The following is a 56,340-nucleotide window of genomic DNA, read 5'->3' as shown; positions in this document are numbered from 1 at the left end:
CGGACCTGTCCGGGATCGACTTCGACAACATCAAGTACTTCGTCCGGTCGACCGAGAAGCAGGCGTCGAGCTGGGAAGAGCTGCCCGAGGACATCAAGAACACCTACGACAAGCTCGGCATCCCGGAGGCGGAGAAGCAGCGCCTGGTCGCCGGCGTCGCGGCGCAGTACGAGTCCGAGGTCGTCTACCACCAGATCCGTGAGGACCTGGAGGCCCAGGGCGTCATCTTCCTGGACACCGACACCGGCCTGCGCGAGCACCCGGAGATCTTCCAGGAGTACTTCGGCTCCGTCATCCCGGTCGGCGACAACAAGTTCGCCGCGCTGAACACCGCGGTCTGGTCCGGCGGCTCGTTCATCTACGTCCCGAAGGGCGTCAAGGTGGACATCCCGCTGCAGGCCTACTTCCGGATCAACACCGAGAACATGGGCCAGTTCGAGCGGACCCTGATCATCGTCGACGAGGACGCCTACGTGCACTACGTCGAGGGCTGTACGGCGCCGATCTACAAGTCGGACTCGCTGCACTCCGCGGTGGTCGAGATCATCGTGAAGAAGGGCGCCCGCTGCCGCTACACGACGATCCAGAACTGGTCGAACAACGTCTACAACCTGGTCACCAAGCGCGCCACCTGCGAGGAGGGCGCGACGATGGAGTGGATCGACGGCAACATCGGTTCCAAGGTGACGATGAAGTACCCGGCCGTCTACCTGATGGGCGAGCACGCCAAGGGCGAGACCCTGTCGGTCGCGTTCGCCGGCGAGGGCCAGCACCAAGACGCCGGGTCGAAGATGGTGCACAACGCGCCGTACACCTCCAGCTCGATCGTGTCGAAGTCGGTGGCCCGCGGTGGCGGCCGGACGTCGTACCGGGGTCTGGTCGAGGTCGCGCCGGGGTCGCACCACAGCAAGTCCACGGTGCGCTGTGACGCGCTGCTGGTCGACACCATCAGCCGTTCGGACACCTACCCGTACGTCGACGTCCGCGAGGACGACGTGGCGATGGGACACGAGGCGACCGTGTCCAAGGTCAGCGACGACCAGCTCTTCTACCTGATGAGCCGGGGCCTGGCCGAGGACGAGGCGATGGCGATGATCGTCCGCGGCTTCATCGAGCCGATCGCCCGCGAACTCCCGATGGAGTACGCGCTGGAACTGAACCGACTGATCGAGCTGCAGATGGAAGGGGCCGTCGGCTGATGACCTCGAGCGAAACCCTGGTTGCCACCGGCAACCGGGCGCACTCCCACGGACCGGGGTCGCCGGTCCCGCTCCAGGCCCGCAGCGAGCGGCCGACGTCGTACGACGTCGCCGACTTCCCGGTGCCGAACGGGCGCGAGGAGGAGTGGCGCTTCACCCCGGTCAAGGCACTGAAGGCGCTGTTCGCCGACGAGGCGGGCACCGAGACGCCGAAGATCGACGCCTTCGGCCCCGACGGCGTGGTGATCGAGACGGTCCCGGCCGACGCGCTGAAGGTGGGCACGCCGCAGGACCGGCCGGCCGCCGTCGCCTGGACCCACGCCGGCGACGCGCTCGCCGTCCGGATCCCGGTCGAGGCCGAGCTCACCGAGCCGGTGCACGTGAACGTCGCGAGTCTCGGCGGCCGCGGCTTCAGCCACCTGATCGTGGACGCCGGCCGGCACAGCAAGGCGATCGTGATCATCGACCACACCGGTGCCGGTGAGCTCAGCGGCAACGTCGAGATCGTCGTCGGCGACGGCGCCGACCTGCGGGTCGTCTCGATCCAGCAGGGCGACCACGAGTCGATCCACCTCGCCCAGCACGACGCGCTGGTCGGCCGGGACGCCCGGCTGCACCACGTCGCGGTCACCCTGGGCGGCCGGATCGTCCGGGTCAGCACCAACGTCCGGTACGCCGGTCCGGGCGGTGACGCCGACCTGGTCGGGGTGTACTTCGCCGAGTCCGGCCAGCACCACGAGCACCGGCTGTTCGTCGACCACGAGGCCACCCACTGCAAGAGCAACGTGCTCTACAAGGGTGCGCTGGCCGGTGACAACGCCCGCTCGGTGTGGATCGGCGACGTGCTGATCCGGGCCGCGGCCGAGGGCACCGACACGTTCGAGCTGAACCGGAACCTGGTGCTCACCGACGGCGCCCGCGCCGACTCGGTGCCGAACCTGGAGATCGAGACCGGTGAGATCGAGGGCGCCGGGCACGCGTCCGCGACCGGCCGGTTCGACGACGAGCAGCTGTTCTACCTGCAGGCCCGCGGCATCCCCGAGGACGAGGCCCGGCGGCTGGTGGTGTCCGGCTTCTTCAACGACATCATCGGCAAGATCGGCGTCCCCGAGGTGGCCGAGCACCTGCACGACGTGATCGAGGAGAAGCTCGCCCGCACGGCGGAGCTGAGCGCAGCGGCGAAGGCGGCTGTGGGCCGGTGAGTGACACGTTCGAGCGCGCCTGCGCCGTCTCCGACGTACCGGACGAGGGTGTCGTCCCGGTCGAGGTCGGCGGTGTCGAAGTCGCGGTCGTGAAGAGCGAGGGACAGTTCTTCGCGGTGCGGGACGAGTGCTCGCACGCGCAGATCCAGCTGTCCGAGGGTGACGTCGGCGGCTGCGAGATCGAATGCTGGCTGCACGGGTCCCGCTTCGACCTGCGCACCGGCGAGCCGACCAGCCTGCCCGCGTACGACCCGGTGCCGGTCTACCCGGTCCGGCTGGACGGCGACGACGTACTCGTCGACGTGAAGAACCCCCTGAACAGTGCTAGCTGATGGCATCCCTGTAAAGCGACGGAGATAGAAACCTCATGGCGACACTCGAGATCCGCGACCTGCACGTGTCGGTCGACACCGAGAACGGCCCGAAGCAGATCCTGCGCGGCGTCGACCTGACCATCAAGGGCGGTCAGACGCACGCGATCATGGGCCCGAACGGTTCCGGCAAGTCGACGCTGGCGTACTCGATCGCCGGCCACCCGAAGTACAACATCACCAGCGGCACGGTGACGCTGGACGGCGAGGACGTGCTCGACATGTCCGTCGACGAGCGCGCCCGGGCCGGCCTGTTCCTGGCGATGCAGTACCCGGTCGAGGTGCCGGGCGTGTCGGTGGCTAACTTCCTCCGGACCGCGAAGACCGCGATCGACGGCGAGGCGCCGAAGCTGCGCACCTGGGTCAAGGACGTGAACACCGCCCTGGCCGACCTGGAGATGGACCCCGAGTTCGCCCAGCGCAACGTCAACGAGGGCTTCTCCGGCGGTGAGAAGAAGCGGCACGAGATCGTCCAGCTGGAGCTGCTGAACCCGAAGATCGCGATCCTCGACGAGACCGACTCCGGCCTCGACATCGACGCGCTGAAGGTCGTCTCCACCGGCGTCAACCGGTTCGCCTCGCAGGGCGACAAGGGTGTCCTGCTGATCACCCACTACACCCGGATCCTGCGCTACATCAAGCCGGACTTCGTGCACGTGTTCGTCGACGGCCGGGTGGCCGAGGAAGGCGGCCCGGAGCTGGCCGACGAGCTCGAGGCCAACGGCTACGAGCGTTTCCTGAAGGCAGGCGCGAAGTGACCGACGCCCGGACGTTCAGCAGTCCCCTGGACCTGCAGTCGGTCCGGGCGGACTTCCCCATCCTCTCCCGCGAGCTGGCGAACGGGTTCCCGCTGGTCTACCTGGACTCGGCCAACTCGTCGCAGAAGCCGCGCCAGGTGGTCCAGGCGCTCGAGGACCACTACCTGAAGCACAACGCGAACGTCGCCCGGGCCATGCACCAGCTCGGTGCCGAGGCGACCGCGGCGTACGAGGGCGGCCGGGACAAGGTCGCGGCCTTCATCGGCGCGCCGTCGCGCAACGAGATCGTGTTCACCAAGAACGCCTCCGAGGCGCTCAACCTGGCCGCGCACACCCTCGGCGCGGCGCTGAAGCCGGGGGACGAGGTGGTGATCTCCGAGATGGAGCACCACAGCAACATCGTCCCGTGGCAGCTGGCCTGCGAGCGGACCGGCGCGACGCTGAAGTGGTTCGGCGTCACCGAAGAGGGCCGGCTCGACCTGAGCACCATCGACGAACTGATCACCGAGAACACCAGGATCGTCTCGCTGGCCTGGGTCTCGAACGCGCTCGGCACGATCAACCCGATCACCGACATCGCCGCCAAGGCGCACGCGGTCGGCGCGACCGTGGTCGTGGACGCGTCGCAGGCGGTGCCGCAGTTCCCGGTCGAGGTGTCGACGCTGGGTGCGGACCTGCTCGCGTTCACCGGCCACAAGGTGCTCGGCCCGACCGGCATCGGCGTGCTCTGGGGCCGGTACGACCTGCTCGCCGAACTGCCGCCGTTCCTGGGCGGCGGCGAGATGATCGAGGTCGTGCGGATGACCGGTTCGACGTACGCCGCGCCGCCGGCCCGGTTCGAGGCCGGTACGCCGCCGATCGCGCAGGCGGTCGGTCTCGGTGCGGCCGTCGACTACCTGTCCGGGATCGGCATGGACAAGATCGCGGCGCACGAGCACGCGATCGTGGAGTACGCGCTGGAAGGGCTGAAGACGGTGCCGGGGCTGACGATCCTCGGGCCGACCGAGGCGACCGATCACGGTGGCGCGATCAGCTTCGAGCTGGACGGCGTACACCCGCACGACGTGGCGACCGTGCTGGACACCCGCGGGATCGCGGTACGGGCCGGGCACCACTGTGCGCGGCCGGTACACGAGCGGTTCGGCGTGCAGTCCTCGACGCGGGCGTCCTTCTACCTCTACACGACGCCGGAGGAGGTCGAGGCACTGGTCGACGGTCTCGGCTTCGTCCGTTCCTTCTTCAAGGTGGCCTGACACTTCATGCAGCTTGACGCGCTGTACCAGGAGATCATCCTGGACCACTACCGCAGCCCGCACCACGCGGGCCTGGCGGAGCCGTACGACGTGGAGGTGCACCACGTGAACCCGTCCTGCGGGGACGAGGTCACGCTCCGGGTCGAGCTCGACGGTGACACGGTCACCGGGGTGACGCACCAGAGCGTCGGATGCTCGATCAGTCAGGCCGCGACGTCGGTGATGACGGATCTGGTGATCGGCAAACCGGTCGCCGAGGGCATGGCGACGTACGAGAAGTTCCTCGAGCTGATGCAGGGCCGGGGGAATGTGGAGCCGGACGAAGAGGTTCTGGAGGACGGCGTCGCGTTCGCGGGCGTCGCGCAGTTCCCGGCCCGGGTGAAGTGTGCGCTGCTGGGCTGGTCGGCCTGGCGGGACGCCACCGCCCAGGCGCTTGCCAAGAAAGAGGGAGTGACCAATGCCTGACCAGACCGACGAGAAGATCGAGCTGCCCGAGGTCGACCTCGAGGCCGCTCAGGCTCAGCCTGGGACGTCGCCGGCCAAGGTCGAGGACGTCACCGAGGCGCTCAAGGATGTCGTCGACCCCGAGCTCGGCATCAACGTGGTCGACCTGGGCCTGATCTACGGCATCACCGTGGACGACACCAGCACCGCGATCATCGACATGACCCTGACGTCGGCGGCCTGCCCGCTGACCGACGTGATCGAGGACCAGACCCGAATGGCGCTCGACGGCCTGGTCAACGACTTCCGAATCAACTGGGTCTGGATGCCGCCGTGGGGTCCGGAGAAGATCACCGACGACGGCCGCGACCAGCTGCGCGCCCTCGGCTTCAACGTGTGACCCGGGTCGTATCGGTCGCGCCGGAACGCCTGGACAAGTGGCTGACCGGGTTCGCCGACCGGCACGGCACCGCGTCGTACGACGTGACGCCGGCAACGGTGACCGTGTCCGCCGAGGACGGGGCGGTCGCCGTCGTCGAGGTGCCGTTCCCACCGCTCGAGGCCCTCACGCGTGAGGGCCTCGTCGCGCATGTGCTGGCCGATCACCGGCTCGGTGTGCTGCTGGTACGCCGTGGTGGCTACGGAGCCGGCGTGTTCGCCGGCGCGAAGCTGACGGACTCGAAGGTCGGCTCACGCCACGTGCAGGGGACGACGAAGGCGGGCGGCTGGTCGCAGCAGCGGTACGCGCGGCGGCGGGACAACCAGGCCCGGGAGGCGTTCGCGGCCGCGACCGAGGTCGCCGTACGCATCCTGGCTCCGGCGCGGCTGGACGCGCTCGTGTGCGGGGGAGACCGCCGGGCGGTCGACACCGTGCTCGAGGATCCGCGGCTGAAGGACCTGGCGAACCTGGTCCGGCCGCCGTTCCTCGGCGTACCGGATCCCAAGCAGAAGGTTCTCGAGCAGGCCGGTGCGGATTCCCGAGCAATTCGGATCCGGCTGACCGAACCTCAGGAGGACTCGCCGTAGAGCGCCCGGAAGTCGGCCAGGGTCCCGCGGTAGTACTCCAGGTCGTCGGTGAGCTTCGCGCGCGTCACCAACTCGGGGTTGCGCGTGCGGGCCTGCCGGCCGAACTCCGTCCAGACGGCCTCGTCCGGTGCCGTGTCCGCGCCGTCGGGCAGGAACTTGAGTGCCTCGCCGACCGCGTCGGCGGCGAACTCCCAGTTGAGCTCGACACTGTCCCGGTCCTGGTCCGGGCCACCGGTGTAGGCCATATCCGCCTCGAGCGCCCGGCGTGCGTACGTCGACGCCACCACGGCCCACTGCGCCGCGTCGACGAGCTGTGACACGCCCAGCCCGAAGCGCGCACCGACCGTGCGTGCCGCATCCTCCGACGCGTACGGGATCGCGATCTCACCGGCCGGCGTGGTGAGGGTCCAGGCGTCCGCACCCTCGGTCAGGTTCGACCCGGGCTCGACCGGCGCCGGCTCGACGGCCGGTGCGGCCGGATCGGCGGCCGTCACCAGGCTCACGTAGACCTGTGCCTCGGCCAGCGTCCTTGCGGTCAGCATCGGTTATCTCGCTCCTGTCTCTCGGCCCAGATCGCGGTAGGTGTCGCGGACCACCAGCAGCCGGTCCAGCCGGAACCGGCCCGGCTCCGCGTCCCGGACCGCCCGGCCCTCCGGCGTCCAGAACTCCTCCTCCGGTACGGCGTCCTCTCCGGCCGGCACGAACTTGACCACCTCGTCCACGGCGGCCCGGGCGACGGCCAGCACCTTACCGGCCTCAGCTGGATCGGTGGGGACGTCGGCGGCAGCCCGGTCGGCCACCGCCATCCACTGTCCCGGATCCAGCAGCTCCGACGGTTCCGGACCGCCGAACGTGGGCCAGCCGACCGCCCTGGTCTCCTTCGCCGGCAGGCCGAACAGGTACTCGCGTTCCGCGTCACAGCCGGGGCAGATCCCGGCATAGCTGATCGCGAGCTCGCCGTCGACCTCGGCCAGGCCGTGCTCCCACGGCGTGTCGGCCGAACCGCAGTCGGGGCAGGGATGCAGCTCCAGGTAGAGGTGAGCCTCGTCCCGGGTGCGCGCCACCGCGAACGCCATACCGTCCCTTTCGTCGTGTCGCCCGATCACGGGCCCGTCAAGGAGGGGCCGCTCGCGCTGGGGCTGATGGTCCGGCCGGCCGCCGCACCTCCGACGGTCGGCTTCGCACCCTGACTCGGAGCCTCGGCGGGTGTGCGCACGGCCGTGGAGTGGGTGAGCCCCTTCAGCATGGCCGTCGGGACGCCGCTCTGCTCGAGCGCGGCCGCGACCTTGGTGCTGAAGTCGCCGCCCGGCTCGGAGGTGTTGTAGAGCTCCCGCAGGTCGAGCCGTCCCTCGGCCATCAGCACCAGGTTCCGGTCGAGCGTGGCGAACGCGGTGGCGAACCCGCCGTCGTGTACGCCGCGCATTCGTCCGTCCTCGAACGCCTGGTAGAGCTGCTCGTTGCCGTTGGCGTCCTCGACCGCCAGCACCACCGGCTTCCCGTCCGCCTTGGCCTTGTCGATCGCGGCCAGCAGCGGCCGGTAGGGCTGGTACGAGCCGTCCTGGCCGTACTCGGTCGCCCGCAGGTCGGGCTTGCCGAGCTTCTCCGGCACCGCCTGCAGCCGGGTGCTCTGCAGCGAGACGTCGCCGCCGGACTCCATCTGCGCGAGACCCTCGAGGTATTCGTGGTACAGCATCTTCACGTAGAACTCGGCGCGCGCCGCGTCCTTCAGGTGGGTCGTCCGCTTGGTCTCCGGAGTGCCTCGTCCCCTGTCGGTGAGCTGGTCGATCTTCACGTCGTACACCACCGGCACCCGGACGGTGACCAGATCACCGTTGCGGAAGGCGCTGGTCTCGAGCCGGGTGCCCCAGGCGTCGGAGGACTGCTCCTTGACCTGTTCACCGATCGAGCCGTTGACCGAGAAGATGCCGCCGCTGAGGCCGCCGGACGCGGTGACCGGGGTGAGGTGGTTCCCCGCGGTCGAGGTGCTGGTCTGGTGCTGGTCACGGCGGACCTTGCCGGACTGGCCGGGCACCGGCCGGCTGATGAGCTCCCAGCCGACCGGCTTGGCGTTGATCTGCACGCCGACCGTGGTCCGGCCGTTGCCTCGGGTCGCCATCGGCTCGAGCTTCAGCCCCCGGGGGCTGGTCAGCTCCTCGAACTTGGCCTCCAGCGCTGTCGGCTGCAGCTGGGTCCCGACCGCCGCGGCGTACGTCGCGAGGCCGCCGGCCCCGAGCACGTCCGGCTGAGCCAGATGGCTGTTCACCCGGTTGTACAGCTCGTCGGTGACGGCCTCGCCCTTGCGGTACGGCAGCATGGCCTCGACTGCCGCGCCCTCGGGCATTTCGAGCGACCGGTGCTCGGGCTGGAACTCCTCGGCGGCCTGCTGAGCGGGGACGTCCGGGGGATCGCTGACCACGCCGCGCGGTACCAACGCGATCAAATCGGCACGGAGCTGTGCCGGCTGGGACTTCGTGGTCTGCGTCGCCGGAGCGGTCCGGTTCAGCCGCCACCGGACGCCGGCCATCTGTGCCGCGCCCGCGTTGTGGATGCGCTCGACCTGGGTGGTGAACACGATCGTGCGGTGCACCGGGGTCAGGTCGAAGTCACCGGTCCGGTCCAGGGTCGTGTTCTGCTCGCCGCTGCCGGCCGTGACCTGACGGATCCGGTCGGTCCCGACCCCGCCGGACAGCGCGCCGCCGGCGCCGTCCTCGGACCTGCCCTCCACGCTGCCGGAGTACGTCGTGCTGTGGCCGGTCGAGCGGTTCCGTCCCACGTAGTTGTACTTCTGCACGAGGCCGATGGCCGCGGCCTTGGTGAGCCCCGGCGTACCGTCGACCGTGACGTCGCCCTCGAAGTGCGCCTTGACCGTGACCAGCAGGATGTCGGATCGCGCCTGGCCCTCGACCGGGATCTCGATCGGCGTGGTGTAGCCCCGCGGACCGAGCATGTTGGCCAGCTGACCCTGGTAGCTGTCCTTGGACAGGTCGACCTCCAGGATCGGTGCGAGCAGGTCGTCGCCGGCCAGCAGTCCGGGCGACACCTCCTCGATCTGGCGATGAATCTGCGGGAGCAGGTCGACGTCCTGATCCGGTTGTCCCTCCACCGTGATCGTGTACGGCTGCGCCGACGCCAGGTTGGTGTCGTACGACTCCGGCAGGCCGACGACGCGCCGGGACTCGGCCAGCCGCTGGGTCCGGGCCAAGGTCTCCGCGAGACGCTCCTCCGGGGTCGGGGCGTTGGACGCCGGTACGCCGGACTTGTCCAGCACCTTCGCGTTCAGGCGCTCGTCGGTGTGCTCGGCCGCGAGGCCCGTGGTCACACCGGCCTTCTCCTGCTTGTAGCGCCGTACGAACGCGGCCGCCGTCCGGGGACTGAGCTCCACCTTGCCGGTCAGGTACCGCTCGGCGACGTCGGCGGCGATCGGCAGCGGAAGGTCGAACTTCCCACTGCCGTAGAGCTCCAGAGCCGTGAACTCCGGCATCGCCTTCTGGACCAGGGCGTCCTGCAACGGCACGGTCTGGACGACGTTGTCGCCCTGCACGATCTCGGCGACCAGCCGGTGCCGCTCGATCAGCTCGTAGTGGACGCCGTCGTTGACCCGCAGTCGCTCCTCGCCGGTCGTCTGGCTGGTGCTGGTCGACTGCGACGTACCGCCGATCCTGCCGACGCCGAGCTTGCCGCTGATCGCGGACTTGTCGGCGTCGACCGGTCCGCCGCCGCCCTCGACCCCGACCCCGCCGCCGACGGAGGTGCCGGACGAGTGGCCGACGTCGTTCATGGTGAAGTTGATGTTGGCGGTGTTCTGGTCGTTGATCGCCACGAGCGTCTGGCTGACCGCCTCGCTGCGGATCACGACCTTGAACTCCTGCGGGAGCAGGGGCCCGTCCGCGACGGCCCGGGCCGGGTTCGCCGGTGCCGGGGTGATGACCAGCGGCAGCTCGTACCGGCCGCTCAGCCACTCGGTGTTTGAGACGAGGGTCTCCGGCGACAGCGCGGTGTGCAGTTGGAGGAAGGCGGTGGTGTCCGCCCGGATCGCCTCGACGGCCGTGAACAGCCGGTCCGCCGGGTTGCCGGCGTCCACCGCGACGGGGATCGACCGGCTGACGGCCTCTCGGCTCGGTGGCTTCGGGTCGGCCTCGAAGACCGGTGTCTCGGCCCTCGCGAGCGAACTGTCGTACGGCAGTACGACGCTGCCGCGGACGTCGGCCAGCGGCTCGGAGTCGCCCTGGTCGGTCATCTCGGTGAAGGTGATCCGGATGCCCTGACGAAGCTTGTCGATCTCGCCCGTGCTCTCGTTCAGCGTGACCCGGTTGATCCGGCGGCCGAGGCTCCAGTTGAAGCTCCGGCCGATCGCGTTCCGGCTCAGTTTGAGGCCCAGTCGCCCGGCCAGGCCCGGCTGTCCTTCGGCCGGGCCGTTGGTCAGGCCGAGGCCGCCGGAGATCGGCACGGACTTCGACCGGCCGGAGGTCTGCTGGCTGGCCCGGGAGCTGATTCCGAGCCGGGCGATGAACCGCCACGGCGTTGTCCCGGCGGGCTCGACGTCGTCGAAGTCCTGCGTGGTGGAGAGCCGGAACAGGCGGGTCCGCGGCGCATGGCCGGTGCGGTGGTCGACCAGCGGAACGACCAGGCCGGACTGGCAGGCCGTGTTCATCCCGGCCGCGATCCGGTAGTCGGTGATGTCCTGGATCACCCGGTCGTAGTTCGCCAGCTGGCCGTTCCGGCGCCGCAGGTCCGACGGCAACTTGTCCCACTGCGGCTGGAGGTTCGCGTCCAGCGGAGGCACCAGGCCCATCGTGCTCAGACTGGTCAACGCCTGCTTCCGGGCCTCGTCGACGCCCTGGAGGTCCTCGGGCAGCGATTTGCCCGGGCCACGCAGCTGGTTCTCACCCGTGCCGTGCCAGGGCGGCAGGGTCTGCGGCCCCTTCGGCGGTTCGGGGTCGCCGAGCAGTAGTGCACGCCCACGCTGGTCGAGCCGGACTTTGCCGTCGTCATCACGCAGTACGACGTCCTTGCCGGCCGGAGCGCCCGTGCGGAGCAGGCGGTTCGCCGTCAACCGCAGCTTGGCCTTGCAGGTGCCCTTGACCTCGATCGGCTTCGCCTTCGGATCACGGAGCTTGCGCACGACGGCGGTGAACTCGACGTCGAGGATCACCCCCTGGGTCGGGGCCATGTCGCGATCGACCACCGGCGTGATCGCCGTTGTGCTGAGGTTCTGCCCGCCGTGACGGGAGACGCTCCGCCCACCGGAGACCTTCGGTGAGAGATCCGCGGTGGAGGAACCGAGGTCGCTCAACGCCGTGGGGCTCGGCAGATACCCGGGCACCGGCTGAACGGGGTCGAGCGGCTTGCCGGGAAAGGCCAGGGACGCCGAGCCGGACAGCGACGTACCGGAGTCGCGGCTCGCGTTGAAGGCCGCGAAGTCGACCTGGACCATCTCCGCACCCATCTCGGCACTGCACTGACCGGTGAGCTCGGCCGTGCGCCAGACCGGCCTGGCCGTGAGGGTGAGCTCGTACTCCGATTCGCCGCCGACCGGGATCGTCCGGCTGAGGCCGCCGGGCTTGGCCGCCTCGCCGAGCAGTCGGTAGGGGTCCTCGGTGACGAGCTCGGTGATGTGGTCGTAGCCGACCCGGTCGAGCCGGCCGTGCTGCTCCTGGAGCTCGGCGACCAGGCGGTCGTTGATGTCGTGCAGACCGCTGATCCGGGTCACCGTGTGCCGCGGGAACTCGGTGCTGACCTCGTCCGCCCGGCCCAGTTGCTCGAGCGTGACGGTCTCGGCCGGCGGCTTGACCGTGTACGGGCTCGGCACCCAGGTCAGCTGCTCACCGGCGTCGACGGTGCGGACCGGTGACCACGGCTCGGTGGGGGAGTTCCGCACCTGGATCTCGAACTCGCCGTTCCAGCTGTACGGGATCGACTCGCCTTTGAACACGTCGACCCAGCCGAGCTGGGCGTGCGTGCTCGCGCCCGCGGTCACGCTCTGGGTCTGGCCGGTGGTCACGTCGGCCCGCGGCGAGAACACCTGCGACGCGGTGTGTACCGCACTTCCGACCGGAGCGAGGGTCATGAACGGCTGCAGGTCGACGCCGTAGCTGATGCTGGACGAGTGCGTGGCGGTGACGGCGTTGCTCTGGCCGCCCTCACCGAGGGTGCCGGACATCTGCTCGGCCAAGGTGTAGTCGAGCCCGGTCACCTCGTTCAGATCGCGGACCTTCATCCGGACCCGGACCTGGGCGACCTGGCTGACGTCGTCGTCGGGGGAGCCGCCGACGGTGAACACCATGCCGTCCGAGAACAATCGGCGGTACTGCGCGACAGGCATCGGGACCGGGCCACGGTCGGCGATCCGCCCGCTGCTGCCGTGCTCGGCCAGCATCGCGTTGATGTCGTCGACCGGCAGCGCCACCCGCTCATCGGTCGGTACGCCGGTCTCCACGTGGTCGACCGGCAGTGCCTCGCGCAGGCTCTCCTGGTAGGTGTCGGTCTTCCCGGCCGCCTCGCGGGCCAGCTCGGCGAGCTGCTCCGGCTGCTGGTTCGGGTCGTCGAGGGCGCCGAGCAGGGTCCGGTAGCCGTCCAGCGCGTGGCCGGCGTCGGTGGCGGCCTGCTGGTAGGCGTGCGCCATCTCGGTGTGACGCCGTGCCTTGCCGAAGGCGGCTTCCGCATCCACGCGCAGCCGGCGGGCACGCTCTGGTGCACCGCGATCCTGCAGGAGTTCCTCGGCCTCTGCCTGGTCCAGTTTCCCGGTCGCCACGTCGGCGGCGGTGGCCGAGCTGGTCGTCCAGCGCTCGGCCTTGGCTTCGAGGTCCGCGACGACGGACTCCAGCGACGCGATCTGCTCCACCACCTGCTGCCGGAGGTGAGCGGGGGTCGCCGGTTCGGGATCGGCTTCGGTGACTGCCCGCTCCGCGGCGAGGCCTTCGACGGCCGCGGCGGGGGAGTACAGCGACTCGGCGGCCCACGGTCGCTCCGGTCGGGTGCCGCCGCGGCGTTCGATGGCCTTGGCCAGACCCTCGATGTCGCGTTCCAGCTCCGCGATGCTCCGCGACCCGTTCGGACGGCCCTCCCGCGCCTGCTGCCAGTCGTTGGACAGCTTCCGGTAGACCGCCAGGTCGGCATTCGTCCGCTGGTCGCGCCGCTCGTGGCTGAAGACCGAACGCAGTCGGCCGAGGATCCCGGTCGGGCTACCGGCGCGCTCCGCCTCCAGTTGCTGCGTCATCAGGCTCAGCTGATGAACCCACACGTCGCCGTACTGCTCCGCGGACAGCCCGGGGGAGATGCGCAGTACGTGCGGGTCGTTGGCCGTCCCCGACCGGATGCGGCCTTGGGCCTGGAGACCGCGGACCGTCGGCAGGATCTCGACCCGGAAGTACTGCGGTGTGTCGCCGGTGGTCAGCGTCATCGCGGCCAGCCGGGCCTGCGTGTTCACGGCCGGCCGGCTCGTCACGGCGGCGCCAAGATCGTCCTCGCCCAGGCGGGCCAGCGCCGCGAGGGCCGCAAGTTCGCTCTGGTGCGGATCGGCGTTCGCCGGATCGGTCGTGTCCATCCCGGTCCCGCGCACGACGCGGGTGAGCGTCTGACGCTGCGAGCGGCGGCGGTGGTTCACTCCGACTTGTGGCCGCTGCCGGCGCTGACTCGTGGTTCCGAGCAGGCCGGCGTCGTGGCTGATCCGCTGCGAGGCCGCGACGACTTCGGTGGCCACCGGCACCCGGGTCTCGCCCGGCAGCGTCGCCAGACGTGCCGCCGCTTCCCTGGACTCCCGCGCAGCGAGCCGTAGCGCCAGGCGGAGCATCGCCTCGCCCTCGATCCGGCGCGATTGGTCCAGTCCCGGGGTGTGCAGCAACCGGTCGAGGGCATTCGTCGCGCCGGCCTCGGGTGACTCGCCGCGGGCCCGGGCGATCTCGGCGCCGACGAGGGCGACAGCCTCGGCGAGCATCCGCTCGTCGCTGGTCCGATCGGCCGCCCGCTGCTGGAACTGGGTCTCCAGAGCCCGCACGACATGGGCCGGCAGGACGTCCTGCCCGCTGGTCAGCCAGACCCGGCCGTCACGGAGAGGTACGGCGGTCGGCGCCACGATCCCCAGTGCGGTCCCGATCGCAGCGCGGGCGCGCGCGACCGGATCCGGGGCGGTGACAACAGGGGTCGTCAGACGACCCACCCCCTCCCGAATCGTGTCTCGGTGATCACCATTGGTCACCGAGACCTCCTTGCCCGGACGTTAGCAAACTTTCGGTTACCGGCCAGCCACTCAGCTTCCGCGATCTGTTAACGATTTACGCCTGCTCGACCCCTGCCCAGCCTCCTACGATCGTCACATGACCGACCGGTTGGGATCGTCGGAGTGGAGTGTCTCCGAGGCGCGGAACGTGGTGGCCCAGTTGCGGCACGTGGCCACCACCGGCCCGGAGTACGACGCTGTCGAGTTGTTTCTCGCTCTCTGTGACTACCTCGACCAGCTCCACGGTTCCCCCGGCTTCGACCGGGTCCTGCCCGAGGCGGAGCGATCGGCGCTCGCGGACGTCGTGCGCCGGATTCGCGGCAGGTCCGCCGTACCGGATGAGGACGGTGAAAGGCTCGTGCAGCCGGTCAACGCCGCCGTCACACTTGCCGACGGGCGGGTGCTCGCGGCGGAGTTGCAGGAGGCGGACGGATGGCAACGGGAGCTCGGGCTGGCTCTCCAGGGGTTGTTCAACTATCTAGACCAGTTGTACGGCGGACCGGGGGCGTTCACCGAGATGCTGACGTCGGAGGAGCGCGAGCGGGTCGCCCGGCGGTGACGGCGCTGACCTGGCGTCACGGATGGCACCCTGGTGCCATTACGGTAGGCGCGTGAGTCTCTCCTCCTCCACGCGTACTTCGTCCCAGAGCACCCGCGGAGCGGGCAGATCGGCGGGCAGTGGTACGAACCGCCTGCCGGGCAGCCGGGAACGCCGCCCCGCCCTCGCCGCGCTCGCGGTGATCCTGATCCTGCTCGGTGCGGCCGGCTCCGCGCTGATCGCGGTGAACAGCGGCAACCGGTCGGACTTCGTCGCGGTCTCCGGCGATCTCGGGCCCGGTCACAAGCTGGAGCGCAAGGACCTGTCCCGGGGTGACCTGGCCGGCGCGACCGGCGGCCTGATCCCGTGGTCGGAGGCCGAGAAGTACATCGGTCAGTACACGACGACCCGGCTGTACAAGGACCAGTTCGTCACGCCGGACAACTTCACCGCCCAGAAGCCGATCCCGGCCGGCGGTGCGCTGGTCGGTGTCAGCCTCGAGGGCGGCCGAGCGCCGTCGGACGGGATCCAGGTCGGCGACATCGTCTCGGTGATCCGCGTCCCCACCGCCAACCAGGACAGCCAGCCGGCCACGCCGCTGGTCACCGCCGCCGAGGTGACCGCGAGCGCCGGGGCGATCGCGGACGTGAAGACCCAGGCGAACACCACCCTGAACGTGACCGTCCTGGTCCCGACCGAGAAGGCGACCGCCGTCGCGGCGGCCGCGGCGGCGAAGACCCTGGTCCTGGTGAAGCTGAACCCGGCCACCAAGCCCGAGGTCTCGCGCACCGACGGAGACGGTTGATGGCACTGGTGGCACTGGCGAGCGCGAAGGGCTCGCCCGGGGTGACGACCGCCAGTCTCGTCTTCGGCGCGCTCTGGCCGCGGCAGGTGCTGGTCGCCGAGTGCGACCCGGCCGGCAGCGACGTGGCCATCCGGATGACCGCACCGGGCGGCGCCCCGCTGAACTCCGACCGCGGTCTGGTCAGCCTGGCCGCGGCGAGCCGCAAGGGACTCAGCGACGAGGTCATCCTCGCGCACAGCCAGCAACTCGACGGCGGTCTCGACGTCATGCTGGGTGTCCGTTCACCCGAGCAGGTCGGCGGGATGGGCGGTCTGTGGCATCCGCTCGGCATCTCGTTCAACCAGATTCAGCACGGCGACGTACTGGCCGACTGCGGGCGCATCGGCGCCGCGTCCCCGCAGCTGCCCGTCATCCAGTCCGCCCGGCTGATCGTCATGGTGTGTACGGCGACCGGGTCGTCGGTGGCGCACCTGCGGGAGCGACTGTCGTCGCTGGTGCACCACGTCGACGCACAGCTCGGTGTGGTCGTGGTGGCGGACCCGAAGCGGCGTGACGGCGTCAAGCAGGTGTGGACCGTGCTGGACGCGATGGCCGTGCCGGTGCGATACCGGTGGCACCTGGCCTACGACCCGGCCGGTGCGGCGTTCTTCGACGGGCGCGGCCACGGCCGGCTCGAGAAGACGCAGCTGATCCGGTCGGCGGCCGACATCACCGCGGAGATGGCCGCGATCGTGGCCGCGCCGCCGCCGCAGCAGTTCGACATGGCGCAGGCCGCCTTCCCACCGAACGGGGAGTGGGAGAGATGAGCGCCGATCAGGAGCTGGTGCGGAAGCTGCGGGTCCAGGTCGCCGAGCGGCTGAACGAGCAACGCCGCCGGGACCAGGTGAACGGCGTACCGCCGATGAGCGCCGAGGACGAGCGCGAGTACGCCCGCTCGCTGATCGTCCAGGTGCTCGAGGACCACGCCCGCTACGAGCTGGCCGAGGGCCGGACCCCGCCGACGCCGGAGGACGACGCGCAGATCGCCGCCGCGATCCACTCCGCGCTGTTCGGGGTCGGCCGGCTGCAGCCGCTGATCGACGACCCCGAGGTCGAGAACATCGACATCAACGGCTGCGACCAGGTCTTCGTCCAGTACGGCGACGGCCGCGAGGAGAACCCGGGCCCGGTCGCCGAGAGCGACGAGGAACTGGTCGAGCTGATCCAGGTGCTGGCCGCCCACGCGGGGCTGACCAGCCGCCCGTTCGACTCGGCCAACCCGCAGCTCGACCTGCGGCTGCCGGACGGTTCCCGGTTGTCCGCCGTCATGGGCGTCACCGCGCGCCCGGCGGTGTCGATCCGGCGGGCCCGCCTGGGCCGGGTGTTCCTCCGCGACCTGGTTGCCAACGGCACCATGTCCGAGGACGTCGGCTCGTTCCTGCGGGCCGCGGTCGCGGCGCGCAAGAACATCATGATCGCGGGCGCGACGAACTCCGGGAAGACGACGCTGCTGCGCGCCCTGGCGAACGAGATCCCGCCGCACGAGCGGCTGATCACCGTCGAGCGCTCGCTCGAACTCGGCCTCGGCGAGTTCAAGGACCTGCACCCGAACGTGGTCGCGTTCGAGGAACGGCTGCCGAACTCCGAGGGGGTCGGTGCGGTCAGCATGGCCGACCTGGTCCGCCGGTCGCTGCGGATGAACCCGTCCCGGGTCATCGTCGGTGAGGTGCTCGGCGACGAGATCGTCACCATGCTGAACGCGATGAGCCAGGGCAACGACGGCTCGCTGTCGACGATCCACTCGAACAGCTCGATGGAGGTGTTCAACCGGATCAGCACCTACGCGATCCAGGCGACCGAGCGGCTGCCGATGGAGGCCACCCAGATGCTGATCGCCGGTGCGCTCGACTTCGTCGTGTTCGTCCGCAAGCAGAACGACTACCTGCACGGCGGCGGCCTGCGGCGGTACGTCGAGAGCATCCGGGAGGTCACCGGCTGGGACGGCCGGGTGCTGTCCGGCGAGGTGTTCGCACCGGGACCGGATGGCCGGGCGGCCGCACACGCGCCGATCGCCTGCATGGACGAGCTCGAGCACTTCGGGTACCAGCCGCTCGTGCACGGAACCTGGGCATGAGGTGAGGCCGCGATGAACGACCGGACCCTGCTCGCCCTGCTGTGCGGCGCGGTGGTCGGCGGCGGTCTGCTGCTGCTCGTCATCGCCATCCGCGGCACCGAGCCGCGGCAGGAGACACCGTCGCTGTTCCGCCGCGCCGGCAGCGTGGACGGCCGCAAGAACCTCGCCCGCCTCGGCGCCGGCGTCGGCGTGGCACTGCTCGTCCTCGTGGTGACCCGCTGGCTGGTGCTGGCGGTCGCGCTCGGTCTGCTGGCGGCGCTCGCCGACCGCTTCTTCGGCGGCACCGGTGAGGAACGACGGGCGATCGAACGGCTCGACGCGCTGGCCACCTGGACCGAGGCACTGCGCGACACCATCGCCGGCGCGGTCGGCCTGGAACAGGCGATCCCGGCTACCGCGGTCAACGCGGCCCCGGCGATCAAGCCCGGCCTGAATCTGCTGGTCGACCGGCTGCGCATCCGCGAGCCGTTGCCTTCGGCCCTGATGCGGTTCGCCGACGACCTCGACGACCCGTCCGCGGACCTGATCGTCGCGGCCCTGGTGCTGAACGCCCGGCTCCGTGGTCCCGGTCTGCGCGAGGTGCTCAGCGCCCTGGCCGATTCGGCGCGCGAGGAACTCGACGTACGACGGAAGGTCGCGGCGGAACGGCGGTCGACCCGGCGGAGCGTGCAGGTGGTCGTCGCGGTCACGCTGATCATGGCCGCGGGGCTGGTGCTGTTCAACCCCGTCTACATGGCGCCGTACACGAGTTTCATCGGGCAGTTCGTCCTGTTCATCGTGATCGCGCTGTACGCGCTCGGCCTGATGTGGCTGCGCAAGCTGGCCAAGATCGAGGTCCCGGAGCGGTTCCTGATCCGCGGCAACGACAAGCGGGCCAAGCGGGCCGGCGACGAGCGGATGGAGGTGGTGGGCGGATGACCTGGGCGTTCATCACCGGCGGCCTGGTCGGTCTCGGCGTGTATCTGCTGGTGCGGATGTTCGTCAAGCCGTCGGCGAACGTACTGTCCACGATCGCCCGGATCGACGCCGGCCGGAGCGGGTACACCCACGCGGCGACCGCGAGTGCGGCCGGCGAACGGGTACTCGGCGGTCTCGACAAGGCCCGCGCGTCGCTCGGCCGGCGGCTCGAGCTGGAGGCGAACGCGCGCGGCTGGGCGTTCGGCAAGCTGCGCCGCGATCTCGCGGTGATGAACCAGCCGTTCGCCGCGATGCTCGCGACCAAGGTGTTCTTCGCGCTCGGTGCGATGATCTTCATCCCGCTCGTGCTGTTCCTGTTCGCGATGCTCGGGCTCACCGCGCCCGGTGCCGCCCCGGCGATCGTGACGCTCGCCGCGATGGCGTTCGCGTTCTTCCTGCCCGACCTGGCGTTGCGGCAGGAGGCGGAGGCGCGGCGGCGCGACTTCCGGCACGTGGTCGGCAGCTTCCTCGACCTGGTCGCGATGAACCTGGCCGGCGGGCGCGGCCTGCCCGAGGCACTGATGACGGCGTCCACCATCGGCGACCACTGGGCGATGGCTCGGATCCGGCAGGCGCTGGCGAACGCCCGGCTGATTGGCATCACGCCGTGGGACGCGATGGCCCAACTGGGCGAGGACCTCGGCGTCGAAGAGCTGCGGGACCTGGCGTCGGCGCTGGCACTGGCGGGTGACGAAGGCGCCAAGATCCGGGCCTCGCTGCTGGCCCGGGCGGCGTCGCTGCGGCGCAAGGAGCTGGCGGACGTGGAAGGCAAGGCGGGTGAGCGGTCCCAGTCGATGCTGGTCGCGCAGCTGGTCATGATCGCCGCGTTCTTCCTGTTCCTCGCCTTCCCGGCCGGTGTCGCGATCCTCGGAAGTTAGGCCGGACCGTGATCGGGGCAAGGGATCCAGGACGCGAATCTGTCCGTCGTACAAGGCATACTGAGGCCCGATTCGGGCTCACGACTGGGAAGGCATACGGATGAACTCGGAACTGCAGTTCTGGCGCGCGATGGCCGGCTACGCGGTGGCGCGGGCCCAGGCCCAACGGGCCCGGGCACGGCAGGGGCGGACCGAGCTCGGCGCGTCCGCGCTGGAGTGGGCCATCATCTCGGCCATCCTCGTTGCCGCGGCTCTGGCGATCGGCCTGGTGGTCCGTCGCGTGATCGACAAGCGCACCGGCGAGATCGAGAACGGCTGATCCCTGGTGCCGCCCCGCCACGCTCGCGCCGTACCGTCGCGTCCACGTGCGCGCCGGTCCGTCGTACGCCGTCCGTCGCCCGGCAGGCACCGGCGGCGGTCCGAGCGGGGTGCAACCTCACTGGAGCTGGCGATCCTGGCGCCGATGATCCTGGCGCTGGTCTTCATGTCTGTCCAGACCGCGCTGTGGCTGTACGGGCGGTCGGTCGCGCTGAACGCCGCCCAGGAAGGGGTTTCGCGCCTCCGCCTGGTCCAGCCGCCGGTGTACACGACCGGCGTGGGTGAGAAGGTCCGGGCCGACATCAAGGCGTACGCCGAGCAACTCGGCGGCACCACCTTGCGCAACACCGACGTGAAGCCACCGTCGTACAACAACCCCGAGGGCATGGTGTCGTTCACGGTGACCGGCGACACGGTGTCGCTGGTGCCCGGTCTGACGCTGCGCGTGGAGCGCACCGCGACCGGGCCGATCGAGCAGTTCGAGGCCGACGACAGGTGAGCGAGATCATGGAGCGGAAGCTGGGGATCCGCCGCCCACCCCGGCACGCCCGCGCGGTGGTCCGGCACCTGGGCGTCCCCGGCCGGCGGGCAGCGGCGCGGCACCGGCGACCGAGCGAGCAGGGCACGATGGCTCTCGAACTCGCCGTCCTGGCGCCGATCCTGCTGATCCTGTTCATGTTCCTGCTCGCCTGCGGCCGGTACTTCCAGACCTCGTCGCTGCTGGAGAGCGCCGCCCGGGACGGCGCCCGCTCGGCCAGCCAGGCCCGCTCGTTGGCCGAGGCGCAGGGGTACGTCGACGACGCGGTGGCCCGGACGATGAGCCAGGCGTTCAAGTCGTGCAAGGACACCGCGAGCGGCTCGATCACCACCGCGTTCGCCGCCGGTACGCCGCTGTCGGTCGAGGTCACCTGCACGATCGACTACCGCGACCTCGGCCTGCTCGGCATCGGTGGCGACACCACGATCACCAAGCGGTTCAGCTCGTCGGTCGACCCGTACCGAGGTGTCCGCGATGGCTCGTGAGCGCGGGTCCCGGGTCGCCGAGTTCTTCCGGATCGATGCTCCCGGCAACCACCGGCGGACGGTCGGCCGCGGCGCGCTGAGCCCTGCGGTGGCGATCCTGGCGGTGATGATCTTCACGCTGGCCGGCCTGGTCATCGACGGCGGACGCCAGCTCGGCGCCCGGTCCCGCGCGGTCGGCTACGCCCAGGAGGCCGCCCGGGTCGGTGCCGCGAGCATCCAGTTGAACTCCGCCGAGGCCAAGATCGACACCGCCAAGGCGGCCACCGCCATCGCCGCCTTCTGCGCCCAGGTGTCCTCCAACGACCCGGCCGTCACCTCCTGCGCCCCCACCACCCTCACCGAGGACCAGGTCGACATCCGCGTCACCCTCGACAACAAGACCACCTTCCTCGGCCTCATCAACAAACACTCCCTCAAAGCCGCCGGCACCGGCACCGCCCACCCCGAACAAGGCATCAAGAAGGCCGACGACAGCCCCACGATCCCCCCGATCGTGGTGAACACCACGCCCGACGACCCGGGCGCCCCGATCAGCACAGCGGTACCGCCGACGCTCGACCTTCCGTGCCCGACCTGGACCATCGGTTCTCCGACACCGGTCTGGACACTGTCGCCGCTGCCGTTCCCCGCGACCTGCACACCGAGCATCACACCGTCTCCGACGGACACCGAGACGTCGACCGGACCGACCGATCCGCCGGGAAGCTCCGGCCCGCCGGCCAGCTCCGCGCCACCGGGCGGTGGCGCACCGCCGCAGTCCGTCCCGCCGAGCCGCCAAACACCGTAAGGACCACCGACCGTGCGAAGCCTCGCCCTCCCCTCAGCCGTGCTGGCCGGTGCCCTGTTCCTGACCGGCTGCGGCGGAAGCAACGCCGACGACGGCGGACGCCCGGTCCCCGTCGGCGGCGGCGACTCCGGCAGCACCACCACATCCAGCACTCCCAGCACGAGCGCCACCACGCCGACGGCTCCGCCGTCTCAGCCGGTGCCGAGCGCCGGCACGCCCGCGCGCAAGACGCAGGTCTACATGATGGCCGGGAACTTCGCCTCGAATCCGGCCGTCCAAGGCCTCGTGCAGAGCTACCCGCTGTACTTCCAGGCCCTGGTCGACCGCGACGACACCGTTCTGCGGAAATCGTTCCCGTCGTTCTTCTACGCCGACACGTCCCAGGCGATAGTCGATGCCAAGCGCAACGGCTGGATCATGCGCCCACCCGGCAGCGTGGTCGTTCTCGGCGTCCAGAGCCAGTCGGACGGCACCGTGCGGGTGAAGACGTGCCGCTCGCAGACGACGCAGTACTGGGATCCGAAGGCGAAGCAGTGGACCGTGGTCGCGCCGAAGGGCTCACCGCAGGTCATCGACATGATCAAAACCGGCCTCGGCTGGTTGCCGTACCGGCTGGCGCCGACCAAGGGTGTCAACTGCGCGCGGGTCAACTTTCCGGCGTAGGTCGGAACTGGACCACACATTCCGAAAAGGTGACGAGGCACAGAGCAACGGGCATGATGCCCCTGGGCGAAGATAATCTGCGGACAGACGATCTGGGGAGTGAGGATGCGCAACCGAGTGGGCCGTGGGCTGGTGGCCCTGAGCGCCGTACTCGCACTGCTGATGGCCGTCCCCGCCACGACGGCCTCGGCCGACACCATCCACAGCGGTAACCGGGTCTGCAGCATGTACGTGAACTCGATCGGTTTCGGCGCGTACTGCAGCTCCGGCAAGTACTACATCCCGGGTGAAGGCCCGCCGCCGCGGACCTGGCGGCAGAAGCTGGCCGGCCGGCCCTTCATCCCGTGCCGGGATTTCGACATCCCGAAGGGGATCCGGCTGCCGCAGGCACCGGAGGGCAAGACCTGGGTCATGCGGATCACGATCACCGACTACAACCTGGACACCTACAACGGTGGCGAGAACGCGCATCTGGAGCGCGCGTACGTCCCGGTGAACGAGGCCGAGCGCAACCAGTGCCCGTTCCCGGACTACATGGAACAGTTCTGGTGGCGCTTCGACAGCCAGTATCCGCCGCCGGTGCTGCAGGTGAAGCCCACGTTCACACCCCGGGTCAACGTGCCTGCCTATTTCTCCCTGACGGCCGACAGTTCGCTGGTCCTGAAGAACGATCCGCGGAAGGACCCGGAGCTGGACAGCGGGTTCTTCGACCCGACGCACAACCTGACCATGCGTGGGATGGTCGTGAAGATGACGGTCGATCCCGGAGACGGTTCCAAGCCGATCGTGTGCCAGATGGGCGCGACTCCGGTCGACGACGCCGACGGGTACGACGAGACCAAGGACCCGTTCCACCAGATGAGCACGTGCAAGCACATCTACAAGCGGTCCAGCGCGACCCAGCCTGACGGCATGTACACGGTGAAGCTGACGATCACCTGGGAGGTGTCGTACTGGGTCGGGCAGTCGGACGGTTGGGTGCCGATCGGGCGGGCGAACGTCGAAGCGGTGCAGCGGTTGCCTGTGCAGGAAGTGCAGGCTATCGGTGGCTGATGGCGGGGGTATGGAGGAACGATGGTAAGGACGAATGAGCCGGTGCGGACCGCGCGGTTGCCGCAGCGGCGGTCGGGGAGTCCGGGTGCGGACCGGCTGAAGGGTTTCCTCGCGCTGCTCGCGATCCTGGCGATCGTCGGCGGCGTCCCGTACGTCCTGCTGCGCTTCTTCGGTACGCCGTGGCCGGACCGGATGCCGAGCCGCGACGTGCTGTTCAGCGAACTGAGCATCGAGACCGTCCTGGGGATCATCGCGTTCGTCATCTGGATGGCCTGGCTGCACTTCGTCGTCTGCCTGATCGCGGAGGTGGTGGCCGAGATCCGGGGCCACGGGCTGTCGCCGCGCATCCCACTCGGCGGCGGCTCGCAGGGTCTGGCCCGCCGCCTGGTCTCGACCGTCGTCCTGATCGGTGCCGCCACGAGCGTGAGCGTGCCGGTCGCGACCGCGGTGACCACGACCCACACCGGCACTCCGACCGTGGCGACCGCCACGCAGGGCGGCGACCAGGAATCGCGCGACACGTTCCGGCAGACCGAGGCGCGCAGTACTGTGCTCAGCGGCAACCAGGCCGGCACCACCCACACCGGCGTACGGACCAACAGCGACGACAAGGGTCAGGTGGTCAAGTACACCGAGGTCCGTCCGCCGCAGGGCCGGAACTACGACTGCCTGTGGGACATCGCCGAGCGGTACCTGGGTGAGGGCCGCCGCTACAAGGAGATCTACGAGCTCAACAAGAACAAGTTGCAGCCCGACGGCCGCCGGCTGACGAACCCGGATCTGATCCTTCCGGGCTGGCAGGTCCGCCTGCCCGCCGACGCCAAGGGGCCGGGTGTGCACACGGTCCGGGTGAACATCGACCACACCAGCACCGGTACGGCGGTCGGCAAGGGCACCAAGTCCTCGACGTCCACGGGCACGAAGACGTCCACGTCCACCGGTACGAAGGCAACGACCGGGACGGGTTCCAAGGCGACCACGGGTACGTCGACCGGCAGCAAGACCGAGCCGGGTCCGGGCAGCCGCTGGTTCGAGGAGCAGGGTACGGAGAAGGGATCGTCGGTCCGGATCGGCAGCGCGACCCGCGACCCGGGAGCGAAGAACGTGAAGCCGGGCGAGCCGGGTATCTCGGTCGCTCCGCACGGTCCTGGGACCTCGCAGTCCGAGCCGGGCGAACCGGCCGCCGGCGGCACGAAGGTGCCCGAGCCGGTTCCGGTCGCGGTCGAGGACGGCGGGTTCGACGCCACCGAGGCCGGGATCTACGGCTTCGGCGCCACCCTGCTCGCGGCGGGTCTCGCGCTGGCGCTGAAGCGGCGCCGCGGCTGGGCGCAGGGGCCCGGCCCGAAGGCGGCCAGTCACCGGCAGACCGAGATCGGTCTGCGGCTCGCGGCGGACATCCCGACCGCGCAGTTCGTCGACAACGCGCTGCGGCAACTCGGTGCGGACCTGACCCAGGGGAGCCGGCCGATGCCGAAGGTCGTCGCCGCACTGGTCACCGACCGGGCGCTCACGCTCGTGCTCGACCCGTACGAGGCCCACGTTCCGCCGCCCGCTCCGTGGCAGGCCATTGCCGACGGCACCCGGTGGACGCTCCGCCGCGCCTACGCGCCGGCCGGTGAGGTCACCGCGCCGGCGCCGTACCCGACGCTCGTCACGATCGGCCGGAACGCCGACGGCGCGACCGTGCTGGTCGACCTGGACACGGCGAACGGGATCGTCAGCTTCGGCGGTGTCAACAACGCGTCCCGCGACGTGGTCGGTTCGCTCGCGGTCGAACTGGCGACCAACCTGTGGTCCGAGGGCGCGCACATCAGCATGGTCGGGTTCGGCGACGACCTGTCCTCGGTGGCGCCGAGCCGGCTGAGCTACTGGGTACGGCTCGACGACGCGATCGCCGAGGTCGCCCGTCGTACCGAGGCGCAGGTGCAGGCCTGTGCGCGGCGCAACCTGGGCTCGGTCGCCGAGGCCCGGATGGCGTATCCGGACCCGGCGTTGTGGGGTGCGGAGATCATCTTCGTGTCCGCGCCGCCGTCGCCGGAGGAGCAGGACCAGCTGAACCGGCTGGCCGCGGACCACCGGCGCAGCATCGCGGTGGTCGTGGTCGGCGACGTGATCAACTCGCCGTGGCGGTTCGTGGTCGACGAGAAGAACCAGGCCGTCTGCCGGCTGCTCGGCCTCGAGGTCGATGCCCACAGCATCGATCCGGCGCAGTTCGCCGACCTGGTCGCGCTGTTCGAGGCGGCCGAGGCCGATGCGCTGGACAAGCGCCGGGCCGAGCAGGACGTGCCGGCGTACGAGTTCTCCACGACCGACCTCAGCGCGCCCGCGCCGGTCGAGGTCGACCTGCTCGGGCCGGTCGAGGTGGACGCCCGCGGCCCGATCGACGAGGGCCGGATCCAGCTGTCGACCGAGATCATCGCCTTCCTGGCCAGCCAGGACTACGGCGTGCACCCGAACGTGCTGGCGGGTGCGATCTGGCCGCGCGGCATCAGCGAGGAGCTGCGCGACGCCGCGCTGGAGCACACCCGCCGCTGGGTCGGGCTGGACGCGATGTACGCCGACGAGTCCGGCCGCTGGATGCTGAACCGCAGCGTCGTCCGGGTGGACTGGGACGTGTTCCGCACGCTGGCCAAGCAGGCGACGATGATGGACGACCCGCGGGGTCCGCTGTCGACGGCGCTGAGCCTGGTGCACGGTCCGGCCTGGTCGAACCTGCCGGCCGGGCGCTACTCGTGGCTCGCCGCGTCGGGGATCGAACGCCGGATGGCGGAGGCGGTCGTCGACGCGGCCCTGAAGCTGGCGGAGGCGTCGCTGAACCACAACGACGGCAATCTGGCCCGCACGGCTCTGCAGACCGGCCTGAGCTTCTCACCGGCCTCGGAGGAGCTGTGGCGAGCCACCCTCCGCCTCGCCTCCCACTTCGGTACGTCGGCCGACGTCACGAACGTGGCGACCCAGATGTACGCCGCCCTGGCCCGCCACGGCGCCCCCCGCGGCCCCGAAGCCGAGACGGACGCCCTGGTCGACGAACTCCTCCCGGGCTACCACCGCCCCGCCGCGGTCGCCTGACCACCCCACTCAGCCCCGCCCCCGCCTCGGCCCACCCACCACCTCAGGGGTCAACCCGCAATCTCAGGGTTGGCCCCTGAAATGGGGGCACCTCGGGCCGGGTGTCGGGGATGGTTGAGAAAGCGGCCGGTCAGAGAGTGTCGGCGGACCAGGTGTCGCAGGCGGTCATGTCGCCGGAGTCCATCCCGGCCTTGAACCAGCGCATGCGCTGCTCGGCGGTGCCGTGGCTGAAGCTCTCCGGGTTGACCTGGCCCTGGGTCTTCTCCTGGATGCGGTCGTCGCCGACGGCCGCGGCGGCGTCGAGACCCCGGGCGATGTCGTCCGCGGTCAGGTCCTGGATGAAGGGCTTGCCGTCCTGGCCGGCCACCGTCGTCGCGTGGTTGGTCCAGATCCCGGCCAGGCAGTCGGCCTGGAGCTCGGAGCGGACCGCGTCGGAGGTGGGACCGTTGCGCGTCTTGATCCGGCCGAGGATGCCGTACAGGTTCTGGATGTGGTGGCCGTACTCGTGCGCGACGACGTACGCCTCGGCGAAGTCACCGCCGCGGGCGTCCAGGTCGGTCTGGAGGGTCTCGAAGAAGCCGAGGTCCAGGTAGACGCGCTTGTCGGGCGGGCAGTAGAACGGCCCGACCGCGCTCGTCGCCGGGCCGCAGGCGGTGTTGACCGAGCCGCTGAACACCCGCATCGGTGCGCGGGTGTACTTCTTGCCTCGCCGCGGCAGTTCGGCGGCCCAGAACCTCTCGATGGAGTTCTGGTAGAAGACGAACCGGCAGTCGCGGTTGGTCTGGATGTCCTTCCCGGTCTCACAGGACGACAGGTTCCCGGGGGCGGTGTTGCGGGCCGTCGGCTCGTCGCCGCCGTCTCCGCCGGGGAGGCCGCCGCTGAGCAGCACGATGACCACGAGCAGGATGATGCCGCCGATGCCGCCGCCGACCGGAATCATGCCGCCGGGCAGCAGTCCGCCGCCTCCGCCACTACCGCGAGTGTCCTCGATCCCGCTGGTGTCGAGATCCGCATCCGGATTGTATTTCACAGCACTTAGACTAGACCTCGGTGCGGGGGATCTGCCGTGTGTCGTGACGCAGTGCTGCCGACCCGCCACAGACCGACCCTCCGACTGCTAGGACACCTGCCTCCGCGATGATCACTGTCACCAACCTCGAGGTCCGCGTGGGTGCCCGTCAGTTGCTCGCGCCCGCGTCGTTCCGGGTCGGGCCGGGCGACAAGGTCGGACTGGTCGGGCGGAACGGCGCCGGCAAGACCACGCTGACCAAGATCCTGGCCGGCGAGGGACTGCCGGCGAGCGGCTCGGTGTCGTCGTCGGGGGAGATCGGCTACCTGCCGCAGGATCCCCGGACTGGCGACCTCGAGGTGCTGGCGCGGGACCGGATCCTGTCGGCCCGCGGTCTGGACGAGGTGGTACGGCGGATGCGCAGCGCCGAGAAGTCGATGGCCAGCGCGGACGAGAAGACCCGCGCGAAGGGCATGCGGCGGTACGAGCGCGCCGAGGCGGACCTGCACGCGGCCGGCGGGTACGCGGCCGAGTCGGAGGCGGCCCGGATCGCGGCGAACCTCGGCCTGCCGGATCGTGTGCTGGGACAGCCGCTGGCCACGTTGTCGGGCGGTCAGCGCCGCCGGGTCGAGCTGGCCCGGATCCTGTTCTCGCAGGCGGAGACGCTGCTGCTGGACGAGCCGACCAACCACCTCGACGCGGACTCGATCATCTGGCTGCGCGACTTCCTCAAGTCGTACGCCGGTGGCGTGATCATGATCAGCCACGACGTGAACCTGCTCGAGGAGACCGTCACCCGGGTCTTCCACCTGGACGCGAACCGGGCCGAGATCGACATCTACAACGTCGGCTGGAAGGCGTACCTGACCCAGCGGGAGACCGACGAACGGCGCCGCAAGCGGGAACGGGCGAACGCGGAGAAGAAGGCCGGACAGCTGGTCGAACAGGCGAACAAGATGCGCGCCAAGGCGACGAAGGCGACTGCGGCGCAGCAGATGCTGCGGCGGGCCGAGCGGCTGATGTCCGAGCTCGAGGGTGAGCGGAAGGCCGACCGCGTCGCGAAGATCGCGTTCCCGACGCCGGCGCCGTGCGGCAAGACGCCGTTGATGGCGCGCGAGCTGTCGAAGTCGTACGGCTCACTGGAGATTTTCACCGATGTCGACCTCGCCATCGACCGGGGCTCGCGCGTCGTCGTACTCGGGCTGAACGGTGCCGGGAAGACCACGCTGCTGCGGATCCTGGGCGGGATCGAGAAGGCGGACACCGGTGAGGTGATCGACGGGCACGGGCTCAAGCTCGGGTACTACGCGCAGGAGCACGAGACGCTCGACGTGAACCGGACCGTGCTGGAGAACATGAAGTCCGCGGCACCGGACCTGAATGAGACGCAGGCCCGGAGTGTGCTCGGCTCGTTCCTGTTCACCGGCGACGACGCGGACAAGCCGGCCCGGGTGCTGTCCGGTGGCGAGAAGACGCGGCTCGCCCTGGCGACGCTGGTCGTGTCGGCCGCCAACGTGCTGTTGCTCGACGAGCCGACCAACAACCTCGATCCCGCGTCGCGGGCCGAGGTGCTGAACGCGATTCGCTCGTACGCCGGTGCGATCGTGCTGGTCACCCACGACGAGGGGGCCGTGGAGGCGCTCGAGCCGGAGCGGGTCCTGCTGCTGCCGGACGGGGTCGAGGACCTCTGGTCGAAGGACTACGCGGACCTGGTGTCGCTGGCCTGAGTTACTCCGCAGTATGTTCCTGTCATGACGGATCTCGGACTGCGGTTGACGGTGGACGGGCCGGTGGCACGGGTGGTGCTGGACCGGCCGGAGGTGCGCAACGCGCAGACTCCGGCGATGTGGCGGGCCTTGGCGGAGTTCGGCACGACGTTGCCGTCCGAGGTCCGCGTGGTCGTCGTATCGGGGGAGGGCCCGTCGTTCTCGGCCGGCCTCGACCGCCGGCTCATGATGGGCGAGAACGCCGACGGCGAGGAGCCGCTGCTCGCGCTCGGCGCGAAACCCGCCGCCGAGGTCCACGAGACCATCGCGTCCTTCCAGGCGGGCTTCTCCTGGCTCCGGCGACCCGAGTTCGTCAGCATCGCCGTGGTGCAGGGCCACGCGGTCGGCGCCGGCTTCCAGTTGGCGTTGGCGTGTGACCTGCGGGTGGTGACTCCGGACGCCCGGTTCAGCATGCGCGAGCCCGCGCTCGGCCTGGTGCCCGACCTGGGCGGCACCAAGCCCCTGGTCGAGCTGGTCGGCTACTCCCGGGCCCTCGAGATCTGCGCGACCTCCCGCTGGGTCGAGGCCGGCGAGGCCAGGGAGCTCGGCCTCGCCAACATCGTCGTACCCGCTGAAGAACTGGCCGGCACCGTCAAGGACCTGTCCGAGGCGCTGCTGACCCCGCTCGCGGGGGCGGTGCGCGAGACGAAGGGTCTGCTGCTCGATGCAGCGGACAGAACCTACGACGAGCAACTGAAGGCCGAACGCGAGGCCCAACAGCGACGCCTGAAGGACCTGCTGGCAACCCTCGGCTGAGCCGATCACGTGCGGAAGCAAGCTGGTTCCCTGGCCCGCAAGGCGGGAGTTCGGAGCGGCGTTGCGGTTGCGGACGTCCAAGCTCAGGTGGGTGGTCCTTCACCGTCGCGAGTCATCCCCGTCCGTCCACGCACGGCCGCCGGCCAAGCAGTCGGCGGGCGATAGCCCGCCACCGCCGGCGGTAGCCGGCAAGGGAAGTACCGGCGGTAGCCGGGGGGTGGGGTGGGAGCGGGCGTAGCAGGCGCGGTGAGGAGCGCAGCGACGAAGGGAGCGCCTGCGGAGCACGCGTGGGCGGTCAGTGCCAGTTGCTGATTCGTACGTCGTTGGGGGCGGGTGCGCCTTGGCCGGTTTCCAGGAGTTGTTTGAGGCTGAGGAGGAAGGTGGCCCACTTCGTGCTGCAGTGGTACATGAACTCGACCGGTTCCTTCCAGCCTTCGTGGCGGAACAGGACGATGGTGTAGTCGTCGGCCTGGGAAAGGTCGAAGCGGATCTGGGTGCCGATCCATTCGTCCGGGCCGGCGACGACCTCCCACCGGACGAGCTCGGCGGGCTTCGCGTCGAGGACCAACATGTCGAAGCCGCCGGGGGCCGGGGCGCCGGCGAAGCGGAACTGGATGACGCCACCGGGTCCGCTGTCGCCCCGGGTGTCCTCGGTCCACCAGCCGGCCAGGCCGTCGATCGTGCTCAAGGCCCGGTAGACGTCGTCGGGCGACGCCGTGATGCCGATCCTGTGCAGAATGTCCACCATTTCACTGCTCTCTTTCGTGTTGGATGATCTCGGCCAGGCGCTTGATGCGCTGGAGCCGGCCGTCCCACGCGTCGCGGACGGACGACAGCTGTGCGATCGCCTTGGCCAGTTGCGCTTCGTCGACCCGGTAGAGGCGTTCCCGTCCGGCCTGTGTCGCGTGGACGAGGCCGACCCGATCGAGGACGCCGAGGTGCTTGGCGACCGCCTGACGGGTGACCGGCAACCGGTCACTCAGGCTGGTCGCCGTACCGCCGCCGTCGGCCAGCAGCAGGTCGAGCAGGCGACGCCGGGTCGGGTCGCCGACCGCCGACCAGAGCTCGTCGTCGACGGCGCTGCTCATGGCGGTGTTCATGGCATCGCTCATCGCATCGACACCAGCCGGTCGACGTACGGCGCGAGGCGGGGGAGGAAGTGGTCCCAGCCGGCGGCGTGGTCGCGGTACACCTCGTCGGGCTTGGCGGCTTCGTCGTACCCGGTCTCGGAGAAGCGCAGCAGCGTACCCGCACCCGAGGGAACCAGGTCGAACGTCACCAGCAGCGAGTTCGTCGCAGACGCGCTCTCGCCCTCCTCGTACGCCCACCGGAAGGAGAACCGCCGCGGCGGATCTGCCTCGACCACTGTCAACGGCACGACCTTGTCCGGACCGAACGAAACACTCCCCGTCGCGCCGGCCCGGGGCTCGACGTCGGCGTCGTCGGGCCACCATGCGCGCAGGTGCTCCGGCGTGCTGATGACCTCGTACACCACCTCGGGTGTCGCGTCGATCCGGATCTCCCGCTCGATGACTCGCTGGTCCATCCCACTCTCCCGTCGTCTCGCAACCTTTGGTTGCACATGAAGGTACGCCGACTCGCCACAAAGCGCAACCATTGGTTGCTCGACGCCGGATGGGAAGCTTGGGGCGACGGGATGTGTTGTCAGCGTTGACGAGCAGAGCAGGGGAGGGAGCCGGATGTCAGGCATGAGGCCCATGGGTGGGGGCATGGGTGGCGGCATGGGCATGGGCGCCTACGGCTGGCGCCGGCAGGACGCGTCGGTGGCCGGGCAGAAGCTGGCCAAGGGCACGCTCCCGCGGATCGCCCGGTTCGCCACGCCCTACCGGGGGCAGATCACCCTGTTCCTGCTGCTGGTGATCGTCTCGGCCTTCCTGGTGATCGCGTCCCCGCTGTTGTTCAAGAAGATCGTCGACGACGGCATCATCAAGGGGAACGCCGGCCTGGTCACCGCGCTGGCCCTGGTGGTGGCCCTGCTGGCGGTCGTCGAGGCCGCGCTCGGCCTGATGCAGCGGTGGTTCTCGGCCCGGATCGGGGAAGGGCTGATCTTCGACCTGCGGACCAAGGTGTTCGCGCACGTGCAGCAGATGCCGGTCGCCTTCTTCACCCGGACGCAGACCGGCGCGCTGGTATCCCGGCTGAACAACGACGTGATCGGTGCGCAGCAGGCGTTCACCTCGACGTTGTCCGGTGTGGTGTCGAACATCATCAGCCTGATCCTGGTGGTCGGCGCGATGCTGCTGCTGAGCTGGCAGCTCACCGTGGTGGCGATCCTGTTGCTGCCGGTGTTCCTGATCCCGGCCCGGATCCTCGGCCGCCGGCTCGCCGCGATGACCCGCGAGCAGATGCAACTGAACGCCGACATGTCGACCGCGATGACCGAGCGGTTCAGCGTCGGGGGAGCGCTCCTGGTGACGCTGTTCGGCAAGCCCGAACTGGAGAACCAGGGTTTCGCCGAGCGGGCCGGCCGGGTGCGCGACCTGGGCATCCGGATCGCGATGCTCGGCCGGGTGTTCTTCACCGCCCTGACCCTGGTCGCCGCGCTGGCGACGGCTCTGGTGTACGGCGTGGGCGGCAATCTCGCGGTCCGGGAATCGCTGACCGTGGGGACCCTGCTCGCCCTGGTCGCGCTGCTGGGTCGCCTGTACGGCCCACTGACCGCGCTGTCGAACATCCGGGTCGACGTGATGACCGCGCTGGTGTCCTTCGAGCGGGTCTTCGAGGTGCTCGACCTGGAGCCGATGATCAAGGACGCGCCGGACGCGAAGCCGTTGCCCGCCGACGCGACGAGTGTCGAGTTCGACCATGTGGCGTTCTCCTACCCGACCGCCGAGCAGGTGTCGCTGGCGAGCCTGGAGTCCGTCGCGGTCCTCGACAAGCGGGTGTCGGCGCAGGTCCTCGAGGACGTCAGCTTCACCGTCCGGCCCGGTCAGATGGTCGCCCTCGTCGGCCCGTCCGGCGCCGGCAAGACCACGATCACGAACCTGGTCGCCCGCCTGTACGACGTGACCGGAGGCGCGGTCCGGATCGGCGGGCACGACGTCCGCGAGGTGACCCTGCGGTCGTTGCACGACGCCATCGGCTACGTGACCCAGGACGCGCACATGTTCCACGACACCATCCGGGGGAACCTGGGGTACGCGAAACCGGACGCAGCAGAGGACGAGATGATCGAGGCGCTGAAGGCCGCGCAGATCTGGGAACTCGTGTCGTCCCTGCCCGACGGTCTGGACACCGTGGTCGGCGACCGCGGGCACCGGTTGTCCGGTGGCGAACGCCAGCGGCTCGCGATCGCCCGGTTGTTGCTGAAGGCACCGCGCATCGTCGTACTGGACGAGGCCACCGCGCATCTGGACTCGGAGTCGGAGGTCGCCGTTCAGCAGGCCCTCGACACCGCGCTGGAAGGGCGGACATCGTTGGTGATCGCCCACCGGCTGTCCACGGTCCGCAATGCCGACCTGATCCTGGTCGTTGACCACGGCAACATCGTGGAACGCGGTACCCACGAGGAACTGCTGGCCCAGGGCGGCGAGTACGCCGAGCTGTACCGCACCCAGTTCTCCGAGACCGGTGCCGCGGCGAATGTCTAGGGGTACTGTGAAACCGTCGCATCAGGGAGGCACGCCATGGTCAAGTTCGCCTTGGTACTGGCCGCCGGTTACGCAGGCTTCCGACTCGCCTACCACTCCGAGGACGGTCGCCACTACGGCAAGATTGGCGACAACACCGTGCGGACGATCGTCTCCCTGCTGATCGCCTCGCTCGCCGGGGGGAGTCACGTACGCCGCGCTGCTACCGCACTAGGACGCGGACGCCTTCTGCGGGTCGTGTTCCAGCAGGTGCAGCACCGGTACCCGCAGATGCCGCCGGGCCGAATTCGTCCAGTCGAGGTGGAAGAACTCGGCGACCACGTGCGGCCGGGTGAGGATGATGACCTCCTGCGCGTTGACCTTGTCCACAGTGGCGATCAGCGCGTCGATCGGGCGGTCGTGCGAGATCCCGCCGTCGGCGTGCTGACCCAGGTCGCGCAGGCGTTGCACACTGCGCCCGGTGCAGCCCTTCGCCTCGGTGTCGATCGCCTTCTGCGCCTCGGCGAGGTCCTGGCGCTGGGTGGCGAGGCCCGGTCCGTAGAGGTCCGCGGTGCCGAGCGCGCTGATCGACGCCTCCACCCCGGCCTCGGCGTTGTGGCACGGCACGAGCACGTGGTACTTGACCGGCTCGGGCATGTCTTGGTGCAGTTCGACGACGCGCTTCGCGTCCGGCTCGGACAGTTCCTGCTCGACGAGCAGTACGACGTCGTACATCTCGCACCTCCGGTTCGTACCAGTCGGTATACCCCCATGATGCCCCCCATCGACCCGGTTTGACCGTTAACTGGATCGATTCAGTTGACGGTCGTCCGGGGAACGTCAGCTGGTGGCGGAGGTGAGTACGTCGGCCAGGTCGAACTTGATCGGCTCTTCGAGCTGCTCGTAGGTGCAAGACTCCGGCGTACGGTCCGGGCGCCAGCGGACGAACTGCGCGGTGTGGCGGAAGCGGACGCCCTCCATGTGGTCGTAGCGGACCTCGACCACCAGCTCGGGTCGCAGTGGCACGAACGACAGGTCCTTGCCCGCCTGCCACCGGCTGCCCTCCGCGTTGCGCGGCGTACGGACGCCCTCCTCCTGCTTCGCCCAGGCCCACGGGTGGTCGTCGAAGGTGGTGACGAGCGGCTGCATCTCCTCGAACAGCTCCTTGCGGCGCTCGAGGGGGAACGCGCCGATCACCCCGACGCTCGCCAGTGTCCCGTCGTCGTTGTAGAGGCCGAGCAGCAGCGAGCCGATCCGGTCCGGTCCGCTCTTGTGCAGGCGGTACCCGGCGACCACGCAGTCCGCGGTCCGCTCCGGCTTGACCTTGAACATGACCCGCTTGTCCGGTTGGTACGGGCCGTCGAGCGGCTTCGCGATCAGCCCGTCGAGACCGGCGCCCTCGAACTGCTCGAACCACTGCCCGGCGGTCGTGTGGTCGGTCGTCGCCGGCGTGACGTGGACCGGCGCCTTCACGTCCGCGAGCGCGTCGAGGAGCGCGGTACGGCGTTCGCTGAACGGGCGCTCCATGTAGTCCTCGTCGCCGAGCGCCAGCAGGTCGAACGCGACGAACCGGGCCGGAGTCATCTCCGCCAGCATGTTCACCCGGCTCGCGGCCGGGTGGATCCGCTGCTGCAGCAGCTCGAAGTCGAGCCGGTCGCCGGACTCGCCGATCACGATGATCTCGCCGTCGATCGCGCACCGCTCGGGCAGGTTGGCCTTCACCGCCTCGACCAGCTCGGGGAAGTAGCGCGTCATCGGCTTCTCGTTCCGGCTGCCGATCTCCACCTCGTCCCCGTCGCGGAAGATGATGGACCGGAACCCGTCCCACTTCGGCTCGTAGCTCAACGCGCCACGAGGGATGTCCTTGACCGGTTTCGCCAGCATCGGCTTGACCGGCGGCATGATCGGCAGTCGCATCCCGTCATTCTCACTCACCGACCGGCCACCTTCCAGGACCCCTCGCCACCCCCGGCGCCGTTTCGGATCGGTGGACAGAGGCGCCGGCGGACGCCGACAATGCGGGGATGACATCGGTGCCGGTGCAGGGGGCGCGTCCGTCGGATGCGGAGCGCGACCGGGCGCTGGCGATCCTGCGCGACGGAGCCGGTTCGGGGCGGTTGTCACACGACACCTTCATCCGGCGGATGAACTTCGTCCTGCGCGCGCAGAGCCGTGGTGAACTCGCTGCCGCCATCCGTGACCTACCGCGCTCCGAGCCTCGTGTGGTCGCCTGGTTCCGTGCGGTCCTGGCTCGCGTCCCGCGGCTGGCCGTCGTACCGCCACCGGTGCAGCTTCCCGGCCTCGCGCTGCCGCCGCCCGGCTCGCCGACGGTCCGGATCGGCCGCGGTCCGGGCGCGACCCTGCGGATGGCCGACATCTCGGTGTCGCGGTTCCACGCCGAGCTTCGGCACGTCGGCGACGGCTGGATGCTCCGCGACCTCGGCTCGATGAACGGCACCTACCTGAACGGCCTGCGCATCACCACCCCGGTCCGGGTCCGGGCCGGGGACCACATCCGCTTCGGTGCGGTGGCCTACCTGCTGACCTGGGCAGATCAGTAGTTGCATCCTGTACTTGGGTACAGGTTTACCGTCGAATCATGAGTACGACGGACTGGGCCCTGGAGGCCTGCACCCTGCCGACCGCCGAGCAGCCGCTCCGCGTCGCGGAATTCGACGCTCTGTTCGCAGAGCACCTGAAGAGCGCCGAGCGCATCGACCCGACCACGCTCGACCTGACCCTTGCCGCCGAGGCGGAGGCGGGCACGGCCGACCTGACCGCCCGCGAGACCGCATGCTGCTCGTTCTTCACCTTCGACCTCACACCGGACGACGACCAGCTGCGCCTCCGCATCACTGTGCCGCCCCAGCACGTCGCCGTACTGGATGCCCTGAGTGCACGCTATGGCTGACGGGCTCCGCTCCGGGCAGGTCGCGGCCGCCGCGGGTGTGAACCTGCAGACGCTCCGGTACTACGAACGTCGCGGGCTGATCGAGGAACCACACCGGAGCCTCGGCGGCCACCGGCTGTACCCGGAGGAGGCGGTCACCACGCTGCGCGTGATCAAGGCTGCCCAGCGCCTCGGCTTCACCCTCACCGAGGTGTCGGACCTGCTGGACGCGGCCCGGCATCGGCATCGGCTCGGCGAGGGAGCCGGGCTGCAGGCACGCGCCCGCGAGAAACTGGCCGAGGTGGAAGCAAAGATCGCCGACCTGACCGTGATCGCGGACAGCCTGCGTGCGGGGATCGCTGCCGGCTGCGACGACCTCGAGACCTGCGCGGGCAACCCGGACTGCCCGCTCCCGTTCACCGACCTCGTCGTGCGCCCGTGACCGTCCTGCGCTCGGTCCTGCTGTTCGTCCTGGCGGCACTCGCGGAGATCGGCGGTGCCTGGCTGGTCTGGCAGGGCTGGCGGGAGCATCGCGGGATCCTGTGGATCGCGGGCGGTGTGATCGCGCTCGGGGCGTACGGGTTCGTCGCGACCTTCCAGCCTGACCCGCATTTCGGCCGGATCCTCGCCGCGTACGGCGGGGTGTTCGTGGCCGGATCGCTGGCCTGGGGCATGGCCGTCGACAAGTTCCGCCCGGACCGCTGGGACCTCCTCGGCGCCGCCATCTGCCTGCTCGGCGTCGCCGTGATCATGTACGCGCCGCGCGACTAGCGTCGGAAGTCAGGGGACCAGGACGACCTTGCCGGTGCTCGCGCGGGACTCGAGCGCCCGGTGCGCCTCGGCAGCCTCGGACAGTGGGAAGGTGGTGGTCACCGCCTGCCAGCGGCCGGAGAACGTCTCCTCGAGCGCGGTGGTCTCCAGCGCCCGGAGTTTGGGCATCATCTTGGGTCCGATCGCCCAGATCGCCGCGAGACCGCGTGCCATCAGGTCTTCGGTGGTGAGCTGGATCGGGCCGCCGCCGGACCAGCCGAACATCAGCACCCGGCCGCCGATCCCGAGCAGCTCGAACGCCTGCTGACCGTTCTCTCCACCGACACCGTCCAGCAGAACAGTGATGGCCCGATCGCCCAGCTCCTGCTTGAGCGCCGCCGTCCAGTCCGGATCCTTGTAATCGACCGCGTAGTGCGCCCCGAGGTCGCGGACCAGCCCCACCTTCTCCGGACCTCCGGCCAGGCCGATCACCGTCGCGCCGACATTGCGCGCCGCCTGCACCAGGTAGCTGCCGATCCCGCCGGCGGCCGCGGTGATCAGTACGACGTCCTCCGCCGTCAGCTTCGCCTGCGACAGGATCCCGGCGGTCGTCCGTCCGGTCCCGATCGCGGCGACCGCCTGGGCCGCGTCGACGTGGTCGGGAAGTGTGTGGATCGACTCGACGTTCGCGACGGCGAGTTCGGCGTACCCGCCGGGCACCATGCCGAGGTGGACCACGACCCGTCGGCCGATCCACGTCTGGTCGACCTGCGGGCCGACCGCCTCGACCCGGCCGGCGACCTCACGGCCGGGAATCGTCGGCAGCTCCGGCAGGGGAATCGGTCCGCCGCCCGCGGCCCCGGAGCGGAGCATCGTATCGACCAGATGGACACCGGCCGCCTCCACCCGGATCAGGACCTGGCCTTCGCCGGGCACCGGGTCCGGCGCCTCCTCGTACCGCAGGTTCTCCGCCGGACCGAACTCGTGCAATCTGATCGTCTTCACACCCGGAACGGTAGAACCTCAAGAAGAGTTGAGGTCAAGCCGCGCCAGGTCAGCTGGTCAGGAACTCCCGCAGCCAACGGCCGCTCTTCTTCACGATGCGCTGCTGCGTCGCGTAGTCGACGTACACGATGCCGAAGCGGCGGCTGAAGCCGAACGCCCACTCGAAGTTGTCCATCAGCGACCAGGCGAAGTACCCCTTCAACGGAAGGCCTTCGGACACCAGGTCGCGGCACACCGCGATGTGCTGCTCGAGGTACGCCTGCCGTGCGTGGTCCTCGACGGTGCCGTCCGCGGTGAGTTCGTCCGGGTACGCCGCGCCGTTCTCCGTCACGTACAGCGGCAGGTCCGGGGCGAGCTTGTTGATCGTGACCAGGATGTCGCGCAAGCCGCTCGGCTGGATCGGCCAGCCCATCTGCGTCTTCGGCAGACCGGTGTCCACGGCAACGACGTTCTCGCTGCCCGGCTGGGTGGTCGGACCGCCCGGCGACGAGACCGGACCGTCGGGCGCGGCCACCGTCGTCGGGCAGTAGTAGTTCACGCCCAGGAAGTCCAGCGGTGCACCGATCAGCGGCAGGTCCGCCTCGTGCTCTGCGAACCAGTCCGTCATCCCGGTGTCCTCGAGGACGTCCGCCGGGTACTTGCCGGCCAGCAACGGCTCCAGGAACATCCGGTTCCGCAACCCGTCGATCCGCCGGGCGGCGTCGCGATCCGCGGGCGAGTCCGAGGCGGCGTGAATCGGCGCCGGGTTGAGCGCGATCCCGTAGGAACCCTCGGGGCAGCGGATGGCCTCGAGAGCCAGTCCGTGCCCCAGGAGCAGGTGATGCACGGCCTTCAGTGCGCCTGCGCCTTCGGTCCGCCCGGGGGCGTGTTCGCCGTTGCCGTAGCCGAGGAACGCCGAGCACCACGGCTCGTTGAGCGTCATCCAGTGCTTGAGCACGTCCGACAGCGCCGCATGCGTGACGGCCGCGTAGTCGCGGTAGCGCTCGGCGGTGTCCCGCACGAGCCAGCCGCCGGCATCCTCGAGCGGCTGCGGCAGGTCCCAATGGTAGAGAGTCGCGTACGGCGTGACGCCGTACTCCAGGCAGGTTTCGGCGAGCCGGCGGTAGAACGTCAGGCCGGCCGGGTTGGTGACGCCGGAGCCGGACGGGATGATCCGCGGCCACGCGATCGAGAACCGGTAGGCCTTCAGGCCGAGATCGGCCAGCAGCCGGATGTCCTCGGCGAACCGGTGGTAGTGGTCGGCGGCGACGTCTCCGGTGGTGCCGTCCGCGATCGTGCCGGGTGAGTGGGCGAAGGTGTCCCAGATGCTCGGGCCGCGCCCGTCCTCGGAGACCGCTCCCTCCACCTGGTACGACGCCGTCGCCGCACCCCAGGTGAATCCGGGCGGGAAGCCGTTCGTCACGATGTCTCCTTCTGACCCTCGACCCAGTACCGCTCCTGGGGGAGCAGGCTACCTAACCGGTTAAGGAGCTCGCCAGGCAGGTCGGTTTCCAGTGCGGCGAGCAGCGCGTCGACCCGGGCCGGCTTGCTGATGCCGACGACGGTGCCGGCGATGTCCGGATTGTCGGTGGAGTGCCGGAGCGCGGCGGTCGCGAGGTCGACGCCGTACTCACGGCACGCGTCGTCCATCTCGCGTACGGCGTCCAGTACGGCGGGCTCCGCCTCGCGGTAGGCGTACTTCGTCGAGCCCCGCGGATTCGCCAGGATCCCGCCGCCGTAGATCGCCGCGTTGACCACGCCGAGACCGTCGGCGACCGCGCGCCGGAACAGGTCGCCCGCGGAGTGGTCGACCAGGCTCCAGCGGTTGTGCACGAGCAGCACCTCGAAGCCGCCGAGGTCGAGGTAGCGGGCGAGTTCGCGGGTGTCGCCGCCGGCCAGGCCGACGTGCCCGATCTCGCCGTCGGCACGCAACTGCATCAACGTGTCGACCGCGTCACGCATCGACTCGAAGTCGTGGGCCTCGGGGTCGTGCAGGTACACCAGCGGCAGGTCGTCCAGCCCGAGTCGCTCCTTGCTCTCCGCGACACTGGCCCGGACCCGCGCACCCGAGTAGTCGTTGCCGTGCGCGTCCACCTTCGTCGCGACCAGGAAGCCGTCGGGCAGTCCGCCGTACTCCTTGATGGCCTGGCCGATGCGCAGTTCGCTCTCGCCGTCGCCGTACCCGTTGGAGGTGTCGATCCACGTGAGCGGGCTGTCGAACACCCGCAGTACGAGGTCGACGGCCTCCTGCCGCGTCACGTCGTACCCGAAGACCGCGGGCATGCCGGCGATCCCGCTGCCGCCGGCGCAGACGGCGGAGACGGTGAGGCCGGTGGAGCCGAGAGGGCGTAGCCAGTCCTTGTTCATGCCCGGAGCCTACGGACAACGGGAAGGCGTTTGCCGAGCGGTTTGGCAGGCGAGACGGTCGCGGGTGGGGTGGACACCTAAGGTTGGGCGCATGGTGATTCGGTTGAGCGAGCGGTGGCCGGAGGTGAGCTCGCAGCGGCTGCTGTCCGAGTGCGTGCCGCCGCCGCGCTTCGCCGACGTACGTTTCTCCACCTACCGGCCGGCGCCGGACGAACCTTCGCAGGCCGAAGCCCTGGCCGTCCTGACCGAACGCGCCGCTGCGCTGGCCAAGCCGCGTCACCAACCGAGTCTGTGGTCCCGGCTTCGCAAGCGCACGGAAGACCCCGGCAAGCCCGGCATCTACCTCGACGGCGGGTTCGGCGTCGGCAAGACGCACCTGCTCGCGTCGCTCTGGCACGAGGCGTCCGGACCGAAGATGTACTGCACGTTCGTCGAGCTCACCAACCTGGTCGGTGCTCTCGGCCTACGTTCAGCGGTCGAGGCGCTGTCGTCGTACCGGTTGATCTGCATCGACGAGTTCGAGCTCGACGATCCGGGCGACACGATGCTGATCTCCCGCCTGCTCGCTCAACTGGTCGCCGCCGGTGTCGAACTCGCAGCCACCTCCAACACCTTGCCCGACAAGCTGGGCGAGGGCAGGTTCCAGGCGATCGACTTCCTTCGCGAGATCCAGGCCCTGGCCGCCCACTTCGACGTACGGCGTATCGACGGCCCGGACTACCGCCACCGCGGCCTGCCGGTCGCACCCGAGCCCTGGTCCGACGAGCAGGTCGAGACCACCGCCGCCGAGCGCGCCGACGCCTCCTGCGACCACTTCGTCGATCTGCACCGTCATCTCGCCGAACTCCACCCCAGCAAGTACGGCGCCCTGCTGGACGGCGTGGAGACCGTCGCCATCACCGAAGTCCGTCCGCTGACCGACGAGAACGTCGCCCTCCGCCTGGTCGTGCTCGCGGACCGGATGTACGACCGGAACCTTCCGCTGCTCGCCAGCGGCGTCCCGCTGGATCAGCTGTTCTCCGCCGACATGCTGAAGGGCGGCTACCGCAAGAAGTACCTCCGCGCCCTCTCCCGCCTGATCGCCCTGGCCAACTCCGGCATGGAACGTCGTCAGCGGCAACAGCAGCTGTGATGAGGCAGGATGGGCAGATGGCGAAGGAGAAGAACAGCCAGGCGGCGAACCGGGGTGGGTTGCTCGAGCAGTTGCGAGTGCCGTCGGGGCCGGTGGATCTGAGCACGTACGACACGCGTGCGACGCCCGGGTTCACCGGTTCCAAGGAAGACGGCAAGCTCGCGCTGGAGGGCCTCGACGCGGAGGTCTCGGACTGGCAGGAGCGCCTGTACGCCGAGGGCCGCAAGGGTGGGCAGCGCAGCGTGCTGCTGGTGCTGCAGGGGATGGACACGTCCGGCAAGGGCGGTGTCATCCGGCACGGCGCGGGGCTGATGGATCCGCAGGGGCTGAAGATCACGTCGTTCAAGGCGCCGACGGCGGCCGAGAAGCGACGCGGGTTCCTGTGGCGGATCCGGCAGGCGCTGCCCGAGCCGGGCATGATCGGGATCTTCGACCGGTCGCACTACGAGGACGTGCTGATCGCGAGGGTCCGCAACCTGGTCGCGCCGCCGGTGTGGAACCGCCGCTACGGGCAGATCAACGACTTCGAGGCCGAGTTGGCCGCGAACGGCGTGACGGTGCTGAAGTGCTTCCTGCACATCTCGCCGGAGGAACAGAAGCTGCGCCTGGAGGCGCGCCTGGACGACCCGACGAAGCACTGGAAGTACAACCCGGGTGACGTCGACGAGCGTAAGCACTGGCCGGCCTACGCCGAGGCGTACGAGGCCGCCCTCGAACGCTGCAACAGCCCCGAGGCGCCGTGGCTGGTGATCCCGAGCGACCGCAAGTGGTATCGCAACTGGGCCGTCACCACGATCCTGCTCGAGACCCTCCGGTCCCTCGACCCGGCGTGGCCGACGGCCGACTTCGACGTGGACACCGAAAAGAAGCGCCTCGCCGCCACCTGAGCCGTAAGCCACCGGCCGAGGTGGCACGGGCAACGGGAGCCGGCCGCGGCGACTTGCAGCTCCTTCTCGACGATCCGGCCGGCAACCCGGTGGAACTCTTCCAGGCGACTACCTGACCACCGATCAGGAGTCGGGGTCGATGTTGTGGCGGCGGAGCAGGGCGCGGAGTTCGGCGACCTGCTCGTGCAGCCGTTCGTTCTCGTCCAGTACGGCGTTGAGCTCGTGCAGCAGGTGGTGGCGCCGGCCGAAGGTGCTCCACTCGGTCGAAGCATCATCGGTGAGGAAGCCGGACACGGCCGACTCGATCCGACGGCGATGGTCGATCCAGTCCTGGACCCTGCGGCGTACGTCGTCGAGGTCGGCGCCGAGTTTCCTCAGGATCTGAGCGGCGACACCGTCGCCGTCGTCCAGCAGACCGAGTAGCAGATGCTCCGTGCCGAGTTGCTCGGCCCCGAGGCGGCGGGCCTGGTGGTAAGCATGCTCCAGCGTGGCCTTCGCCCGCGGCGTGAACGGTATCGTGCCGCTGCTGCCCTGTCCCTTGCCGCAACCGACGATCTCCACCACGAGGTCACGAACGGCTTGCACGGTGATGCCCATCCCGGTCGGCCGAGCCCAACTGCTGCGCGACGTGTGCGGGGGCTCGGTCAGCACCTTCGCACCGCCCCCGTGCTCCTCGTGGATCACGCCGAGCAGCAGGTGTTCGGTCCCGATGAAGTCGTGGCCGAGTTGCCGCGCCTCCTCCTGCGCCAGGACGACGGCCCGCCGGGCCGCGTCGTCGAACCTCTCGAACATCCCGGCTCCCTTCCACAGCAACTCGTCCCCGGGCCCGCGCAGGTTCGCGTCCTCGATCAGCAGTTCGGCCCGGAGATGCTCACGGAGATCCTCGGCGGTGACCCGGTCCGGCGTCAGCCGGTCGCGGAGGAAGCCGGCGATCTCGGCGGGCGTGGCCTGGTCGGCGGCGACCCGGTCCAGCAGGTCGTCCCAGTCGCCGACCGGCTCGAGCCGGAGATCCGCGTGATTCACCGCGACGAACTGCAGCACCACCGCGACCGTCACCACCCGGTTGGCCCCGCGGAAAGCCCGTCCCTGAATCAGTCCGGCCAGCAACACCCCGGCGGCCTCGGCCAGCCCGCTGGCCCGTCGTACGTCGGTCAGGACCCGATCGACCGCGTCGAGGTCGGTCCGGCGTACGGCGTCCTCCGACTCGCAGCGCAGCACCCGGGCTGCCACGGCGAGTACGTCGTACTGGTCGAGGAACCGCATCAGTCGTCTCCGCGGAGGCGGCGCAGCGACTCCTCGTGGCGGGCGAGGGTCTCGTCCAGCAGACGGCTGAACCGGCGGTCCTGACGGCGTTGGTCCACCAGCGCCGCGATCGCCTCCCGCGCCACGTCCGACACCGAACGGCCCTCCACGGACGCGACCGTCTGCAGTCGCTCGGCCAGGTCCGGGTCCAGCCGCAACAGGATGTTCTTCGTCGCTTCCTTCGCCATGGATAGCAAGATATCACGATAGCTGGATCCGGAGACAGTGCAGGATTGGTCGCATGGTGGAGAGCCTGGGGACCGACGTCGTGGTGGTGGGGTTGGGTGCGTTCGGGTCGGCCGCGTTGTGGCGGTTGGCCGAGCGCGGGGTGAAGGTCATCGGCATCGAGCGGCAGGCGATCGGGCACCCGTTCGGCTCCTCGCACGGCAGCACGCGACTGTTCCGGGTCGCCTGCATGGAACATCCGGGGCTGACCGCGATCGCGCGGAAGTCGCTGGAGTTGTGGACCGGGCTGGGGGAGCGGACCGGGGAGGTCTACGTCCGGCAGACAGGCTCGCTCAACGTCGGCGGTCCGGACAGCCACCCGGTCAGTGGCGCGCGCCGGGCCGCGGCCGAGGCCGGTGCGCCGACCACCGAGCTGAGCCATGACGAGCTGACGGCCCGCTTCCCGCAGTACGCCGTACGTCCGGACGACGTGGCCGTCTGGGATCCGGGCGCGGGGATCTGCTACGCCGAGCCGACCGTGCGTGCGCACGTCGCCGAGGCGCGGCGGCTGGGAGCCACGGTCTACCCGCACACGATGGTGACCGGAATCGACGTCGGGCCGGGGCACGTGACCGTCCGGACGCCGACCGTCGACATCCAGGCAGATCAGGTCGTCGTGTGTGCGGGCGCCTGGTTGGGCAAGCTCGTCCCCGCGCTGCCGCTGTCACCGCGCCGTACGCCGCTGTTCTGGTTCCAGCCCAAGGACCCCGCGTCGGACGCGTTCCAGTTGACGAACTTCCCGGCGTTCATCTGGGAGTTCCCGGACGGGCGTGGACTCTGGGGTCACGGATCCGACGAGGACTTCCTGGTGAAGGTCGGCCTCGACGGCGCACGACGGGCCGCCGACTTCGACCCGGACGAGCTCGACCGCTACATCCACCCCCGGGAGGACATCGGCGAGCTGGCGGCGGCCATCGCCGACTCGTTCCCCGATCTCGATCCGGAGCCGGTGAAGGTGATTCCGTGCATGGTCACGGACTCACCCGACGGCCAGTTCCTGGTCGGGCGGCGCGACGAGCGCCTGGTGATCGCCGGCGGCGACAGCGGGCACGGCTTCAAGCACTGCGCGGGTATCGGTGAGTTACTGGCCCAGATCACGACGAAGGAGACGCCGTACACCGACGTCTCCTTCATCAACCCCACGCGTTACTAGGCGGTGCGGACCAGCTCAGGCCGTACGATCGTCGGCCGCGGGGCCGGGGCCAGCGTGAGCAGGTCGAGACCGGCGACCCCGTACCGCAGCAGGACGAGCCGCGCGACCTCGGCGCTGACACCCAGTGGCCGCGACACGGCCACCGCGCCGGCCCGGCGGGCGGTCGACTCGGCGCGGTCCGGCAGCACACCCGGCGCGAGGAACAGCGACCCGACGGCCACGTGCCGACGACCCTCTAGCCGCCACTGCAGGACGGCCTCGGCCGGCGACGGCGACGCGGCGCAGGTGAAGGCCGCAGTCACCGGCAGCTTGTGCCGCTGACCCCACAGCCGCGCGAGGCGGGTGACGCTGGCGTTCGCCTGCGAGTCGCTCGAACCGGCGCATGCCAGCACGAGCGCGTCCAGCTCCCGCACCCGGCCGTCCTTGAGTTCGGCGCGCATCCGGCGATCCAGGACGTCGAGCAGCGACTCGTCGTACCCGAGGACCTCGGAGGCGATGATCCGCAGGTCCGGGAACCGGGTGCGGGCCTCGTCGACGACGGCCGGTACGTCGATCCGGGCGTGGTACGCCGAGGACAGCAGCAGCGGCAGGACGACGACTTCCTCCACACCCTCGGCGGCGAGCTTGCCGATCACCTGGTACGGCGTGGGCGGGCAGTGGTCGAGGAAGGAGGCTTCGATCCGCAGGTCGTCACGCAGGTCGCGCAGGCACTTGACGAGCGAGTGGACGGTGGCGGCCGACCGCGGGTCGCGGCTGCCGTGGGCGAGGATCACGAGCGCTGGAGCAGTCACAGCAGTTCCCCTTCTTCGTCGTCGATCATGCCGGCCGCGAGCGTCCACCCGTCGTGGGCGTCGATCAGCAGGAACGATCCGGTGATGGCGTTGCTGGAGTACGGATCGGCGGCCAGCGGTGCGGCGACCTTGAGCTGCACCTTGCCGATGTCGTTGAGTTCGAGCCCGTCGGCGGGCAGAACGGAGAGCGTGCCTTGGCCAGTGACGTCCAGCGCGCCGTTGATCTTGGTCACGATGGCCTGGGCGGTGGTGGTGGTGTGCTTGATCAGCAGCCGGGCGCCCACGGTCAGCGGGCGGTCCGACAGCCAGCACACGGTGGCGGCCAGTTCCCGGCGGGTGCCGGGGGACGCGTCGGCGGCGACGATGACGGAGCCGCGGGCGACGTCGATGTCGTCGGCCAGCCGGACCGTGACGGCCTCACCGGCGACCGCGGACGGCCGTTCGGCGACCGCGGTCGAGGTGGCGGTGACGACGGGCTTGTCGATCCCGGCGATCGAGGTACGGCGGCCGGCCGGCAGCACGATCACCGGGTCGCCGACCGAGACGGTGCCGGAGGCAACTGTCCCGGTGTAGCCGCGGTAGTCGCGGTACTCGTCGTCGGTCTGCGGGCGGATCACGTACTGGACCGGGAACCGCAGCGGCTGCTGTGAGTTGTCGATCCGCCCGGTCGCGTTCTCCAGGTACTCCAGCAGCGTCGGGCCGTCGTACCAGGAGGTCTCGGCCGAGCGCTCGACGACGTTGTCCCCGATCAGTGCAGACACCGGGATGGCGTGCACGTCGGCGATGCCGAGCTGGTCGGCCAGCTGCGCGACATCCTTGGCGATCCCGGTGAAGACGGCCTCGTCGTAGTTGACCAGGTCGATCTTGTTCACCGCGAGAACCACGTGCGGCACCCGGAGCAGGCCCGCGACGGCCAGGTGCCGGCGGGTCTGCTCGAGGACGCCGTGCCGTGCGTCGACCAGGATGATCACCACGTCCGCAGTCGACGCACCGGTCACGGTGTTGCGGGTGTACTGCACGTGTCCGGGGCAGTCGGCCAGGATGAACGAGCGCTTCTCGGTCGCGAAGTACCGGTAGGCGACGTCGATGGTGATGCCTTGCTCACGCTCGGCCCGCAGGCCGTCGGTGAGGAGGGCGAAGTCGAAGTCACCGCCGCGGGCCTCGGAGACCGTCTGCACGTGGGCGATCTGGTCGGCCAGGATCGCCTTGCAGTCGTGCAGCAGCCGGCCGACCAGCGTGGACTTGCCGTCGTCGACCGAGCCTGCGGTGGCAAGCCGGAGGAGTGTGCTCATTAGAAGTACCCTTCCCGCTTGCGGTCTTCCATCGCCGCTTCGCTGACCCGGTCGTCGGCCCGGGTCGCGCCGCGCTCGGTCAGTTCGCTGGCCGCGACCTCGACCACGACCTCCGCCGCGGACGCCGCGGTCGAGGCGACCGCGCCGGTGCAGGACATGTCGCCGACCGTGCGGTAGCGCACCACGCGCCGGGTGACGGTCTCGCCGTCGCGCGGCTGCGAGTAGGGGCCCACGGCAAGCAACATGCCGTCGCGCTCGAACACGTCCCGCTCATGCGCGTAGTAGATGCTCGGCAGCTCGATCTGCTCCCGCTCGATGTAGTGCCACACGTCCAGCTCGGTCCAGTTGGACAGCGGGAACACCCGGACGTGCTCGCCCGGCCGGTGCCTGCCGTTGTACAGCGACCACAGCTCGGGCCGCTGGTTCCGCGGGTCCCACTGGCCGAACTCGTCGCGCAGGCTGAAGATCCGCTCCTTGGCCCGGGCCCGCTCCTCGTCCCGGCGGCCGCCGCCGAACACCGCGTCGAACCGGTGCCCGTTGATTGCGTCCAGCAACGGAATCGTCTGCAGCGGGTTCCGGGTCCCGTCCGAGCGCTCGCGCAGCCGGCCGTCGGCGATGTACTCCTCGACGCTGGCGACCTCCAGGCGCAGGCCGAGCCGCTCGACCACCGAGTCGCGGTAGGCCAGCACCTCGGGGAAGTTGTGCCCGGTGTCCACGTGCAGCAAGGCGAACGGCACCCCGGCCGGCGCGAACGCCTTGCGGGCCAGGTGCAGCATCACGATCGAGTCCTTGCCGCCGGAGAACAGGATCACCGGCCGCTCGAACTCGGCCGCCACCTCACGGAACACGAAGATCGACTCGCTCTCCAGAGCGTCCAGCTCGGTGACTGCGGTGGTCGACAGGGTGGCCTCCGGGGCGTCGATGGTGGTGGTCATGGGGCCTCCCGGCCTGGACTGAGGAGCGGAGGGAGCGAAGCGACTGGAGCGACGAGGGAAGGCCGGGAGCCAAGGCCCCATGACCCCGCCGGCGCCGAAGGCCCGGCCGAAAGCACAGTCATACGTGGAGCCCGCATTCGACCTTGCCGGTGCCGGCCCAGCGGCCGCTGCGCGGGTCCTCACCGGGTGCCACGCGCTGGGTGCACGGCTCGCAGCCGATGGACGGGTAGCCGTCGTACTGGAGCAGGTTCACCAGTACGCCGTTGTCGGCGATGTAGGAGTCCAGGTCCGCCTGGGTCCACGGCGCGATCGGGTTGAGCTTCACCATGTCGCGCTTGGCGTCGTACTCGACGATCGGCGTGTTCGCCCGGGTCGGGGCCTCCTCGCGGCGGATGCCGGTCACCCAGGCCTTGTAGCCGGACAGGTACCGGTTCAGCGGCTCGACCTTGCGGAGTGCGCAGCACTTGTCCGGCTCGCGGGCGTAGAGCTTCTCGCCGTACTCCGCGTCCTGCTCCTCGACGGTCTGTTTCGGAGTGGCGTTGATCAGGTTGATCGGCAGCGTCGCCGCCACCGCGTCGCGGGTGCCGATGGTCTCGGCGAAGTGGTAGCCCGTGTCGATGAACAGCACATCCACACCTGGGGCCGCCTCGGCCGCGAGGTGGGGGAGTGCCCCGTCTGCCATCGAGGCGGTCACCACCAGTTCGTCACCGAAGGTCTCCCGCGCCCACGCCAGCACTTCCTGCGCCGAGGCGTCGGCTAGTCGTTCGTTCGCCTCTTCGGCGAGCGTCTTCAGATCCGTCGTCATTCCACCGTCACCCGCAGTCCGATCATCTTGAGCTGGAACACCCGTGCACACGGCCGGCACTCCCACGCGCCGTGCCCTTCCTCCGAAGGCCGGAGGTCCTCGTCACCGCAATAGGGGCAATAAAGCGGTGCTGCTCGCTCACTCATCGACGTCCTCGCTTCGCTGCGGCGACGATGAGTGATGCACTGCTCTGCTGGATGGCGAACTCGCGTCGCTCCTTCACGCCAAAGCCTCCTCATCCGCACGGGTGACCCACTGGGCGAATCGCTCGCCCTCGTTGCGCTCCTTCAGGTAGTTCTGCGTGACCCGCTCCACGTAGTCGGCCAGACCGGCCGAGGTGACCTTGTGGCCGCGCAGCTTGCGGCCGAAGCCGGCGTCGAGGCCGAGGCCACCGCCGAGGTGGACCTGGTACCCCGGCACCTGGTTGCCGTCGGCATCGCGGACCAGCTGGCCCTTGAGACCGATGTCGGCGACCTGGATCCGGGCGCAGGAGTTCGGGCAGCCGTTGACGTTGACCGTGATCGGCACGTCGAGCTCGGGGATCCGCTGCTCGAGCTCGCCGATCAGTTCGGCCGCCCGGGCCTTGGTCTCGACGATCGCCAGCTTGCAGAACTCGATTCCGGTGCAGGCCATCGTGTTCCGCCGCCAGCCCGACGGCCGCGCCTGGTAGCCGAGCTCGTCGAGCTGCTGGACCAGCGACTCGACCTTCGACTCCTCGACGTCGAGCACGATCAGCTTCTGCTGGGCGGTGGTCCTGATCCGGTCCGAGCCGTGCGCCGCGACCACGTCGGCCACCTTGGCCAGGGAGCTGCCGGACACCCGGCCGACCACCGGCGCCACGCCCACGTAGTACCGGCCGTCCTTCTGCTGGTGGACGCCGACGTGGTCGCCCTGGACCGCCGGGATCTCCGGCGCGGGACCGTCGATCAGCTTGCGCTTGAGGTACTCGGTTTCGAGTACCTCCCGGAACTTCTCCACACCCCAGTCGGCGACCAGGAACTTCAGCCGGGCCCGGTTCCGCAGGCGCCGGTAGCCGTAGTCGCGGAAGATGCTGGTCACGCCCCACCAGGCCTCGTGCACCTCCTCGAGCGGGATCCAGGTGCCGAGCCGCTGGGCGAGCATCGGGTTGGTCGACAGTCCGCCGCCGACCCACAGGTCGAAGCCCGGCCCGTGCTCGGGGTGCACCACGCCGACGAACGCGATGTCGTTCACCTCGGGTACGACGTCGTGCGAGGGGTGACCGGTCAGCGCGGTCTTGAACTTGCGCGGCAGGTTCGAGAACTCGGTGGAGCCGATGTACTTCTCGACGATGTCGTTGATGGCCGGGGTCGGGTCGATGATCTCGTCCGCGGCGATGCCGGCGACCGGGCTGGCGATCACCACGCGCGGGACGTCACCGCAGGCCTCGGTGGTGTAGAGACCGACGGCCTCGAGCTTCTGCCAGATCGCCGGGACGTCCTCGACCCGGATCCAGTGCAGCTGGATGTTCTGCCGGTCGGTGATGTCGGCGGTGTCGCGCGCGTAGCTGCTGGACACCTCGGCGATCACCCGCAGCTGCTCGGTGCTGAGCTGGCCGCCCTCGATCCGGACCCGCAGCATGAAGTAGCGGTCGTCCAGTTCCTCCGGCTCCAGCGTCGCGGTCTTGCCGCCGTCGATCCCCGGCTTGCGCTGGGTGTACAGACCCCACCAGCGGAACCGGCCGCGCAGGTCGGCCGGGTCGATCGAGTCGAAGCCGCGGTGCGCGTAGATGTTCTCGATCCGGGCCCGGACGTTGAGGCCGTCGTCGTTCTTCTTGTTCTCCTCGTTCTTGTTCAGCGGCTCGCGATAGCCGAGCGCCCACTGACCTTCGCCCTTGCCCTTGCGGGGGCGGGCGGGCTTGCGGGGAGCAGACGTGACGCCAGTCATCCGGGAGGGTGTCCTTGTCCTCGTGACAGGTGCGTCCGCGGGCTGCGGGATCGAAGCGTCGTCGGTTCGATGCGTTCCGCGGTGCGCACCCAGCGGTGATCGGGGGTGATCAGGGGGCCGTCATTGGCCCGGGCAGGGTGGCTGTCAGAACATCGAAGGACAACAGATGGCGCTGCGCATCCGCCCGAGGTCGACGTGAATCCGACCTACGAGATGAGTGGAGCGGGCAGCGAGCATGCTGATAAGAGTCAGCGCCAACGCCTGACAAATCAACTCCCAATCCTGCATTGTGAGACCAAGTCTCACGATGTGGCTAACCCGATCAGTCCACTCGAGATTGATCCGGGCCGGTTTCGGCGTCCGGCACCAGTGTTCGGCGACACTTGGCTCGAGGCGGCGCGCGACCGAGAGATGGCTCACATTGACCAGGTTCGACGGAGGAGATCTCGTCGCACCTTCGGGAGTGAGGGGCGGCCGCTGAGGGATACTGAGGGGACGTGGGGTGGGCGGATGAGTGGTGTGCCGGTGGGGACGGTCTCGATGTTGTTCTCGGACATCGAGGGGTCCACGGTGCTGCTCACCCGGCTGGGGCCGGAGTACGTCGAGGTGCTGGAAGACCACCGCCGCATCCTGCGGAGGGTGTGGGCGGCCACCGGCGGTACGGAGATGTCGACCGAGGGCGACAGCTTCTTCGTGGTCTTCCGTACAGCGGTCGAGGCGATCGAAGCGGCCGCCGCGGCGCAGCGGTCACTCGACGACCACGAGTGGCCGGGTGGTGAACGGCTGCTCGTCCGCATGGGCGTCCACACAGGTTCGCCCGGTGTGCTCGACGGCGACTACTGGGGCATGGACGTGCACCGGGCGGCGCGCATCGCCGCCGCCGCGCACGGCGGCCAAGTGGTGATCTCCGCCGCGACCGGCGAACTCGTCCGCGGCGCCTTCCCCGAGGGCACGTCGCTGCGTGATCTCGGCGTACACCACCTGAAGGACATCCCCGAGCCGGAACACCTCTATCAGCTGATCGTCCGCGGGCTGCGGGAGGACTTCCCGCCACTCCGCACAGTAGGTACGGCGACCAGCCTGCCCGCGCCGGCGACGCCTCTGATCGGCCGGGACGACGACCTGGCACGTCTGACGGAGATCTTCCGTGCGCCGGACGTCCGCCTGGTGACACTCACCGGACCCGGCGGGGCTGGCAAGACGCGGATGGCCGGCGCGGCGGCCGAGCGGTTGTCTGCCGGCTTCGGCAACGGTGTGTACTTCGTACCCCTCGCGGCGGTGCGCACCGAGTCGGTGATGTGGACGTCGGTCGCGGAAATGCTCGACGTTCCACCGGCCGCGCGCCGGCCCGAGCGGCTGCTCGCCCATCTGGCGCGCCGCTCACTCCTGCTCGTCCTGGACAACCTGGAGCAGTTGGAGGGCGCCGACAGGGTCGTCGCCCGCATCCTCGAAGCGGCGCCCGGCGTCGGCGTCCTCGCCACGTCGCGGCGACCGCTCGGGCTGGCTGCCGAACATCAGTTCCCGGTCCAGCCGCTGGCTCTGCCGGACGACGTGACTGTCGCCGCGGCCGAGAGCTTCGCAGCCGTCCAGCTCTTCGTCGAACGCGCGCGGGCCGTGCGGCCTCAGTTCAGTCTCACGGAGAGCAACGTGGCCGAGGTGGTGGCGATCTGCCGCCGCCTGGACGGCCTGCCTCTCGCCATCGAGCTGTGCGCGACCCGGATCAAGGTGCTGAGCCCCAAGGCGTTGTTCGGCCGCATCGATCAAGCCCTCGACCTCGATTCCCGGAGCAGCGTGACGCCCGAGCGGCAGCGGACGCTCCGCCAGACCATTGCGTGGTCCTACCGTCTGCTCGACCCGGCGCATCGCAGCGTCTTCCGTCGCCTGGCCGCCTTCTCCGGCGGGGCGGACCTCGAGGCGGTCGCGGCTGTTGCCTTCGGCCCCGCCGAGCCGGCAGACCCGCTCGAGGCGATCGCGGAACTCCATGACGCGAACCTGGTCATGATCGGCGACGGTCCGGACGGAGAACCGAGGGTCTCGCTGCTGCAGACGATCGGCCGGTACGCCGACGACGAGCTACGGGCCTCCGGCGAGGCGGAGCTCGCTCACCGCGCGCATGCGACGTACTACGCCGGTCTCGCCGAGAACCTGCGGGCGATGCGGGAGTCGGCGGTCTGGACGAGCCTCGAGCTGGCCAGGACCGAGCTGGGCAACTTTCGCGCCGCACTCGACTGGGCGGTGCCGTCGGAAGGGCCCGACGACGGCGCCGGTGATCTCGCCGTCGGCCTCCGACTGTGCGCCGCCCTCAGTTGGCTGTGGGTGGTGGGAGGGTACGTGGCCGAGGGGCGTCGCTGGCACGAACGCGTCGTGGAGCGGGCCGGCCGAACACCGTCGCGCGACCTCGCTGTCTGCCTGCGGGGGCTGGGAAATCTGCTTCTGCAGCAGGGCGAGATCGAACGCGCCCACGAGGTGGCAGTCAGAGGCCTGGCGATGGCAAGGACGCAGGATGACCCGCCCACCGTCGCGCTCGCGCTGAGCCTGCTCGGGACCGCTCAAGGACGGGCAGGAGACGTCGAAGCGGCCAGTCGCACGCTGCAGGAAGCGCTCGACCTGCAGCGGGATCTCGATGACCGCGGTGGACTCGCACGGGTGCTGGGAAACCTCGGCGGCGTCGAGGCAGAACTTGGCCGGCTCGCTGGTGCCGAGGCGCTGATGAAGGAGTCGTTGTCGATCCTCGAGGACATCGGCGACGTCCACGAGGCCGCGACCCAGGGCCAGAACCTGGCCTACCTGCTCACCGTCACGGACCGCCTCGACGAGGCGACCGAACTGGCGCGCGGCCTGGTCGACACGATCGTCGCGCTCGGCAACCCGAGCTTGACCATGGCGTTCGCGAACACCGTGATGAACATCCTCCTGCGGCGCGACGATCCGGCCGGCGCCGCCCACCTGTTCGGAGCGGAGGAGGCGATGGGTCAGCGGCTCGAGATGCCGAATCCGCAGGCGGACGAGGAACTCGCGGAGGCGCTCGACCTGATCGGCGGCGTGATGTCACCCGAGGAGTGGGAGGCGCACCGCCGTCAGGGCCGGTCGGAACGCGTCGAGGATCTGCTCGTCCGGTTCCGGGACATGCCGCCGTCTACCGCGGCCCGTGTTCCGCCCGCCAGGACTTGAGGAGTTGGTCGAGGTCCTTGTGGATGAAGGCGAAGAAGTCGGCGGCCTCGGTCAGGCGGCGGCCGACGGCGGTGTCCTCGCCGAACAGGGCGGCGCCGGAGCGACTGGTCGACTCCCATTCGGCGAGCGCGCTGTTGCGGCGCTCGAGGATCGCGGAGAAGACGTCGTCGCGGATCCGGTAGTGGTCCTTGCGGGAGCCGGGGATCCGCTCCCGGGAGATGAACGACAGCTGCAGCAGTTGCCGTACGGCGCCGGACACGGCCGGCTGACTGATCCGCAGCGACTCCGCGAGCTCGGCGGACGTCATGGTGCCGGTCGGGCTGACCAGCATCCGCCCGATCACCCGGGCGGACATCGTCGGGACGCCGCTGTTCGCCAGCACCCCGGCGAACCGCTCGACGAACTGACTGATCTCTTCCGGGGTGGGTTCAGGCGGCATGGCCGCATCCTACTCCAACTATCACAACGTTCTGATAGTTGAAGCGCCCGCTCCCGGTCAGGGAGCGGGCGCCATGGGTCTCTCAGCTGAGCTCGAGGCCCGGGTACAGCGGGTGCTTGTCGAGCAGCTCCGCCGAGGCGGCCTTGGTCTTGTCCGCGACGCCGTCGGCGAGCACGTACTTCGCCTTCGACGCCGCTCCGGCCGACGTCGTGGTCGGGGTGGTCGACGACAGCACGTCGACGATCAACTCGGCGACCCGGTCGAACTCGTCGACCCCGAAGCCGCGGGTGGTCAGCGCCGGCGTACCGATCCGGACACCCGAGGTGTACCAGGCGCCGTTCGGGTCCCGCGGTACGGCGTTCCGGTTCGTCACGATCCCGGCGTCCAGCAGCGCCGACTCGGCCTGCCGCCCGGTGATCCCGTACGACGACACGTCCAGCAGCACGAGGTGGTTCTCGGTGCCGTCGGTGACGAGTTTGACGCCGCGCTTCATCAGGCCCTCGGCCAGCGCGACCGCGTTGTCCGCGATCGCCTGCGCGTACTCCTTGAACGACGGCTGCCGGGCCTCGGCCAGCGCCACCGCCTTGGCCGCCATCGTCTGGCTCAGCGGGCCGCCGAGCACCATCGGGCAACCGCGGTCGACCGCGTCGGCGTACTCCGGCTGGCACAGCACCATGCCGCCGCGCGGACCGCGCAGGGACTTGTGCGTCGTGGTCGTGGTGACGTGCGCGTGCGGCACCGGGTCGAAGTCACCGGTGAAGACCTTGCCGGCCACCAGGCCGGCGAAGTGGGCCATGTCGACCATCAGGGTCGCGCCGACCTCGTCCGCGATCTCGCGCATCTTCGCGAAGTTCACCTTCCGCGGGTACGCCGAGTAGCCCGCGATCAGGATCAGCGGCTTGAACTCGCGGGCGATCCGGGCGACCTCGGCGTAGTCGAGCAGCCCGGTCTGCGGGTCGGTGCCGTAGGAGCTCTGGTGGAACATCTTGCCGGAGATGTTCGGCCGGAAGCCGTGGGTCAGGTGACCGCCGGCGTCCAGCGACATGCCGAGCATCTTCTGGTCGCCGAACGCCTTGCGGAGCTTGGTCCAGTCCTCCTCGGTCAGGTCGTTGACGTGCTTCGCGCCGGCCTCGGCCAGCGCCGGCGACTCGATCCGCTGGGCCAGGATCGCCCAGAAGGCGACCAGGTTCGCGTCGATGCCGGAGTGCGGCTGGACGTAGGCGTGCGGTGCGTCGAACAGCGCCTTGGCGTGGTCGGCGGCGGCCTGCTCGACCGTGTCGACGTTCTGGCAGCCGGCGTAGAAGCGGTGCCCGATGGTGCCCTCGGCGTACTTGTCGGACAGCCAGTTGCCCATCGTCAGCAAGGTGGCGGGGGAGGCGTAGTTCTCGCTCGCGATCAGCTTCAGCGAGGAGCGCTGGTCGGCCAGTTCGGCCTTGATCGCGCCGGCGATGGTGGGTTCCACCGCGCCGATCACCTCGAGCGCGTTGCGGTACGCGGCCGATGCGGCGGCGGCATCGAA

The 56,340-nt window shown here is 69.9% G+C and carries 53 protein-coding genes (2 of these 53 cut by a window edge); 32 read left to right on the top strand and 21 right to left on the bottom strand.

Going from position 1 to position 56,340, the window contains the following annotated elements; all coding sequences use genetic code 11:
- The 8 genes in view from sufB to ACYVOK_RS10410 are tightly spaced (at most 35 nt apart) and all read left to right on the top strand, a layout consistent with a single transcriptional unit that may run on beyond the window.
- Positions 1-1,199 carry the 3' portion of a Fe-S cluster assembly protein SufB gene (gene sufB / locus ACYVOK_RS10445; protein ID WP_460662098.1) on the top strand. Its footprint begins 214 nt before the window's first position, so only the last 1,199 of its 1,413 coding nucleotides appear in the window; the start codon falls outside the window, past its left edge; it ends in the stop codon at positions 1,197-1,199.
- The gene (gene sufD, locus ACYVOK_RS10440) at positions 1,199-2,401 is read left to right on the top strand and encodes a Fe-S cluster assembly protein SufD (protein WP_460662097.1); all 1,203 of its coding nucleotides are present in this window, start codon (positions 1,199-1,201) and stop codon (positions 2,399-2,401) included. The genes sufB and sufD overlap by 1 nt, the downstream gene beginning before the upstream one ends.
- Positions 2,398-2,733, top strand: a complete 336-nt coding sequence (locus ACYVOK_RS10435; protein WP_460662096.1) for a non-heme iron oxygenase ferredoxin subunit — start codon at positions 2,398-2,400, stop codon at positions 2,731-2,733. Before sufD ends, ACYVOK_RS10435 begins: the two co-directional genes overlap by 4 nt.
- Positions 2,734-2,768: 35 nt before the next feature.
- Positions 2,769-3,530 (top strand): Fe-S cluster assembly ATPase SufC, encoded by a 762-nt coding sequence (gene sufC / locus ACYVOK_RS10430; protein WP_460662095.1) that lies wholly within the window; start codon positions 2,769-2,771, stop codon positions 3,528-3,530.
- Positions 3,527-4,783, top strand: a complete 1,257-nt coding sequence (locus tag ACYVOK_RS10425) for a cysteine desulfurase (RefSeq protein ID WP_460662094.1) — start codon at positions 3,527-3,529, stop codon at positions 4,781-4,783. Before sufC ends, ACYVOK_RS10425 begins: the two co-directional genes overlap by 4 nt.
- A gap of 6 nt (positions 4,784-4,789) precedes the next feature.
- On the top strand, positions 4,790-5,248 hold the full coding sequence (gene sufU / locus ACYVOK_RS10420; RefSeq protein WP_460662093.1) for a Fe-S cluster assembly sulfur transfer protein SufU: 459 nt from the start codon (positions 4,790-4,792) through the stop codon (positions 5,246-5,248).
- The gene (locus ACYVOK_RS10415) at positions 5,241-5,627 is read left to right on the top strand and encodes a metal-sulfur cluster assembly factor (protein ID WP_460662092.1); all 387 of its coding nucleotides are present in this window, start codon (positions 5,241-5,243) and stop codon (positions 5,625-5,627) included. The genes sufU and ACYVOK_RS10415 overlap by 8 nt, the downstream gene beginning before the upstream one ends.
- Positions 5,624-6,253, top strand: coding sequence for an acVLRF1 family peptidyl-tRNA hydrolase (locus ACYVOK_RS10410; protein ID WP_460662091.1), 630 nt, complete (start codon positions 5,624-5,626; stop codon positions 6,251-6,253). Before ACYVOK_RS10415 ends, ACYVOK_RS10410 begins: the two co-directional genes overlap by 4 nt.
- On the opposite strand, the gene ACYVOK_RS10405 is transcribed toward ACYVOK_RS10410, so the two are convergent.
- The 3 genes from ACYVOK_RS10405 to ACYVOK_RS10395 are packed head-to-tail and all read right to left on the bottom strand — an operon-like array spanning position 6,235 to position 14,408.
- On the bottom strand, positions 6,235-6,795 hold the full coding sequence (locus ACYVOK_RS10405; RefSeq protein ID WP_460662090.1) for a hypothetical protein: 561 nt from the start codon (positions 6,793-6,795) through the stop codon (positions 6,235-6,237). The genes ACYVOK_RS10410 and ACYVOK_RS10405 overlap by 19 nt on opposite strands.
- 3 nt (positions 6,796-6,798) lie before the next feature.
- Positions 6,799-7,329, bottom strand: coding sequence for a hypothetical protein (locus ACYVOK_RS10400; RefSeq protein ID WP_460662089.1), 531 nt, complete (start codon positions 7,327-7,329; stop codon positions 6,799-6,801).
- Positions 7,330-7,355: 26 nt separating this feature from the next.
- A complete protein-coding gene (locus ACYVOK_RS10395) occupies positions 7,356-14,408 on the bottom strand; it encodes a hypothetical protein (RefSeq protein ID WP_460662088.1) in 7,053 nt (2,350 codons plus the stop codon).
- A 157-nt stretch (positions 14,409-14,565) separates the two neighbouring features.
- Between ACYVOK_RS10395 and ACYVOK_RS10390 the strand changes: the two genes are divergently transcribed.
- From ACYVOK_RS10390 to ACYVOK_RS10330, 13 genes are all read left to right on the top strand, one after another.
- A complete protein-coding gene (locus ACYVOK_RS10390) occupies positions 14,566-15,027 on the top strand; it encodes a hypothetical protein (RefSeq protein WP_460662087.1) in 462 nt (153 codons plus the stop codon).
- A 52-nt stretch (positions 15,028-15,079) separates the two neighbouring features.
- On the top strand, positions 15,080-15,811 hold the full coding sequence (locus ACYVOK_RS10385; RefSeq protein WP_460662086.1) for a hypothetical protein: 732 nt from the start codon (positions 15,080-15,082) through the stop codon (positions 15,809-15,811).
- Positions 15,811-16,617, top strand: coding sequence for a hypothetical protein (locus ACYVOK_RS10380; protein WP_460662085.1), 807 nt, complete (start codon positions 15,811-15,813; stop codon positions 16,615-16,617). The genes ACYVOK_RS10385 and ACYVOK_RS10380 overlap by 1 nt, the downstream gene beginning before the upstream one ends.
- Positions 16,614-17,924, top strand: a complete 1,311-nt coding sequence (locus ACYVOK_RS10375) for a CpaF family protein (RefSeq protein ID WP_460662084.1) — start codon at positions 16,614-16,616, stop codon at positions 17,922-17,924. Before ACYVOK_RS10380 ends, ACYVOK_RS10375 begins: the two co-directional genes overlap by 4 nt.
- A 12-nt stretch (positions 17,925-17,936) precedes the next feature.
- The gene (locus ACYVOK_RS10370) at positions 17,937-18,842 is read left to right on the top strand and encodes a type II secretion system F family protein (RefSeq protein WP_460662083.1); all 906 of its coding nucleotides are present in this window, start codon (positions 17,937-17,939) and stop codon (positions 18,840-18,842) included.
- Positions 18,839-19,759 (top strand): type II secretion system F family protein, encoded by a 921-nt coding sequence (locus ACYVOK_RS10365; protein ID WP_460662082.1) that lies wholly within the window; start codon positions 18,839-18,841, stop codon positions 19,757-19,759. Before ACYVOK_RS10370 ends, ACYVOK_RS10365 begins: the two co-directional genes overlap by 4 nt.
- A gap of 100 nt (positions 19,760-19,859) precedes the next feature.
- Complete coding sequence (locus ACYVOK_RS10360; RefSeq protein ID WP_460662081.1) at positions 19,860-20,078, top strand: hypothetical protein; 219 nt, start codon at positions 19,860-19,862, stop codon at positions 20,076-20,078.
- Between the two features lie 120 nt (positions 20,079-20,198).
- On the top strand, positions 20,199-20,576 hold the full coding sequence (locus ACYVOK_RS10355) for a TadE family protein (protein ID WP_460662191.1): 378 nt from the start codon (positions 20,199-20,201) through the stop codon (positions 20,574-20,576).
- Positions 20,577-20,584: 8 nt separating this feature from the next.
- A complete protein-coding gene (locus ACYVOK_RS10350) occupies positions 20,585-21,100 on the top strand; it encodes a TadE/TadG family type IV pilus assembly protein (RefSeq protein ID WP_460662080.1) in 516 nt (171 codons plus the stop codon).
- Complete coding sequence (locus ACYVOK_RS10345; protein WP_460662079.1) at positions 21,090-21,887, top strand: TadE/TadG family type IV pilus assembly protein; 798 nt, start codon at positions 21,090-21,092, stop codon at positions 21,885-21,887. Before ACYVOK_RS10350 ends, ACYVOK_RS10345 begins: the two co-directional genes overlap by 11 nt.
- Positions 21,888-21,899: 12 nt before the next feature.
- Positions 21,900-22,550 carry a hypothetical protein gene (locus ACYVOK_RS10340; protein ID WP_460662078.1) on the top strand — a complete coding sequence of 217 codons (651 nt, stop codon included), beginning with the start codon at positions 21,900-21,902 and terminating at the stop codon, positions 22,548-22,550.
- A gap of 105 nt (positions 22,551-22,655) precedes the next feature.
- Positions 22,656-23,603 carry a hypothetical protein gene (locus ACYVOK_RS10335; RefSeq protein WP_460662077.1) on the top strand — a complete coding sequence of 316 codons (948 nt, stop codon included), beginning with the start codon at positions 22,656-22,658 and terminating at the stop codon, positions 23,601-23,603.
- A 21-nt stretch (positions 23,604-23,624) separates the two neighbouring features.
- Positions 23,625-26,672, top strand: a complete 3,048-nt coding sequence (locus ACYVOK_RS10330; RefSeq protein WP_460662076.1) for a hypothetical protein — start codon at positions 23,625-23,627, stop codon at positions 26,670-26,672.
- Positions 26,673-26,802: 130 nt separating this feature from the next.
- On the opposite strand, the gene ypfJ is transcribed toward ACYVOK_RS10330, so the two are convergent.
- Positions 26,803-27,702, bottom strand: a complete 900-nt coding sequence (gene ypfJ, locus ACYVOK_RS10325; protein ID WP_460662075.1) for a KPN_02809 family neutral zinc metallopeptidase — start codon at positions 27,700-27,702, stop codon at positions 26,803-26,805.
- A gap of 107 nt (positions 27,703-27,809) precedes the next feature.
- On the opposite strand from ypfJ, the gene ACYVOK_RS10320 reads away from it, so the two are divergent.
- Both ACYVOK_RS10320 and ACYVOK_RS10315 read left to right on the top strand, forming a co-directional pair.
- Positions 27,810-29,408, top strand: a complete 1,599-nt coding sequence (locus ACYVOK_RS10320; RefSeq protein ID WP_460662074.1) for an ABC-F family ATP-binding cassette domain-containing protein — start codon at positions 27,810-27,812, stop codon at positions 29,406-29,408.
- A gap of 24 nt (positions 29,409-29,432) precedes the next feature.
- On the top strand, positions 29,433-30,203 hold the full coding sequence (locus ACYVOK_RS10315; protein WP_460662073.1) for an enoyl-CoA hydratase/isomerase family protein: 771 nt from the start codon (positions 29,433-29,435) through the stop codon (positions 30,201-30,203).
- A gap of 295 nt (positions 30,204-30,498) precedes the next feature.
- Here the strand turns inward: ACYVOK_RS10315 and ACYVOK_RS10310 are convergent, their stop codons facing one another.
- The 3 genes from ACYVOK_RS10310 to ACYVOK_RS10300 are packed head-to-tail and all read right to left on the bottom strand — an operon-like array spanning position 30,499 to position 31,749.
- Positions 30,499-30,951 (bottom strand): SRPBCC family protein, encoded by a 453-nt coding sequence (locus ACYVOK_RS10310; RefSeq protein WP_460662072.1) that lies wholly within the window; start codon positions 30,949-30,951, stop codon positions 30,499-30,501.
- Position 30,952: 1 nt separating this feature from the next.
- A complete protein-coding gene (locus ACYVOK_RS10305; RefSeq protein WP_460662071.1) occupies positions 30,953-31,315 on the bottom strand; it encodes an ArsR/SmtB family transcription factor in 363 nt (120 codons plus the stop codon).
- Entirely contained in the window at positions 31,312-31,749 is a 438-nt protein-coding gene (locus ACYVOK_RS10300) for an SRPBCC family protein (RefSeq protein ID WP_460662070.1), read from the bottom strand. Before ACYVOK_RS10300 ends, ACYVOK_RS10305 begins: the two co-directional genes overlap by 4 nt.
- Before the next feature lie 184 nt (positions 31,750-31,933).
- Between ACYVOK_RS10300 and ACYVOK_RS10295 the strand changes: the two genes are divergently transcribed.
- Positions 31,934-33,814 (top strand): ABC transporter ATP-binding protein, encoded by a 1,881-nt coding sequence (locus ACYVOK_RS10295; protein WP_460662069.1) that lies wholly within the window; start codon positions 31,934-31,936, stop codon positions 33,812-33,814.
- Between the two features lie 210 nt (positions 33,815-34,024).
- On the opposite strand, the gene ACYVOK_RS10290 is transcribed toward ACYVOK_RS10295, so the two are convergent.
- Positions 34,025-34,528, bottom strand: a complete 504-nt coding sequence (locus ACYVOK_RS10290) for a hypothetical protein (RefSeq protein ID WP_460662068.1) — start codon at positions 34,526-34,528, stop codon at positions 34,025-34,027.
- A gap of 105 nt (positions 34,529-34,633) precedes the next feature.
- The gene (locus tag ACYVOK_RS10285; protein WP_460662067.1) at positions 34,634-35,728 is read right to left on the bottom strand and encodes an ATP-dependent DNA ligase; all 1,095 of its coding nucleotides are present in this window, start codon (positions 35,726-35,728) and stop codon (positions 34,634-34,636) included.
- 89 nt (positions 35,729-35,817) lie between these two features.
- Between ACYVOK_RS10285 and ACYVOK_RS10280 the strand changes: the two genes are divergently transcribed.
- Genes ACYVOK_RS10280 through ACYVOK_RS10265 form a run of 4 tightly spaced genes read left to right on the top strand, consistent with a single transcriptional unit; the run spans position 35,818 to position 37,454 of the window.
- Positions 35,818-36,354: an FHA domain-containing protein gene (locus ACYVOK_RS10280; RefSeq protein WP_460662066.1), complete on the top strand. Its 537-nt coding sequence runs from the start codon at positions 35,818-35,820 to the stop codon at positions 36,352-36,354.
- Positions 36,355-36,392: 38 nt separating this feature from the next.
- Complete coding sequence (locus ACYVOK_RS10275; RefSeq protein WP_460662065.1) at positions 36,393-36,704, top strand: hypothetical protein; 312 nt, start codon at positions 36,393-36,395, stop codon at positions 36,702-36,704.
- Positions 36,697-37,125, top strand: a complete 429-nt coding sequence (locus ACYVOK_RS10270) for a MerR family transcriptional regulator (RefSeq protein WP_460662064.1) — start codon at positions 36,697-36,699, stop codon at positions 37,123-37,125. The genes ACYVOK_RS10275 and ACYVOK_RS10270 overlap by 8 nt, the downstream gene beginning before the upstream one ends.
- Positions 37,122-37,454, top strand: a complete 333-nt coding sequence (locus tag ACYVOK_RS10265; RefSeq protein ID WP_460662063.1) for a YnfA family protein — start codon at positions 37,122-37,124, stop codon at positions 37,452-37,454. Before ACYVOK_RS10270 ends, ACYVOK_RS10265 begins: the two co-directional genes overlap by 4 nt.
- Positions 37,455-37,463: 9 nt before the next feature.
- On the opposite strand, the gene ACYVOK_RS10260 is transcribed toward ACYVOK_RS10265, so the two are convergent.
- The 3 genes from ACYVOK_RS10260 to ACYVOK_RS10250 are packed head-to-tail and all read right to left on the bottom strand — an operon-like array spanning position 37,464 to position 40,784.
- The gene (locus ACYVOK_RS10260; RefSeq protein WP_460662062.1) at positions 37,464-38,438 is read right to left on the bottom strand and encodes a zinc-binding dehydrogenase; all 975 of its coding nucleotides are present in this window, start codon (positions 38,436-38,438) and stop codon (positions 37,464-37,466) included.
- Between the two features lie 49 nt (positions 38,439-38,487).
- Entirely contained in the window at positions 38,488-39,840 is a 1,353-nt protein-coding gene (locus ACYVOK_RS10255) for a GH1 family beta-glucosidase (protein WP_460662061.1), read from the bottom strand.
- Positions 39,837-40,784, bottom strand: a complete 948-nt coding sequence (locus ACYVOK_RS10250; protein ID WP_460662060.1) for an aldo/keto reductase — start codon at positions 40,782-40,784, stop codon at positions 39,837-39,839. The genes ACYVOK_RS10255 and ACYVOK_RS10250 overlap by 4 nt, the downstream gene beginning before the upstream one ends.
- Positions 40,785-40,875: 91 nt before the next feature.
- Between ACYVOK_RS10250 and zapE the strand changes: the two genes are divergently transcribed.
- Both zapE and ACYVOK_RS10240 read left to right on the top strand, forming a co-directional pair.
- Positions 40,876-41,916 carry a cell division protein ZapE gene (zapE, locus tag ACYVOK_RS10245; protein WP_460662059.1) on the top strand — a complete coding sequence of 347 codons (1,041 nt, stop codon included), beginning with the start codon at positions 40,876-40,878 and terminating at the stop codon, positions 41,914-41,916.
- A 17-nt stretch (positions 41,917-41,933) separates the two neighbouring features.
- A complete protein-coding gene (locus tag ACYVOK_RS10240) occupies positions 41,934-42,803 on the top strand; it encodes a PPK2 family polyphosphate kinase (RefSeq protein WP_460662058.1) in 870 nt (289 codons plus the stop codon).
- A 123-nt stretch (positions 42,804-42,926) separates the two neighbouring features.
- Here ACYVOK_RS10240 and ACYVOK_RS10235 read toward each other — a convergent pair whose 3' ends face one another.
- Together ACYVOK_RS10235 and ACYVOK_RS10230 are read right to left on the bottom strand one after the other, a co-directional pair.
- Positions 42,927-44,066, bottom strand: coding sequence for a Clp protease N-terminal domain-containing protein (locus ACYVOK_RS10235; RefSeq protein WP_460662057.1), 1,140 nt, complete (start codon positions 44,064-44,066; stop codon positions 42,927-42,929).
- Positions 44,066-44,293, bottom strand: a complete 228-nt coding sequence (locus tag ACYVOK_RS10230; protein WP_460662056.1) for a ribbon-helix-helix protein, CopG family — start codon at positions 44,291-44,293, stop codon at positions 44,066-44,068. The genes ACYVOK_RS10235 and ACYVOK_RS10230 overlap by 1 nt, the downstream gene beginning before the upstream one ends.
- A gap of 53 nt (positions 44,294-44,346) precedes the next feature.
- On the opposite strand from ACYVOK_RS10230, the gene solA reads away from it, so the two are divergent.
- Positions 44,347-45,483, top strand: a complete 1,137-nt coding sequence (gene solA, locus ACYVOK_RS10225) for an N-methyl-L-tryptophan oxidase (RefSeq protein WP_460662055.1) — start codon at positions 44,347-44,349, stop codon at positions 45,481-45,483.
- On the opposite strand, the gene ACYVOK_RS10220 is transcribed toward solA, so the two are convergent.
- The 5 genes from ACYVOK_RS10220 to ACYVOK_RS10200 form a co-directional block, all read right to left on the bottom strand.
- Positions 45,480-46,274, bottom strand: a complete 795-nt coding sequence (locus ACYVOK_RS10220) for a sirohydrochlorin chelatase (RefSeq protein ID WP_460662054.1) — start codon at positions 46,272-46,274, stop codon at positions 45,480-45,482. The genes solA and ACYVOK_RS10220 overlap by 4 nt on opposite strands.
- Complete coding sequence (locus ACYVOK_RS10215) at positions 46,271-47,566, bottom strand: sulfate adenylyltransferase subunit 1 (protein WP_460662053.1); 1,296 nt, start codon at positions 47,564-47,566, stop codon at positions 46,271-46,273. The genes ACYVOK_RS10220 and ACYVOK_RS10215 overlap by 4 nt, the downstream gene beginning before the upstream one ends.
- Positions 47,566-48,501: a sulfate adenylyltransferase subunit CysD gene (gene cysD / locus ACYVOK_RS10210; RefSeq protein ID WP_460662052.1), complete on the bottom strand. Its 936-nt coding sequence runs from the start codon at positions 48,499-48,501 to the stop codon at positions 47,566-47,568. Before cysD ends, ACYVOK_RS10215 begins: the two co-directional genes overlap by 1 nt.
- Before the next feature lie 118 nt (positions 48,502-48,619).
- Positions 48,620-49,306, bottom strand: coding sequence for a phosphoadenylyl-sulfate reductase (locus ACYVOK_RS10205; RefSeq protein WP_460662051.1), 687 nt, complete (start codon positions 49,304-49,306; stop codon positions 48,620-48,622).
- Positions 49,307-49,525: 219 nt separating this feature from the next.
- The gene (locus ACYVOK_RS10200) at positions 49,526-51,211 is read right to left on the bottom strand and encodes a nitrite/sulfite reductase (RefSeq protein ID WP_460662050.1); all 1,686 of its coding nucleotides are present in this window, start codon (positions 51,209-51,211) and stop codon (positions 49,526-49,528) included.
- Positions 51,212-51,721: 510 nt separating this feature from the next.
- Between ACYVOK_RS10200 and ACYVOK_RS10195 the strand changes: the two genes are divergently transcribed.
- Positions 51,722-54,382, top strand: coding sequence for an adenylate/guanylate cyclase domain-containing protein (locus tag ACYVOK_RS10195; RefSeq protein ID WP_460662049.1), 2,661 nt, complete (start codon positions 51,722-51,724; stop codon positions 54,380-54,382).
- Here the strand turns inward: ACYVOK_RS10195 and ACYVOK_RS10190 are convergent.
- Entirely contained in the window at positions 54,348-54,821 is a 474-nt protein-coding gene (locus tag ACYVOK_RS10190) for a GbsR/MarR family transcriptional regulator (protein ID WP_460662048.1), read from the bottom strand. The genes ACYVOK_RS10195 and ACYVOK_RS10190 overlap by 35 nt on opposite strands.
- Before the next feature lie 82 nt (positions 54,822-54,903).
- On the bottom strand, positions 54,904-56,340 hold the 3' portion of the coding sequence (locus tag ACYVOK_RS10185) for a glycine hydroxymethyltransferase (protein WP_460662047.1). Its footprint extends 12 nt past the window's final position; the window shows 1,437 of its 1,449 coding nt (coding positions 13-1,449); its start codon lies beyond the right edge, outside the window; its stop codon occupies positions 54,904-54,906.

Source organism: Kribbella swartbergensis (genome assembly GCF_054784135.1).
Note: the sequence above shows the minus strand (reverse complement) of the source record. Positions and strands in the feature narration are given on the sequence as shown.

Bases quoted from the DNA above. Each gene is read 5' to 3' on its own strand.
- sufD (WP_460662097.1), top strand. From the start codon at position 1,199: ATGACCTCGAGCGAAACCCTGGTTGCCACCGGCAACCGGGCGCACTCC.
- sufC (WP_460662095.1), top strand. From the start codon at position 2,769: ATGGCGACACTCGAGATCCGCGACCTGCACGTGTCGGTCGACACCGAG.
- sufU (WP_460662093.1), top strand. From the start codon at position 4,790: ATGCAGCTTGACGCGCTGTACCAGGAGATCATCCTGGACCACTACCGC.
- ACYVOK_RS10415 (WP_460662092.1), top strand. From the start codon at position 5,241: ATGCCTGACCAGACCGACGAGAAGATCGAGCTGCCCGAGGTCGACCTC.
- ACYVOK_RS10405 (WP_460662090.1), bottom strand. From the start codon at position 6,795: ATGCTGACCGCAAGGACGCTGGCCGAGGCACAGGTCTACGTGAGCCTG.
- ACYVOK_RS10400 (WP_460662089.1), bottom strand. From the start codon at position 7,329: ATGGCGTTCGCGGTGGCGCGCACCCGGGACGAGGCTCACCTCTACCTG.
- ACYVOK_RS10390 (WP_460662087.1), top strand. From the start codon at position 14,566: ATGACCGACCGGTTGGGATCGTCGGAGTGGAGTGTCTCCGAGGCGCGG.
- ACYVOK_RS10380 (WP_460662085.1), top strand. From the start codon at position 15,811: ATGGCACTGGTGGCACTGGCGAGCGCGAAGGGCTCGCCCGGGGTGACG.
- ACYVOK_RS10375 (WP_460662084.1), top strand. From the start codon at position 16,614: ATGAGCGCCGATCAGGAGCTGGTGCGGAAGCTGCGGGTCCAGGTCGCC.
- ACYVOK_RS10370 (WP_460662083.1), top strand. From the start codon at position 17,937: ATGAACGACCGGACCCTGCTCGCCCTGCTGTGCGGCGCGGTGGTCGGC.
- ACYVOK_RS10365 (WP_460662082.1), top strand. From the start codon at position 18,839: ATGACCTGGGCGTTCATCACCGGCGGCCTGGTCGGTCTCGGCGTGTAT.
- ACYVOK_RS10360 (WP_460662081.1), top strand. From the start codon at position 19,860: ATGAACTCGGAACTGCAGTTCTGGCGCGCGATGGCCGGCTACGCGGTG.
- ACYVOK_RS10350 (WP_460662080.1), top strand. From the start codon at position 20,585: ATGGAGCGGAAGCTGGGGATCCGCCGCCCACCCCGGCACGCCCGCGCG.
- ACYVOK_RS10345 (WP_460662079.1), top strand. From the start codon at position 21,090: ATGGCTCGTGAGCGCGGGTCCCGGGTCGCCGAGTTCTTCCGGATCGAT.
- ACYVOK_RS10335 (WP_460662077.1), top strand. From the start codon at position 22,656: ATGCGCAACCGAGTGGGCCGTGGGCTGGTGGCCCTGAGCGCCGTACTC.
- ACYVOK_RS10330 (WP_460662076.1), top strand. From the start codon at position 23,625: ATGGTAAGGACGAATGAGCCGGTGCGGACCGCGCGGTTGCCGCAGCGG.
- ACYVOK_RS10320 (WP_460662074.1), top strand. From the start codon at position 27,810: ATGATCACTGTCACCAACCTCGAGGTCCGCGTGGGTGCCCGTCAGTTG.
- ACYVOK_RS10315 (WP_460662073.1), top strand. From the start codon at position 29,433: ATGACGGATCTCGGACTGCGGTTGACGGTGGACGGGCCGGTGGCACGG.
- ACYVOK_RS10310 (WP_460662072.1), bottom strand. From the start codon at position 30,951: ATGGTGGACATTCTGCACAGGATCGGCATCACGGCGTCGCCCGACGAC.
- ACYVOK_RS10305 (WP_460662071.1), bottom strand. From the start codon at position 31,315: ATGAGCGATGCCATGAACACCGCCATGAGCAGCGCCGTCGACGACGAG.
- ACYVOK_RS10300 (WP_460662070.1), bottom strand. From the start codon at position 31,749: ATGGACCAGCGAGTCATCGAGCGGGAGATCCGGATCGACGCGACACCC.
- ACYVOK_RS10295 (WP_460662069.1), top strand. From the start codon at position 31,934: ATGGGTGGCGGCATGGGCATGGGCGCCTACGGCTGGCGCCGGCAGGAC.
- ACYVOK_RS10290 (WP_460662068.1), bottom strand. From the start codon at position 34,528: ATGTACGACGTCGTACTGCTCGTCGAGCAGGAACTGTCCGAGCCGGAC.
- ACYVOK_RS10280 (WP_460662066.1), top strand. From the start codon at position 35,818: ATGACATCGGTGCCGGTGCAGGGGGCGCGTCCGTCGGATGCGGAGCGC.
- ACYVOK_RS10275 (WP_460662065.1), top strand. From the start codon at position 36,393: ATGAGTACGACGGACTGGGCCCTGGAGGCCTGCACCCTGCCGACCGCC.
- ACYVOK_RS10270 (WP_460662064.1), top strand. From the start codon at position 36,697: ATGGCTGACGGGCTCCGCTCCGGGCAGGTCGCGGCCGCCGCGGGTGTG.
- ACYVOK_RS10250 (WP_460662060.1), bottom strand. From the start codon at position 40,784: ATGAACAAGGACTGGCTACGCCCTCTCGGCTCCACCGGCCTCACCGTC.
- zapE (WP_460662059.1), top strand. From the start codon at position 40,876: ATGGTGATTCGGTTGAGCGAGCGGTGGCCGGAGGTGAGCTCGCAGCGG.
- ACYVOK_RS10240 (WP_460662058.1), top strand. From the start codon at position 41,934: ATGGCGAAGGAGAAGAACAGCCAGGCGGCGAACCGGGGTGGGTTGCTC.
- ACYVOK_RS10235 (WP_460662057.1), bottom strand. From the start codon at position 44,066: ATGCGGTTCCTCGACCAGTACGACGTACTCGCCGTGGCAGCCCGGGTG.
- ACYVOK_RS10230 (WP_460662056.1), bottom strand. From the start codon at position 44,293: ATGGCGAAGGAAGCGACGAAGAACATCCTGTTGCGGCTGGACCCGGAC.
- solA (WP_460662055.1), top strand. From the start codon at position 44,347: ATGGTGGAGAGCCTGGGGACCGACGTCGTGGTGGTGGGGTTGGGTGCG.
- ACYVOK_RS10215 (WP_460662053.1), bottom strand. From the start codon at position 47,566: ATGAGCACACTCCTCCGGCTTGCCACCGCAGGCTCGGTCGACGACGGC.
- cysD (WP_460662052.1), bottom strand. From the start codon at position 48,501: ATGACCACCACCATCGACGCCCCGGAGGCCACCCTGTCGACCACCGCA.
- ACYVOK_RS10205 (WP_460662051.1), bottom strand. From the start codon at position 49,306: ATGACGACGGATCTGAAGACGCTCGCCGAAGAGGCGAACGAACGACTA.
- ACYVOK_RS10200 (WP_460662050.1), bottom strand. From the start codon at position 51,211: ATGACTGGCGTCACGTCTGCTCCCCGCAAGCCCGCCCGCCCCCGCAAG.
- ACYVOK_RS10195 (WP_460662049.1), top strand. From the start codon at position 51,722: ATGAGTGGTGTGCCGGTGGGGACGGTCTCGATGTTGTTCTCGGACATC.
- ACYVOK_RS10190 (WP_460662048.1), bottom strand. From the start codon at position 54,821: ATGCCGCCTGAACCCACCCCGGAAGAGATCAGTCAGTTCGTCGAGCGG.